The 56,106-nt window shown below is 68.0% G+C and carries 51 protein-coding genes, 1 tRNA gene and 2 pseudogenes (2 of these 54 cut by a window edge); 38 read left to right on the top strand and 16 right to left on the bottom strand.

What is annotated here, in order from left to right; genetic code table 11:
- Window positions 1-246 carry the 3' portion of a DUF935 family protein gene (locus CSW59_RS06190; RefSeq protein ID WP_099443217.1) on the top strand. The gene continues 1,266 nt to the left of window position 1, outside the view, so 246 of the gene's 1,512 nt are visible here — the last part of the coding sequence; its start codon lies beyond the left edge, outside the window; its stop codon occupies window positions 244-246.
- Window positions 243-1,556, top strand: a complete 1,314-nt coding sequence (locus CSW59_RS06195) for a PBECR2 nuclease fold domain-containing protein (RefSeq protein ID WP_099443218.1) — start codon at window positions 243-245, stop codon at window positions 1,554-1,556. Before CSW59_RS06190 ends, CSW59_RS06195 begins: the two co-directional genes overlap by 4 nt.
- A 194-nt stretch (window positions 1,557-1,750) precedes the next feature.
- Here CSW59_RS06195 and CSW59_RS06200 read toward each other — a convergent pair whose 3' ends face one another.
- Complete coding sequence (locus CSW59_RS06200; protein ID WP_143754962.1) at window positions 1,751-2,230, bottom strand: hypothetical protein; 480 nt, start codon at window positions 2,228-2,230, stop codon at window positions 1,751-1,753.
- A gap of 264 nt (window positions 2,231-2,494) precedes the next feature.
- On the opposite strand from CSW59_RS06200, the gene CSW59_RS06205 reads away from it, so the two are divergent.
- From CSW59_RS06205 to CSW59_RS06295, 20 genes are all read left to right on the top strand, one after another.
- Window positions 2,495-3,637 carry a hypothetical protein gene (locus CSW59_RS06205; protein WP_099443220.1) on the top strand — a complete coding sequence of 381 codons (1,143 nt, stop codon included), beginning with the start codon at window positions 2,495-2,497 and terminating at the stop codon, window positions 3,635-3,637.
- Between the two features lie 25 nt (window positions 3,638-3,662).
- The gene (locus CSW59_RS06210; protein ID WP_099443221.1) at window positions 3,663-4,037 is read left to right on the top strand and encodes a capsid cement protein; all 375 of its coding nucleotides are present in this window, start codon (window positions 3,663-3,665) and stop codon (window positions 4,035-4,037) included.
- Window positions 4,038-4,082: 45 nt separating this feature from the next.
- Window positions 4,083-5,030 (top strand): phage capsid protein, encoded by a 948-nt coding sequence (locus CSW59_RS06215; protein ID WP_099443222.1) that lies wholly within the window; start codon window positions 4,083-4,085, stop codon window positions 5,028-5,030.
- Between the two features lie 4 nt (window positions 5,031-5,034).
- Window positions 5,035-5,499 (top strand): hypothetical protein, encoded by a 465-nt coding sequence (locus CSW59_RS06220; RefSeq protein ID WP_099443223.1) that lies wholly within the window; start codon window positions 5,035-5,037, stop codon window positions 5,497-5,499.
- Window positions 5,499-5,942 (top strand): DUF1320 domain-containing protein, encoded by a 444-nt coding sequence (locus CSW59_RS06225; protein ID WP_099443224.1) that lies wholly within the window; start codon window positions 5,499-5,501, stop codon window positions 5,940-5,942. The genes CSW59_RS06220 and CSW59_RS06225 overlap by 1 nt, the downstream gene beginning before the upstream one ends.
- Window positions 5,942-6,439, top strand: coding sequence for a phage virion morphogenesis protein (locus tag CSW59_RS06230; RefSeq protein WP_099443225.1), 498 nt, complete (start codon window positions 5,942-5,944; stop codon window positions 6,437-6,439). The genes CSW59_RS06225 and CSW59_RS06230 overlap by 1 nt, the downstream gene beginning before the upstream one ends.
- Window positions 6,436-6,876 (top strand): hypothetical protein, encoded by a 441-nt coding sequence (locus CSW59_RS06235; protein ID WP_099443226.1) that lies wholly within the window; start codon window positions 6,436-6,438, stop codon window positions 6,874-6,876. Before CSW59_RS06230 ends, CSW59_RS06235 begins: the two co-directional genes overlap by 4 nt.
- Window positions 6,873-7,214 (top strand): hypothetical protein, encoded by a 342-nt coding sequence (locus CSW59_RS20560; RefSeq protein WP_143754963.1) that lies wholly within the window; start codon window positions 6,873-6,875, stop codon window positions 7,212-7,214. The genes CSW59_RS06235 and CSW59_RS20560 overlap by 4 nt, the downstream gene beginning before the upstream one ends.
- A 6-nt stretch (window positions 7,215-7,220) precedes the next feature.
- On the top strand, window positions 7,221-8,153 hold the full coding sequence (locus CSW59_RS06245; protein ID WP_099443227.1) for a hypothetical protein: 933 nt from the start codon (window positions 7,221-7,223) through the stop codon (window positions 8,151-8,153).
- A gap of 90 nt (window positions 8,154-8,243) precedes the next feature.
- Window positions 8,244-8,573, top strand: a complete 330-nt coding sequence (locus CSW59_RS20750; protein WP_161495026.1) for a hypothetical protein — start codon at window positions 8,244-8,246, stop codon at window positions 8,571-8,573.
- A 71-nt stretch (window positions 8,574-8,644) separates the two neighbouring features.
- The gene (locus CSW59_RS20755; RefSeq protein ID WP_161495027.1) at window positions 8,645-8,980 is read left to right on the top strand and encodes a DUF1799 domain-containing protein; all 336 of its coding nucleotides are present in this window, start codon (window positions 8,645-8,647) and stop codon (window positions 8,978-8,980) included.
- Window positions 8,977-14,115: a tape measure protein gene (locus CSW59_RS06255; RefSeq protein WP_099443229.1), complete on the top strand. Its 5,139-nt coding sequence runs from the start codon at window positions 8,977-8,979 to the stop codon at window positions 14,113-14,115. Before CSW59_RS20755 ends, CSW59_RS06255 begins: the two co-directional genes overlap by 4 nt.
- Window positions 14,115-15,674, top strand: a complete 1,560-nt coding sequence (locus CSW59_RS06260) for a hypothetical protein (RefSeq protein WP_099443230.1) — start codon at window positions 14,115-14,117, stop codon at window positions 15,672-15,674. The genes CSW59_RS06255 and CSW59_RS06260 overlap by 1 nt, the downstream gene beginning before the upstream one ends.
- A gap of 2 nt (window positions 15,675-15,676) precedes the next feature.
- The gene (locus tag CSW59_RS06265; RefSeq protein ID WP_099443231.1) at window positions 15,677-16,561 is read left to right on the top strand and encodes a hypothetical protein; all 885 of its coding nucleotides are present in this window, start codon (window positions 15,677-15,679) and stop codon (window positions 16,559-16,561) included.
- Window positions 16,558-17,136 (top strand): hypothetical protein, encoded by a 579-nt coding sequence (locus CSW59_RS06270; RefSeq protein ID WP_099443232.1) that lies wholly within the window; start codon window positions 16,558-16,560, stop codon window positions 17,134-17,136. The genes CSW59_RS06265 and CSW59_RS06270 overlap by 4 nt, the downstream gene beginning before the upstream one ends.
- A complete protein-coding gene (locus CSW59_RS06275) occupies window positions 17,136-17,501 on the top strand; it encodes a hypothetical protein (RefSeq protein ID WP_099443233.1) in 366 nt (121 codons plus the stop codon). Before CSW59_RS06270 ends, CSW59_RS06275 begins: the two co-directional genes overlap by 1 nt.
- Window positions 17,501-18,685, top strand: a complete 1,185-nt coding sequence (locus tag CSW59_RS06280; protein ID WP_099443234.1) for a hypothetical protein — start codon at window positions 17,501-17,503, stop codon at window positions 18,683-18,685. The genes CSW59_RS06275 and CSW59_RS06280 overlap by 1 nt, the downstream gene beginning before the upstream one ends.
- Window positions 18,686-18,694: 9 nt before the next feature.
- Window positions 18,695-19,072: a hypothetical protein gene (locus tag CSW59_RS06285; protein ID WP_099443235.1), complete on the top strand. Its 378-nt coding sequence runs from the start codon at window positions 18,695-18,697 to the stop codon at window positions 19,070-19,072.
- Between the two features lie 144 nt (window positions 19,073-19,216).
- Window positions 19,217-20,023: a DNA adenine methylase gene (locus CSW59_RS06290; RefSeq protein WP_099443236.1), complete on the top strand. Its 807-nt coding sequence runs from the start codon at window positions 19,217-19,219 to the stop codon at window positions 20,021-20,023.
- 39 nt (window positions 20,024-20,062) lie between these two features.
- Entirely contained in the window at window positions 20,063-20,383 is a 321-nt protein-coding gene (locus CSW59_RS06295; RefSeq protein WP_099443237.1) for a hypothetical protein, read from the top strand.
- A 199-nt stretch (window positions 20,384-20,582) separates the two neighbouring features.
- Here CSW59_RS06295 and CSW59_RS06305 read toward each other — a convergent pair whose 3' ends face one another.
- Window positions 20,583-21,509 carry a hypothetical protein gene (locus tag CSW59_RS06305; RefSeq protein WP_099443238.1) on the bottom strand — a complete coding sequence of 309 codons (927 nt, stop codon included), beginning with the start codon at window positions 21,507-21,509 and terminating at the stop codon, window positions 20,583-20,585.
- A gap of 239 nt (window positions 21,510-21,748) precedes the next feature.
- On the opposite strand from CSW59_RS06305, the gene CSW59_RS06310 reads away from it, so the two are divergent.
- The 3 genes from CSW59_RS06310 (at window position 21,749) to CSW59_RS06325 (ending at window position 25,098) form a co-directional block, all read left to right on the top strand.
- Window positions 21,749-22,747: an aldo/keto reductase gene (locus CSW59_RS06310; RefSeq protein WP_099443239.1), complete on the top strand. Its 999-nt coding sequence runs from the start codon at window positions 21,749-21,751 to the stop codon at window positions 22,745-22,747.
- A 179-nt stretch (window positions 22,748-22,926) separates the two neighbouring features.
- Entirely contained in the window at window positions 22,927-23,943 is a 1,017-nt protein-coding gene (locus CSW59_RS06320; RefSeq protein ID WP_099443240.1) for a mechanosensitive ion channel family protein, read from the top strand.
- 105 nt (window positions 23,944-24,048) lie between these two features.
- Window positions 24,049-25,098, top strand: coding sequence for a CoA ester lyase (locus CSW59_RS06325; protein ID WP_099443241.1), 1,050 nt, complete (start codon window positions 24,049-24,051; stop codon window positions 25,096-25,098).
- A 160-nt stretch (window positions 25,099-25,258) separates the two neighbouring features.
- On the opposite strand, the gene CSW59_RS06335 is transcribed toward CSW59_RS06325, so the two are convergent.
- Entirely contained in the window at window positions 25,259-25,990 is a 732-nt protein-coding gene (locus CSW59_RS06335; RefSeq protein WP_099443242.1) for a transposase, read from the bottom strand.
- Between the two features lie 293 nt (window positions 25,991-26,283).
- Between CSW59_RS06335 and CSW59_RS06340 the strand changes: the two genes are divergently transcribed.
- Window positions 26,284-26,652 carry a VanZ family protein gene (locus CSW59_RS06340; protein WP_099443243.1) on the top strand — a complete coding sequence of 123 codons (369 nt, stop codon included), beginning with the start codon at window positions 26,284-26,286 and terminating at the stop codon, window positions 26,650-26,652.
- Between the two features lie 24 nt (window positions 26,653-26,676).
- On the opposite strand, the gene CSW59_RS06345 is transcribed toward CSW59_RS06340, so the two are convergent.
- On the bottom strand, window positions 26,677-27,954 hold the full coding sequence (locus CSW59_RS06345; protein ID WP_099443244.1) for an FkbM family methyltransferase: 1,278 nt from the start codon (window positions 27,952-27,954) through the stop codon (window positions 26,677-26,679).
- 275 nt (window positions 27,955-28,229) lie between these two features.
- On the opposite strand from CSW59_RS06345, the gene CSW59_RS06350 reads away from it, so the two are divergent.
- The 4 genes and pseudogenes from CSW59_RS06350 to CSW59_RS21775 form a co-directional block, all read left to right on the top strand.
- Complete coding sequence (locus CSW59_RS06350) at window positions 28,230-29,027, top strand: ImuA family protein (protein ID WP_099443245.1); 798 nt, start codon at window positions 28,230-28,232, stop codon at window positions 29,025-29,027.
- Between the two features lie 86 nt (window positions 29,028-29,113).
- Window positions 29,114-30,583, top strand: coding sequence for a DNA polymerase Y family protein (locus tag CSW59_RS06355; protein WP_236632164.1), 1,470 nt, complete (start codon window positions 29,114-29,116; stop codon window positions 30,581-30,583).
- A gap of 120 nt (window positions 30,584-30,703) precedes the next feature.
- Entirely contained in the window at window positions 30,704-33,949 is a 3,246-nt protein-coding gene (locus CSW59_RS06360; protein ID WP_099443246.1) for an error-prone DNA polymerase, read from the top strand.
- Between the two features lie 198 nt (window positions 33,950-34,147).
- Window positions 34,148-34,413, top strand: a pseudogene (locus CSW59_RS21775) (hypothetical protein); the annotation flags it as partial.
- A 71-nt stretch (window positions 34,414-34,484) separates the two neighbouring features.
- Here CSW59_RS21775 and CSW59_RS06370 read toward each other — a convergent pair.
- Window positions 34,485-36,140 carry a long-chain-fatty-acid--CoA ligase gene (locus tag CSW59_RS06370; protein WP_099443247.1) on the bottom strand — a complete coding sequence of 552 codons (1,656 nt, stop codon included), beginning with the start codon at window positions 36,138-36,140 and terminating at the stop codon, window positions 34,485-34,487.
- 306 nt (window positions 36,141-36,446) lie between these two features.
- Here CSW59_RS06370 and CSW59_RS06375 point away from each other — a divergent pair, with 306 nt between their 5' ends.
- Complete coding sequence (locus CSW59_RS06375) at window positions 36,447-38,207, top strand: ATP-binding protein (protein WP_099443248.1); 1,761 nt, start codon at window positions 36,447-36,449, stop codon at window positions 38,205-38,207.
- Between the two features lie 5 nt (window positions 38,208-38,212).
- Here CSW59_RS06375 and CSW59_RS06380 read toward each other — a convergent pair whose 3' ends face one another.
- Entirely contained in the window at window positions 38,213-39,712 is a 1,500-nt protein-coding gene (locus CSW59_RS06380) for a bifunctional aminoglycoside phosphotransferase/ATP-binding protein (RefSeq protein ID WP_099443249.1), read from the bottom strand.
- Window positions 39,713-39,857: 145 nt separating this feature from the next.
- Between CSW59_RS06380 and CSW59_RS06385 the strand changes: the two genes are divergently transcribed.
- Both CSW59_RS06385 and CSW59_RS21780 read left to right on the top strand, forming a co-directional pair.
- A complete protein-coding gene (locus CSW59_RS06385; RefSeq protein ID WP_099443250.1) occupies window positions 39,858-40,481 on the top strand; it encodes a TetR/AcrR family transcriptional regulator in 624 nt (207 codons plus the stop codon).
- 30 nt (window positions 40,482-40,511) lie between these two features.
- Window positions 40,512-40,613 (top strand): annotated as a pseudogene (locus tag CSW59_RS21780) (hypothetical protein); the annotation flags it as partial.
- 11 nt (window positions 40,614-40,624) lie between these two features.
- On the opposite strand, the gene ilvD reads toward CSW59_RS21780, so the two are convergent.
- Window positions 40,625-42,478: a dihydroxy-acid dehydratase gene (ilvD, locus tag CSW59_RS06390; protein WP_099443371.1), complete on the bottom strand. Its 1,854-nt coding sequence runs from the start codon at window positions 42,476-42,478 to the stop codon at window positions 40,625-40,627.
- Between the two features lie 98 nt (window positions 42,479-42,576).
- Between ilvD and CSW59_RS06395 the strand changes: the two genes are divergently transcribed.
- A complete protein-coding gene (locus CSW59_RS06395; protein ID WP_099443251.1) occupies window positions 42,577-43,470 on the top strand; it encodes a LysR family transcriptional regulator in 894 nt (297 codons plus the stop codon).
- A 13-nt stretch (window positions 43,471-43,483) separates the two neighbouring features.
- Here CSW59_RS06395 and CSW59_RS06400 read toward each other — a convergent pair whose 3' ends face one another.
- The 3 genes from CSW59_RS06400 to CSW59_RS06410 all read right to left on the bottom strand — a co-directional run bounded on the left by CSW59_RS06400 (window position 43,484) and on the right by CSW59_RS06410 (window position 47,762).
- Window positions 43,484-45,373: a nucleoside-diphosphate sugar epimerase/dehydratase gene (locus tag CSW59_RS06400; protein WP_099443252.1), complete on the bottom strand. Its 1,890-nt coding sequence runs from the start codon at window positions 45,371-45,373 to the stop codon at window positions 43,484-43,486.
- An 86-nt stretch (window positions 45,374-45,459) separates the two neighbouring features.
- Window positions 45,460-46,680 (bottom strand): gephyrin-like molybdotransferase Glp, encoded by a 1,221-nt coding sequence (glp, locus tag CSW59_RS06405; RefSeq protein ID WP_099443253.1) that lies wholly within the window; start codon window positions 46,678-46,680, stop codon window positions 45,460-45,462.
- A 158-nt stretch (window positions 46,681-46,838) separates the two neighbouring features.
- Window positions 46,839-47,762 (bottom strand): ferredoxin--NADP reductase, encoded by a 924-nt coding sequence (locus CSW59_RS06410; RefSeq protein WP_236632165.1) that lies wholly within the window; start codon window positions 47,760-47,762, stop codon window positions 46,839-46,841.
- A gap of 341 nt (window positions 47,763-48,103) precedes the next feature.
- Here CSW59_RS06410 and CSW59_RS06415 point away from each other — a divergent pair, with 341 nt between their 5' ends.
- The gene (locus CSW59_RS06415; protein WP_099443254.1) at window positions 48,104-48,523 is read left to right on the top strand and encodes a hypothetical protein; all 420 of its coding nucleotides are present in this window, start codon (window positions 48,104-48,106) and stop codon (window positions 48,521-48,523) included.
- 10 nt (window positions 48,524-48,533) lie between these two features.
- On the opposite strand, the gene CSW59_RS06420 is transcribed toward CSW59_RS06415, so the two are convergent.
- Window positions 48,534-48,734 carry a hypothetical protein gene (locus tag CSW59_RS06420; protein ID WP_099443255.1) on the bottom strand — a complete coding sequence of 67 codons (201 nt, stop codon included), beginning with the start codon at window positions 48,732-48,734 and terminating at the stop codon, window positions 48,534-48,536.
- 396 nt (window positions 48,735-49,130) lie between these two features.
- Between CSW59_RS06420 and CSW59_RS06425 the strand changes: the two genes are divergently transcribed.
- The 3 genes from CSW59_RS06425 (at window position 49,131) to nusG (ending at window position 50,156) form a co-directional block, all read left to right on the top strand.
- Window positions 49,131-49,206 (top strand) — tRNA-Trp (locus CSW59_RS06425).
- Window positions 49,207-49,270: 64 nt separating this feature from the next.
- Complete coding sequence (secE, locus tag CSW59_RS06430; protein ID WP_099443373.1) at window positions 49,271-49,588, top strand: preprotein translocase subunit SecE; 318 nt, start codon at window positions 49,271-49,273, stop codon at window positions 49,586-49,588.
- Between the two features lie 10 nt (window positions 49,589-49,598).
- The gene (gene nusG / locus CSW59_RS06435) at window positions 49,599-50,156 is read left to right on the top strand and encodes a transcription termination/antitermination protein NusG (RefSeq protein ID WP_099443256.1); all 558 of its coding nucleotides are present in this window, start codon (window positions 49,599-49,601) and stop codon (window positions 50,154-50,156) included.
- A 65-nt stretch (window positions 50,157-50,221) separates the two neighbouring features.
- Here the strand turns inward: nusG and CSW59_RS06440 are convergent, their stop codons facing one another.
- The 5 genes from CSW59_RS06440 to kduI all read right to left on the bottom strand — a co-directional run.
- The gene (locus tag CSW59_RS06440) at window positions 50,222-50,416 is read right to left on the bottom strand and encodes a VOC family protein (RefSeq protein WP_201722735.1); all 195 of its coding nucleotides are present in this window, start codon (window positions 50,414-50,416) and stop codon (window positions 50,222-50,224) included.
- Window positions 50,417-50,589: 173 nt separating this feature from the next.
- Window positions 50,590-53,421 carry a TonB-dependent receptor gene (locus CSW59_RS06445; RefSeq protein ID WP_099443257.1) on the bottom strand — a complete coding sequence of 944 codons (2,832 nt, stop codon included), beginning with the start codon at window positions 53,419-53,421 and terminating at the stop codon, window positions 50,590-50,592.
- A 382-nt stretch (window positions 53,422-53,803) separates the two neighbouring features.
- The gene (locus tag CSW59_RS06450) at window positions 53,804-54,595 is read right to left on the bottom strand and encodes an IclR family transcriptional regulator (RefSeq protein ID WP_099443258.1); all 792 of its coding nucleotides are present in this window, start codon (window positions 54,593-54,595) and stop codon (window positions 53,804-53,806) included.
- 108 nt (window positions 54,596-54,703) lie between these two features.
- Entirely contained in the window at window positions 54,704-55,957 is a 1,254-nt protein-coding gene (locus tag CSW59_RS06455) for a DUF2264 domain-containing protein (protein WP_099443259.1), read from the bottom strand.
- 32 nt (window positions 55,958-55,989) lie between these two features.
- Window positions 55,990-56,106, bottom strand: the 3' portion of a protein-coding gene (kduI, locus tag CSW59_RS06460) for a 5-dehydro-4-deoxy-D-glucuronate isomerase (protein ID WP_201722731.1). 735 nt of this gene lie beyond the right edge of the window; 117 of the gene's 852 nt are visible here — the last part of the coding sequence; its start codon lies beyond the right edge, outside the window; it ends in the stop codon at window positions 55,990-55,992.

The raw sequence follows: 56,106 nt of genomic DNA on the forward strand, positions 1-56,106 counted from the left end.
GACTACATCGACGCCTTGGACTGGGAACAGGTCGTCGGCCCGCTGCGCGACCAGGTCGTCGCGTTCGTCGAGGGCCAGCCGGATCTCCAGACCGCCGCCGACCAGCTGGGCGCCTTGCTGGCGGATCCGGCCGGCGCCCAGCTCGTTGAGCGACTGGGGCGCGTTCTCTTCGAGGCGCGCGTCGGCGGCCGCGCCGGCGCGGCGATCTCGACGCGCATGGCCCAGGCCGACGCCGACCGCTCATGAGCGGGGTGATCGAGTTTCAGGCCAGGCCGCCGGCCCAGGCCGTTGACTACCTGGAGAACAAGGTGGTCGGCGGTCGCTTCTCGTTCGACTGGAGGGACGTCCAGCGCGAGGAGCACCTGGTCTCGTTCGTCGTCGCCAAGGCGATGACGCGCGACATCCTGGTCGATATCCACGCGGGCTTGGTCGAGGCGATCAAGACGGGGAAGAGCCGCGAGCAGTTCATCCAGGAGCTGACGCCGCTCCTGCAGGCGAAGGGGTGGTGGGGCAAGGCGCTGGCCACGGATCCCGCGACGGGCGAGACCCGCCCCGTCCAGCTCGGGTCGCCGCGCCGGCTGCGGACGATCTTCGAGACCAACATGCGGATGGCCCATGCGGTCGGCCGTTGGGATCGGTTCATGGCCTCGGCCAGCACCCGGCCGTTCCTCACCTATCACCACACCCCACGGGAGCATCCACGCCTGGAGCATCTGGCTTGGGATGGGATTACGCTGCCGATCGGCCATCAATTCTGGAAGACGCACTTCACGCCAAACGGCTTCGGCTGCATGTGCTTCATCACCTCGGAACGCGCCGGTGCGGCGGTCACGTCGGAAGAGGAGCTGGGCAGGGTCGGGGCCTATGACACCCGGACCTGGACCAATAAGCGCACCGGCGAGACGCGAGAGGTCCCGGAAGGCGTGGACCCTGGCTTCGACTACAACGTCGGCGAGGCGCGTCTGGCCAGCTTCGTGCCGCCGGCCTCGCCAGAGCGCCAGCGTCCCTACGTCCAGGGCGAGCGCATGCCGCGCGCGCTGCCGAACGTTCGCCAGGCGCGGAGCCTTCCCACGGGCGTGCGGCTGCGTCCGGATCTCGGCGGAGCCGAACCTCAAGCGGTCTTCGAAGCCTTTTCAAAAGCGCTTGGAAAGGGCGAGGGCGAGGTGTTCACGGACGCGGCCCAAGTCCCCGTGGTGGTCGGCCGTCGCATGTTCGAACGCCACACGGCCGCCGGGGCCAGCGTCGCGGCCAAGGAGCACCTCGCCGGCCGCGCCGCCTATGCCGAGATCCTGGCGGCGACACTGAAAGACCCCGACGAGATCTGGCACTCGATCCAGAGCCGCAGCGACGGGACCTCGGTCTTCGTCCGGAATTACGTCTCCTGGATCAAGTCGCCAGATGGTCGGGAGGCCTTCGTGGTCAGCTTTCACGAACGGGAGGGCGTGTGGTGGGGAGCGACGGCCTATCCGCCGGGCAACCGGGGCAAGGCCAAGGACCAACGCACCCAGACCGATGTCGGCTTCCGGGTTGGCGCTCTGGTCTATGCCCGGAAATGAAAGACCCCCGCGCGGGGCGCCGCCGGGGGTCATGTCGGTCTGTTTGGACCCCGCATCCGCCGGGATTGGACCGCTCTTGGAATTTAGGGCCGTGGAGGCGGCTTGTCGAGAGGGGCGTCCGGATGGCCGTCTCGGACCGTTCTACGCCTTCCACGGCCTTCTATGGCGTTCCAGGAGCGTTGGTTGCTCCCAACCTAGAACAGCTTCTCCAGGGCAGACTTCAGCGCATCCTCCGCCGCCCGGAGGACCGATCGCCATGCAACGTTGTTCCGCTCTTCGAGTCTCAAGAAGGGTGCGAAGAGTTCCACCGCTCTGCTTCTCTTCCCGCGCAGCTCCCGCCACAGCCCTTCGGCCTCGTCCTCGTCGGGGGGAACAGAATACTGATCCTCCTCGTCCCAGTAGCCGGTTTCGGCCATGTAGGCCGTCATGCCGTTCCGATAGATCTCGCGCATGAAGCCGGCGACCTCGTCGTTGAACAGGAACGCCGCCTCTTCGCCCGCCGATCTCAACTTATCCAGGCTCTCGCGGCTTACCCCGCCCACCCAGCAGCCATCGAGAAACATTCTGACGATCTGGAAGGTGGGCAGCCGCAGGCCGTAAAGCTCAAGCTGGAGTTTGGTCGCGGCTGTCCGCCACTGACGATATGCGATCGTGGCCGCGATCAGGCCGACCAAGACGACCGCGCTAGCGACGGGCGCCCACAGCACTGGCGGCGGAACCGGCGCCGCAGTCGAGCAGATTACGGTGTGCGGCCCAGGCGACGCGGGCGACGCCACAGAGGTAGGGCAGTAGTTCAGGGGCATGGAATCGGCCGGCTGATCAGGGAAGCCTGACAGTACCCCCGACATCTGTCGGGTGCGAAGGCCTCGCCGACACTCTCGATATTGGGGGCTCAACGGACGCGCTGTCCACCCCGTTCCTGAGCCCCGATCGAGATCATGTCGAGCAGCACCGAAGTCGCCAGCCCCGAGCGTAACCCGATCTTCCGTGCTGGCCGCCATCGGGCGATGGACGGTCGCTACTATACCTTCAGCGAAGCCGACGTGGCCGCCATCGCCGCGAGCTACGACCCCGCGGTTCACCAGGCCGCCTACGTTCTGGGTCATCCCAAGACCGACGCCCCGGCATGGGGCTGGGTCGACAAGCTGGAAGTCCAGGACGGCCAGCTGGTCGCCGTCGCCGGCAACATCGATCCGGCCTTCGCCGAGGGCGTGGCGGCCGGCCGCTATCGCTTCCGCTCGGCGGACTTCTACGGCCCGAACGACCCGGCCAATCCGAAGCCGGGTCAATACTATCTGCGCAGCGTCGGCTGGCTGGGCGCCGAGCCGCCGGCCATCAAGGGGCTGGGCGCGGCCTTCAGCGAGACCGCCGAAGCCGAACCGATCTCCTTCGCCGAGATGGACCTGGTCAGCTGGCTGGCATCCACCACGGGCAACGGCTTCCGAGGCATCCGGGACTGGATCCTCGGCAAGTTCGGCCAAGAAGACGCCGATCGCGCGCTCGGCGCCTGGACTGATCAGGCCGCGACCAGCATCGCGAGTGAAGCGCGCGCGGAGGCGGCCGCCGAGGCCGCGCCGGCCTTCTCCGAAGCCGCCGCCGCAACTCCCGAGGCGGCCGCCGCGCTGAAAGCTCGGGCCGCCGAGCTGGACGCCCGCGAGGCTGTCCTGACCGAGCGGGAGAACCGCATCAAGTCCGACCAGGTCGCCTTCTCCGAGGCGGCCCGCACCGCCGCCCGCGATGATGACCGCGCCTTCGTGGATGGCCTGGTGAGCGCCGGCCGCCTGCCGCCGGCCTACGCCAACCAGGTGCGCACGCTCTTGGGCGTCCTCGACGGCGACCAGGCGATCTCGTTCGCCGAGGGTGAAGCCGCTCCGCGCGACCAGCTTCGCCAACTGCTCGGCGGCCTGGGTCAGGCGATCGTCTTCTCCGAAGTCGCGCCCGCCGGCGCCGCGCCTGGCGAGCTGGGCATCGCCGAAATCGCCGCTCAGACCCGCGCGATCGTCGAGGAAGCCGCCGCGCGCGGCGAGCAGATCTCGTTCGCCGAGGCCGGCGCGCGCGTCCGCCAGTCCCTGAACGCTTAAGCCTCACCCCAAAAAAGGTTCTGCCATGCATCCCGGTCTCACCAAGAACTACACCGCTGGCGCCGCTGTCGCGCGTCGGCGGATCGTGAAATTCGACGCCGTTGACGGCCAGGTGCTGCAGGGCGCCGCCGCGACGGACGCCATCTTCGGCGTCAGCGACATGTCGGCCGACTGCGTCGCCGGCGATCGGGTGGATGTGCGCCTCACCGGCGTCGCCGAGATCGACGTGGGCGGCGCCATCACGCGCGGCGCTCCGGTCACCAGCGACGCGAACGGCAAGGCCGTCGCCGCCGCCCCGGCCGCCGGCTCGAACGTCCGCATCATCGGCTTCGCCAACGCCACCTACGCCAACGGCGACATCGGCGACTTCCTCCTCTCGCAAGGCCTGATGCAGGGCTAGCGCCCCGCCTTAGCCCCCGCCCTCACCGACGAAGGCCCAACCGCAATGTCGAATTCCGCACCCTTCACCATCGACCCGCAGCTGACCGGTATCGCGATCGCGTATCGCAACCGCCAGCTCATCGCCGACGAGGTGCTGCCGCGCGTCCAGCCGGTCGGCACCAAGCAGTTCAGCTACACCAGCTTCCCACAGGGCGAGATCCTGACGATCCCGGACACCAAGGTCGGCCGTCGCGGTCGCCCTAACGTGGTCGAGTTCTCGGGCACGAAGCTGACCTCCGAGGCGATGGACTACGGCCTGGAGGACGAGATCCCCCAGGACGACATCGATCAGGCCAACTCGGCCATCAACCAGGCGCTCGCCCGTCCCCAGGAGCGCGCCACCGAATGGCTGGCGAACCTGATCGCGCTGGACCGCGAAGTCCGTACCGCCGGCGTGGTGTTCAATCCGGCGACCTACGCCGCCGCCAACAAGACGCAGCTGGTGGGCGGCACCCAGTGGTCGGTCTCGACGGTTGATCCGGTGGCCGCGATCGCGCCCGCCCTGGAAGGCGTCCTGATGCGTCCGAACGTGGCCGTGTTCGGCGCCATGACCTGGGCCGCTCTCCGCCGCAATCCGTTCATCGTCAAGGCGGTGAACAAGAGCAGCGGCGACGCCGGCATGGTCAGCCGTCAGGACTTCGCCGAAGTCTTCGAGCTGGAAGAAGTGCTGGTCGGCGGGGCGTTCTACAACACCGCCAAGCGCGGCCAGGCCCAGACGCTCTCGCGAGCCTGGGGCAAGCACGCCGCCTTCATCTACCGCGACAAGCTGGCCGACCGCGAACGCGGGGTCACCTTCGGCATGACCGTGCCCTATGGCGAACGGGTGGCCATGCAGAAGCCCGACAGCGACATCGGCCTTCGCGGCGGCGTGCGCGTGCGCGTCGGCGAGACGGTCAAGGAGCTGATCACGGCTCCGGACGCCGCCTACTTCTTCCAGGACGCGGTGGCCTAGGACCATGCGCATCCTGCTCACCACCATCTCCCTGGCGATGCCCGGCGTCGAAGGCCTTCGGATCATTCCGGAAGGCGCCGTCGTCGAAGGCGTCGATCTGCCCGAAGGCGCGACCTATGGCGAAGACCAGATCCCACTGGACGTCGCCACGGCGCGCCTGGCCGCCGGCACCGCCGAACCTGTCGTCGATGGCGTCACCTCGATCTCATCGACGGCGACGGCGGCGATCGCCCAGCTCGCCAGCGCCGCCCAGGCCATGCTGGCCGCGAACCTGGCCTTCCTGGACGCGGCTGAAAGCGGCACGGACAGCGACAAGCTGGCCCTGGCCGAGGCCCTCAAAGGCCTGGTCATCGGCAGCGACGATCTGGCCAGCCGCATGAAGGCCTTCGGCGACCAGGTCGAGGTCATCCGCGCCGAGCTGGCCAAGGCCGCCAAGGCCGCCGCCGCCAAGGCCAAGAAGGACGCCTGATGTCCTACGCCGTCGTTTCCCAGTTCGTGGCGCTTGTCGGGGAGGCCGAAGCGCGCGCGCTCGCCACCCCGACGCCGCCGGCGACGGGGTACGACGCGACAAAGATCCAGGGTGCGCTCGACCGAGCGTCGGCCACCCTGGACAGCTATTTCGCGACCAGGTTCACGGTGCCGTTGGCGCCGGTACCCGACATTGTCGCCACCAACGCCTGCATCCTGGCCCGCGAGGAGCTGGACCGGCAGGGCCGTGATTTCGTGCTCAAGGCCGCTGACCGGGTTCGCGCCTGGGCCAAGGACGTGGCCGCCGGCCGCGCCACGCTGGGCGTCACCGCCGGCAGCGCCCAGGATCCCGAGACCACGTCGGGCGGCGCGGCGGTGCTGATCGACGCCCCGGATCGCGTCTTCGACGACGCCGGTCTGGCGCCGTTCCTGGGAGGCTGCTGATGAGCCTCGCCTACACCCTGACGATCGACCACGCGGATGTGCTGGCGGGCCTGCGGCGTATGCGCCAGGTCGGCGAGGATCTGCGCCCGGTCTTGTCCGACATCGGCTCCGAGCTGGAAGGCTCGACGGTCAAGCGGTTCGTCACCAACGTCGCGCCCGATGGCACGCCTTGGAAGGCGTCGCTTCGCGCCGAGAAGACCGGCACCCCGACCCTCGTCTTGAGCGCCCATCTGCGCGACAGCATCCACCACCTGGTCGAGGCCAACGCGGTCGAAGTCGGGTCGAACCTCATCTACGCCAAGGTCCACCAGACCGGCGCGGTCATCAGCGCCCATGGCGAGGCCCTGGCCTTCACGCTCTACGGCGGCCAGTTCGTCACGGTCCGCAGCGTCACGCTGCCCAAGCGCGAGTACCTGGGCATGTCGGTCAACGACAACCAGGCCGTCGTGGAGATCGTCGGCGATCACTGGGCGCGAGCCGCGGTGGGTGGCGCATGATCGGCTTCTACGCCGCCGCCGCCGCGCGCCTGGCTGATCCGGTCCGTTGTCCGGCCGTCCTACAGGTCGCCCCGGCCATGGACGCCGAGGCGACGGTCGAGACCCTCGCCCTCGCGGCCGACGTCACCGCGATCGTCTCCCCGCTGTCGGACGAGGCCTATCCGGTCAGCCAGGCCGCCCTGATGGTGACCCAGGTCGAGGATTGGACCTTCGGCGTGACCATGGCGATGGTCTTTCCCGGCGGCTTCGCCCAGTTCGAACCCGCCCGCGACCAGATCAAGGCCGCCCTTCGCGGCTGGATCCCGGACGGCGCGGCCGGGCCGGTCCAGTACGCCGGCGGAACCCTTCTCGAATACGCCGCGAAGGACGGCGGCCGGTGGCTTCACCTGCTGCGCTTCCGCGTGCGCGTCCACGAAACCTACGGAGCCCAGTCGTGAGCGAAGTCGATCCCCGGGCCGTGCCCGGCACCTTTGAACGTGAAGCCGATGGCGAGGCCTTCGTCCGCACGGATGAGGCCACCAAGCCGGCGGACGCCAGCCATGGCGCGCCCGAGCTTGAGCTGGCCGAGCTGGAGGCCATCGCCAAGGCCAGCGAGGCGGCCGGCTTTCCGCCGCCGCCTCAGGTCGTCGCCGCCATCGAGGCCGCCAAGGCGCGCTCCAGCGAAGCCGCTGCCGACGCCCGCCGCCAAGCCCGCGCCGCCGCCTCCGCGCCCAAGCCGACGTCCTCGGCTTCCGAGCCCAAGCCGGCCGCCGCGCCGGTCGAACCCAAGGAGTAAGCCGACATGGCTGACCGCCAGCTTCTGCTGATCAAGCAAGAGACCGTCGAAGGCACCGACGCCGCCCCGACCGCGACCGACGTCGTCTGGGCCGAAGGCGTCCAGTTCACGCCCAAAGGCGACCGCAGCAAGACGACCGTCGACAAGCCGGGCGTCGGTCCGGTGGCCGGCAAGCTCACCGGCCAGTACGGCGAGCTGACCTTCAACGTGCCGCTGACCGCGTCGGGCACCAAGGGCACCGCTCCGAAGTGGGGCTTCCTGGCCAAGTTCTGCGGCTTCGCCGAAACCATCGTCGCGACCACGTCGGTCACCTATGCGCCGGCGGCCGATCCCAGCGCGTCGCCGTCCGGCACCATCTCCTGGCGCGAAGGCCGCCGGACGCACAAGCTGACCATGGCGCGTGGCCGCTTGGGCCTGAAGCTCGACGAGAACCAGCGTCCGATGCTGACCTTCAGCTTCAAGGGTCTGAAGACGGCCGTCGCGGACGGCGCCGTCATCGCCCAGGCCGACGCCACCTGGACCGGCTGGGTCGACGCCATGCCGATCACCCAAGGCCGCACCACCTTCACCGTGGCCGGTGCGGCGGCCCCGTTCCGCAGCCTGTCGATCGACCAGGGCGACAACGTCGTCTTCAGCGACCGGCCGAACCAACGGCGCGTGGACTTGGTCGGCGAGCGGATCTTCAGCGGCAAGCTGAAGTGCGGGACGCTGCTGCCCAGCGTTCTCAACTTCGAGACCCTGGCCGAGAACGACACGGTCTCGACCCTCGCGCTCGTGCACGGCGCCACGGCCGGCAACATCATCACGGTCAACGCCCGCTTCCAGAACAGCGAGCCCAGTTATTCGGACGACAAGGGCCTGGACGTCACCGACGTCGATCTCAGCCTCGTCCCCTCGGCTCTCAACACCGACGACGACCTGTCGATCGCCCTGACCTAGCGCGCGCCCGCGCCACCTATTCGAGCGGGCGCGGAGACCTCTCCGCGCCCGACTTGTGACCGCAGTTCAACCCCTGAAGGACCATGTTCCATGTCCGTGAAATTCGACTTCAAGAGCCTCGACGAGGCTTTCGAGTGCGCTTGGCCGGTGAGCATCCCGGTGCCGCAGCCGGGCGGCACGGTGCAGATCCAGGAGATCACCGCCGTCTTCAAGATCCTGCCGGAGGACGAAGCCAAGGCCGCCAGCGAGGCGATCACCGGCGAGAACCCTTGGGCCTGGATCAACGCCTGGTGGGTCGGCCTGGAAGGCGAGGAACTGACCGAAGAGCTTCGTCTGAAGATGCTGCGGCGGGTCTACGTCCGCACCGCGCTGATCAACGCCTATCAGAACTTCGTGCAGGGCATCCCGGCAAAAAACTGAAAGAGGCGGCCCGTCTGATCGCCACGGGCCGCCGCGAACAGTCCGAGCTGGTCACGGCGGAGATCGAGAGCATGCTCGAAGATCTCCGCGCCTTCGGCTACCCGCCCGCCGAGATCCAGAAGGCGTCCGATGACCTGATGGCCCAGCGCCGCGCGCCGGACACCTTCCAGGTTCATCCGCACAACGCCTTCGCGGTCCGGCTCTTCCTGGCCATGCAGACTCAGTGGTCGACGCTCGCGCTCTCGACCATGTCGGCCGCCAGGCTCGTCCGCCTTGGCTTGAAGTACGAGGTTTTGGAGATCGCCGCGCGCCTGGCTGGCCTGGGCGAGATCTCCGCCGACGACTTCATCCGCATCCGTCTCATGGAAAACGACGCCCTAGAAGCCTGGGCGGAGGCCGCCGCTTGACCGATCTCGTCGCCCGTCTTCGCCTTGAGGCCAGCGCCGGCAACACCAGCCAGGTGCTGGGCGCGGCCGCGCGCGACACCGCCCAGGTCGGCGTCGCGGGGACCAAGGCCGCCGCCGGCATGCGCGAGGCCCAGACGGCGACGGCTGGCTTCGAGCGCTCCGCTGGCGGCGCGCGAGCGGCCGGCGCGGCCCTGGGCGCCGCTCTTGGTCTGATCGGCGGGCGCGAGCTGGTCGGCCAGCTCAAGGAAGCCGCCTTCGCGGTCTCGGGTCTGAACACCGGTCTGTCGGCGGTCACGGGCGGCGCCTATGGCGCGGCCGACGCCCAAGACTTCGTGCGCGAGCAATCCGAGCGACTGGGCCTGGTCATCCGCGAGACCACGGCGGGCTACCTGCAGCTGGCGGCCGCGACCAACGGCACCGCCTTGGCCGGTCAGAAGACCAAGGACATCTGGCTGGGCCTGAACGAAGCCGGCACGGTTCTGAACCTCTCCCAGGAGAAGCAGAAGCTGGCCATGGAGGCGATCAGCCAAATCGCCAACAAGGGCGTGGTCAGCCAGGAAGAGCTGCGCCAGCAGCTCGCCGAAAGCCTGCCCGGCGCCTACCAGGTCGCCGCTCGCTCAATGGGGATGACCACCCAGGAGTTCGGCAAGCTGGTCGATAGCGGCAAGCTCCTCTCCGAGGACTTCCTGCCCCAGTTCGCGGCCCAGCTCTCCAAGGAGTTCGGCCCCAAGGTCGATGCGGCGCTGACTAAGCCGATCGGCCAAGCGCGCCTGGCCTTCGCCGACTTCAAGAACACCACCGATGGCTTGACCGCCACCGCTGGCGCAGCCTTCCTGGAAGGCCTCACCAGCGGCCTTCAGTCGCTCAATGCCGAGCTGGGTTCGTCCGACACCAAGGAAGCCGCCCAGGCCCTGGGCAAGTCGCTGGGCGAAGGCCTCGGCAACGCCGCCGAGGCCGCCACCTTCCTGGTCGACCATCTCGACCAAGTCGAGGCCGCCGCCGGCGCCGTGGTGGCGATCGGCCTGGCCAAGTGGCTGGTTTCGACGGCCACTGAAGCGCGCGGCGCGGCGGCCGCCTATCTGGCCAAGGCCGAGGCGGCCAAGGCGTCGGGCGCTATCACCGTCACCACGGCCCAGGGCGAGGTCGTAGCGGTTAGCTCGCTGCGCGGCGCGATCGTCGCGGCCGCGCAAGCCGAAGTCACGGCGGCGGCCGCCGCCCGCGACCTTGCCCTGGCCAACGAACAAGGCGCGGCCGCCGCGCTGGCCCAGGCCCGCGCCCAGGCGGCCAACCTCACCTCGACCCTTTCACTGGCCGAGAAGAAGGCGCTGGTCGCCGTCGCCGAGCGCGACCTGGCCGCCGCCCAGACGGCCACCACGGCCGCCTCGGCCCGCGCGCAGGTCGCCGCCGGCGCGCTGGCCACCGCGACGACCGCCGGCGGCGCGGCCGCCCAGGGCGCCAAGGCGCTCTTCGGCGGCTTGATGGGGATGCTGGGCGGGCCCTGGGGCATCGCGCTCCTGGCCGCCGGCGCCGCTGTCGCCTATGTCGGCAACGAGATCGCCGAAGCCGACGCGCGGGCTCGCGAGGCCTACGTCACCCAGCATCAGTACGCGACCGCCATGGCCCAGGCGGCCGAGGCGCTGGGCGACGCGGCGACCAATACGCGGGTGTTCGGCGCCGACACCGCCAACGCCGTGGACCCTACCGACAAGCTGACCGGCTCCACCCGTCAGCTGACCGACCAAACCCTCAAGCTGGCCGACGCCCGCCGCCAGGCCGCGCTGGGGGCCCTCCAAGAGACCGACCAGAAGCTCCGCGGGGAGCTGAAGGATCTCGACAAGGCTGGACGCGGGGTCGTTAAGGTCCAGACCGGCGTGAGCCCTGACGGCTCGCCGGTCTACAGCAAGATCCTGGCGTCGGCCCGTCGCGACCAGATCAACGACGAGCTGGCCGCGAATATGTCGGCGAGGATCCAGCTCGCCATCGCCAAGCCGGCCCCCGAGGCGAAGCCGCCAGCGACTACGACCGTCACGACGACGGACAAGGACACCCTGCGCGCCCAGAACCGCGCCGGGGATCTGGAAGCCGCGCGCCTCGCCCAGGAGGCCTACACCCAAGCCCTCGTCGCCGGCGGCGTCGCCCTGGACGACTGGAAGGTCAAGGAGGCTGGCCGCCAGGCCGTCGAGCGCCTGGCCCTGGCCGATCGGCCCAAGCTGACGGCCGCCGAGCAAGCCCTGGTCGGCCAGATCCGCGCCCGCGCCGAGGAGACCGAGCGCCTCAAGATCGCGAATGAGCGGATCGAGAAGGCGATCGGCCTGCGCAAGACCGCAGAAGCCGACACGGCCGCTCTCCAGCGCCGCTCCGCCGCCGCCATCCAGGGCGAAGCCGCCCTTGAAGCCCTACAGGTCAAAGAGGCCGGCCTAGAGGCGCTCCAGCAGCTGGGCGTCGATACGCTCGACCAGCTAACCGGGGCGACCCTCGATCACGCCAAGGCCGCCGTCGCCGCCGCCGAGGCCAAGGAGAAGCAGTTGATCGCGACGGCTAAGGCCGAGCGCGTCGCCGACCAGATCCGCGACTTGGACCAGCGGACCGCCTCGGAAATCGGTTACGCCAGGGCGGTCGCCGGCGGCACCGAAGCCCTGGTCGCCTATCAGCGCGAAGAATTCGTTCGTCAGGAACTGGACCGCGCGGGTAAGACCCTGACCGACGATCAGGTCGCGGCGATACGCGCGAAGGCGGAGGCTCTGTTTGCCGCCGGCGCGGCCGCCGATAGCGCCGACCTGACCAAGCGCCAAGCCGAGGAGCTGCGCCTGGCGCGGATGACCAATGCCGAGCGCGCCGTCGAGGAGCGCTACCTGCAGCGCAAGTCGTTGCTGCTGGCAGAGCATTCGACCTGGACAAAGGATGAAGTCGAGGCTCGCGCCCGCGCGCTGGCGTTGGCCGACGAGGCGGCCGCCCAGGACGCCAAGGCCATCGGCGACCTGAAGGACGGGCTAAAGCAGGCCTTCATCGAAAGCGGACACCTCGGTTTCGAGGACGTCGGGGACTTCGTCGAACGTCGCCTTCGCGAGGCTGTCTATAACGCCTTGCTGGCCAAGCCGATCGACATCCTGATCAACGCCGTTGTCGGATCGGTCAGCGGTATGAACGCCCTGCAGAGCGGCAGTGGCCTTGGCCAGCTGGGCGGCACCCAAGGCCTCGGATCCTTGTTCACCTCTGCCGGCGCGCTCAAGGGGCTCTCGTCCGTGGTCGGTCAGACCTCGCTCGATGTGCTGGGCAAGCTGGGCTACTCGGGCCTTGGCGCCGCGAAGCTCGCCGGCGGCCTTGGCGCTGCCGCCGGCGGAGCCGGGACGGGCATGCTGGTCTCGTCCGTCGCCGGCATGCTGGGGATCAAGCAGACCTCGGGGAGCCAGATCGGTTCGACGATCGGCGGCGCGATCGGCAGCTTCATCCCGATCCCCGGCGGCGCGATCATCGGCTCGATCGCCGGCAACCTGATCGGCGGCCTGGTCGGCGGGAAGGCAAGCAACCACGCCGCCGTCGCCACGCTAGACGCCAAGGGCAACGTGGTCTCCATGGACGGCGCCAAGCGCACCGACCAGACGACGGCCGCCGCCCAGCAGGTCGCCCAGTCCGTCGCCCAGATCCAGGCGGCGCTCGAAGCGGGCGGCGCGACCCTGTCGGCCACGGTCAGCAAGATCGACATCGGCACCCGCGACAGCACCCACCTCAACTTCTCGAACGGTACGTCGATCGACACGGCCGTGGGTGATGTCTCGGCGGCGATCGACGCGGCGACCAAGACCATCCTGGCAGGCGCCAAGTGGGGGTCCGAAGCCCAGACCGCCTATGCGCAGAAGTTGCTGGCCGCCGGCGCGACGATCGACCAGGTCATCGCCTCGATGCAGGTCGCCGCGGATTTCAGCGGGTCGATCGACGACGCCATCGCCCAGCTCACCGACCCCGCCGTCTACGCCAAGAAGCAGGCCCTGGCGGCGATCGACGAGAACTACCAGGCCCTCAAGAAGCAGGCCCAGGAGCTGATCGCTGCCGGCATCGCCACGGGCGACGTGCTGGGCAAGCTCGACCAGCTGAAGGACCTCCAAGTCGTCGAGGCTCTCAAGAACCTCGGTCAGGCCGCCGATGAGGCGTCCGCCAAGCTGGCCGGCCAGGCGGGCGCGGGCGACTTCTCGGGGTCGATCAACGACGCGATCCTCCAGATCGTCAACCCGACCGCCGCCAAGCTCAAGTCGGCCCTCGACCAGGTCGAGAAGGACTACAAGTCCAGGATCGTCACGGCGCAGAGCTACATCGCGGCGGGTCTTCTGACGTCTGACGTCCTGGGCCAGATCGAGACGCTTCGCCAGCTGGAGATCGACCAGACGCTGACGGACCTTTCCGATAGCGTTTCGACGACCACTGACGCCTTCAAGGAGGCCGCGCCGAAGCTCAAGTCCTGGCTCGACGGCCTGGTCGGCTCGTCGAGCAACGAGCTGTCGCCGCAGGAGGAGCTGGCCGCCGCCCGCAGCCAGTACGACCGTCAGCTGGCGCTCGCCAGGAGCGGCGACTCCGACGCGCTGTCCTCGATCACCAGCTACGCCGACCGTCTGCTGGCGGCCGACCGCGAGGTGAATGGCGACGCCGCCTCGCGCCGCGCTCTTTACGACCAGGTCACCGGCCAGGTGGCCGCGCTTGAGCAGATGCGCGCTTCGACCGTCGCCGCGTCGAACGACGTCGCCTCGACCCTGAAGGCGATCTTCGGCGGCAGCGGCGGCGACAACGCCTTCGGCGTGAGCCTCAAGCAATCACTCGCTACCCAGCCCATCACGCTCAACAAGTCGATCGACTTCGTGAACGCCCAGGTCACGGCCCAGGCGCCGCTCGTGGACAAGGTGCTGGCCGCGATCGTCGACCTGAAGACCACGCTGGCCTCGTCCCTGCGCGACGTCGTCACCGCCAGCTCGGCCGCCAATGCCGCCATCCAGGAGCGGCTTGAAGGCGCGTTGAACACGGTTTCGAGCAGCGTTGACGCGTTGGCTTCGACGACCGCCCAGCAAGCCGAGGCCTTGGATAGCATCGGCCGCGAGACGAACCTGTCCTCCATCTGGCTGCGCCAGAAGATCGCGAGCGCGGTCTGATGGCACAGACCGTCACTCTCGTCGAAGTCGATGTGACCTCGCCGGCCGGCGTCACCTCGACCTTGCGTTTCAGCGACCGCGCGATCAGGCCGCTTCCGCCGAGCGAACCGATCTATTCGAACGTGCCCTGGGACGATCGCCTGATCGATCCGCCGACTCTGCGGCGGTCGCTGTTCGATGACATGGCCACGCTGACCCCCGCCTTGGGCGTTGGCTCGATGAGCCTCTCCAATGGCGACGGCGGCCTGGACGCCTATCGCGGTCACCTGTGGCGCACGATCCGCATTTGGCGCTGGACGGAAGGTCAGCCCTTCTCGACCGCGTCGCGGCTGCTCTCTGGGCTCGCCACACCGCCGGAATATGACGACAGCACGTCGTCGTCCGCTTCGGTCAGCGTCAGCCTCTACGACTACAGCGTCGAGTTGGACCGAGACATCCAGCCCACGGTCTACTCGGGCGGAAACGGCACCGGCGGGGTTCTGTATGAGGGGGCCGCCGATGGCCTGAAGGGAAGGCCAAAGCCGCTGGGCTTCGGCCGCCTCACCGACGCTCACATCCCGGCGCCTCAGGTAAACGCGGCCGTGCTGGCTTATCAGCTCCACGATGCGGCGATCAGCGGCGGCGTCCAGATCTTCGACCGTGGATCCCCGGCGGGCTATGCGGCCCAGCCGGACCGCGCCGGTTCGGTCTTCGACGCCTATACGCCGCCGGCGGCGGGCAGCGTCACGGACCTCGGCCGGGGTCTTCTCAAGATCAACGGCGACCCGGTCGGCAAGCTCACCTTCGGGTTCCAAGGCGAGAGCGCTGGCGGCTATGTTGAAACGGTCGGACCTATCCTGGCCCGCATCCTTGCCCGCGCTGGCGTGCCCGCCGATCGCATCGGCGCCAGCATCGGCGCCCTAAGCGCGCCGGCGCCGGTCGGTCTCTGGGTGGGCGATACCACGTCGGCGGCCGCCATCGTGGCCAAGCTGGCCCGGTCGGCGGGCGCGGCGGTCCTTCCCGATCGTCAGGGCGTGTGGCAGGCGTTCAAGTTCGCCGCGCCCGCCGCCAGCCCGGCCTTTGAGATCGGCGCCGACCAGGTTGTTCGCCTCTCGGCCGACAACGCGGGGGTGGCCCCCGCTGGCGTGGTCCGGATCGGCTGGGGGCAAGTCTATACGACCTTCACGACGTCCGAGCTTCTGCCGGCCTTGGTCAAGACGACCACCGCCGAGCGTTTGGCCACCGAGTACCGCTACGCCGTCGCCGAGGACGCCACCGTCAAGTCGCGCTTGCCGACCACCTGGCGGACCATCGAGATCGACACCGCCCTTCGCCTTGAGGCTGACGCCCAGGCGCTCGCCAACGACCTCCGCGCCCTGTTTGGCCTAAGGGCCGATGGCGCTCCGCGTCGGCAGTGGAAGGTGGTTCTCGAAATGACCCCCGAGGCGCTGGCCATGTCGCTCGGGGCCACCGTGCGCCTGGTCTATCCGCCGCGCGGCATCGACGGCCTCTACCTTCTCGTCGGCGAGGAGCCGATGCGGCCGAGCCGCGATCTCATGACCTGGACCTTGTGGGGCTGACCATGGCGCTTGGAAAGCTCGCCACTCGTAACCTTCTCCCGCTGCTGACCTTGGGCGGGACCGCCGGGTCAGCCGCGCTGCCCTTGGCCAACATCATGGCCAACGCGACGGCGGTCAGCCCTCGGCACCTGACCAAGCCGATGCGGCAGACCAATATCGCGACGCTGTCCGCGAACGTCATCCTGATCACGTTCGACCGCCCGCGTGGCATCGACCTGATCGGCATCCTGTTCCACACCCTGAGCCTGAAGGCGAAGATCCGGGTGACGATCGCTGGCGCGGGTGGGTCGCTTTCAACCCCGGTCTATCAGTCGGGCTGGATCCGCGTTCATCCCCGCCGCTATCGGTCACTTTCGTTGCCCTGGAACGCGGCCAACTTATGGTGCGGCCAGGCCCTGCTGGCCGACGTCGATGTCTTCCGCCGGCATCGCTTCCTCTCGCTCGACGCGCCGCTGTCGGCGAGCGCGGTGCAAATCGAGATCGACGACCGCGACAACGCCGCCGGCTTCTATGACATCGGCAACCTCTATCTTTCGCGGACGTGGAAGCCGGTTCTCAACTTCGATCGCGGCCGCCGGCTGGGTCAGGTCAGGCGCTCGAAGATCGAAGAGGCGCCATCGGGCCGTCGCTTCGCCGAGGAGCGCATGTCGCGCCGCCGGACCACGGCGACCTGGTCGGGCCTGACCTCAGACGAAGCGCTGCGTCTCTACGACGACTGCGCCCGCGTCAACGACACCGACATGGTGGCCTTCATTCCCGACAGCGACGACGTCGCCGGCTCGGCGCGCGAGGCCTACCCCGCAACGCTCGTCCAGCTCGGCGAGATCCAGTTCACCTATGAGCGCCAGCACTCGGTGACCATGACTTTCGAGGAGATCATCGCGTGACCACGCCCCTGGAGCGCCTGCAAAGCGGCTACTACAACTCCGACCCGGTTTCGGCGACGAACCCCGGCGGCTTTGACGACGACGGCCACGAAATCAACTTCCCGGCGGCTTTGGCCGACATTGCCGCCGTGACGGCGGTTGTCGCGGGTCTCGCCGACGCCGCCGCCGCTCAGGTGGTCCTCGCTAACGCCGCCGCCGCCTCGGCCGCCAATGCGCCGGGGACCAAGTCCACGTCCATCTCCAGCATCAACCTGGGGACCCTGGTTCTGGGGACGGCGGTGAACCTGGCCATCAACGAGGCCGGCAAGGCCTACGCCGTTGGTCAAAGCGTCGTCTGGGCGGTCACCGCCGACCCGGCCAAGCAGTTCTCGGGCGTCATCACGGCTTTCGACGCCACCGCCAAGACCATGACGGTGGTGCCTCAGTACAAGTCGGGAACCGGCACGTTCGCGGCTTGGACGGTCGCTATCACCGCGCCGATCGACACCACCCTGACCGGCCGCGTCACCGCGCTGGAAACCGAAATCGCGCGGCTCAAGAGCCGGCTTCGCCTCACCAAGCAGGAGCTTCTGTAATGCCCGCTGTCTTCTATCCCCTCACGCAGCGCGCCTGCACCACCACCCTGCAGGATATCGGCCCGCAGGGGCAGGCCGTGGCGACCCCCGCCGGCAAGGTTCGGACCGCCAGCGTCCGGGTTGCCTACGTCGGCGCCGGCCCGGCCGACCGATACTTCGACCTCTACGTGGTCGACACCAGCGTCTCGGCCAACGCCAACGACGGCTACCGGGTCCGCAACTACCCGATCGAATACCTGTCCAAGAGCGGCGCTCCGGACATGGAATGGCGGGTGCCTTTGACCGCTGGCCAGAAGCTCCAGCATCGCGGCTCCACGGCCGGTGATCTGGCCATTTCGGTGGCCTGGGTCGAGGACGACGCCTGATGCGCCGCGCCAGCTACGTCGGTCAGATCCCCGGCCTGGGCGGCGACGTGCCGGTCGGCGCGATCGTCATGGCGGCCGCCAACCCCAACGCCCTGAAATACCAGCTGGCGGACGGCGGCCCCGTTGCCAGCCCTTCCCAGGCGCTCGCCCCGCACCTCTCGGACACGACGGTGTTTGGCGGCTTCAACAACGTCAACTGGTCGATCACCACCGACACCAGCGACATCACCGGCAACGGCAACGTGGGCGGCAATCTCGCGGCCTATATGGCGGTCAACGGCCGACACTTCGCGGTCGTCTACAACGCCGGCAGCGGGTACGCCGATCTCTACAGCAAGCCTAACGCGGCCTCGACCACATGGTCGCTCCAGGTCAGCAGCATCGCGCCCTGGGTCAGCGCCGAGTGGGTTCAGGTCGTCTATTTCGGCGGGCTTTACTACGTCGGGAACATCACCAGCAATTATCTGATGAGTTCCTCGACCGGCGCTGGGTCTTGGACCAACGTCACTGCGGCGGGGGCCTACAGCTACGTGTCGCCGTTCGTTTGCGACGGTCGTCTCTACACCGGCGGCTTCAATGGTAAATCGACGCCAGACGGCACGAACTGGACCGCGATGACCTCGTCTCCGGACGGGACGATGGCCATGAATGAGATGATCAAGGTCGGATCGACCTATTATCTGCGCGGCTTCAACCGGGGTGAGATTTACTACACGACGGGCAATCCGGTCACCGGCGCGTGGACCCTCCTTCTTTCGTCCCCATGGACCGATCCGCGGATGGAGCTGCTTGGAACGACGGTGGCGATCTTCCGGCCAGGTGGCGCCTCAGACGTCATCTACTTCTACAACGGCGCCACGCAGCTCGGCACCCGCACGTTCACCCAGGCCTTCGGCGGCGGCCTTGCCACCCCGGTTGCCCTGACGACGACCTCGGGGTTGCTCTTCATCTCATCAGACTGGAAATGGGCTCACCTGACGGCCTGGAACGGTACGGCTGTTCCCGTCTCGGTGCGCACCTACGGCAACAGCATCAAGGCGGTCGCCCAGGACACCGTGAACGCGAGCCTCCACCTGGTCACCCAGAACGGCCCATCGGACCAGGGCTCGACCCGCGTCGGCGCGCTGACGCCCAGGGTCATCTCGCCAAACTCCCGCAACGCTTACATGCGCATCGCCGCTTAAGGATCTCCCATGCACGCGACCCAACTCTATTCCAAGAACGGCGGCGTTCCTCAGAAGCTGCCCGAGAGCGACAGCGATCCCACCGGCTCGATGTGGAGCGACCTTCCCAATAACCCGGAAGGCCGCGCGGCCTGCGGCTGGGTCGAGGCGTCTTGCCCGGCTTCGGTCTCGCGGATGCAGCTTCGCCTGGCCCTGCTGGAGGCCGAGCTGTTGGATGACGTGGAGGCGGCGATCGCGGCTTCCAACGATCGCGCCGCCCAGATCTATTGGGCCGACGCCAGCGACTTCTGGCGCACCCACCCGATGACCCTTCAGTTCATCGAAGTCCTGGGGAAGACCGAGGCCGAGGCCGACGCTCTGTTCATCCGCGCGAAAGCGATCATCTAGCCCAGGCTGGGATGTCGCCTTTTGGCGGGGGTTAGGGCGCTGGAACGCCCGAGCCGTGGTCTGGAGAACCACACATCCGGGGGCGCGCGCCCCCTTCTGTCCCGCCGCCGATGCACCGGCGGGGCTTTCGTAGTCAGGTTTTCAATGGAGTCGAGTCCAACCTTCACCGCCGTCGCGCCCGTAAAGCCGGCGGCTCCCTACCTCGGTGGGAAGCGCAACCTGGCCAAGCGCCTGGTCGATCGCATCGAGGCCATCCCCCATGCGCTCTACGCCGAGCCCTTCGTGGGCATGGGCGGTGTGTTCTTCCGCCGCCGGTTGCGGCCCAAGGCGGAGGTCATCAACGACTGGAGCCGCGACGTCTGGACGTTCTTCCGGGTGCTCCAGGATCACTACGTCGCCTTCATGGATCTGATCCGGTTTCACATCAGCTCGCGGGCTGAGTTCGATCGGCTCAAGAGCCTCGACCCGAAGAGCATGACCGACCTGCAGCGCGCCGCTCGCTTCCTCTATCTCCAGAAGCTGGCCTTCGGCGGCAAGATCACCGGCCGGAACTATGGCGTCTCGCTGGACCGCCCGGCCCGGTTCGACGTCACCAGGCTGGCTGGCGACCTGGCGGAGATCCGCGACCGCCTCGCCGGCGTCGAGATCGAGTGCCAGCCCTGGGCGGAGTTCCTCGCCCGTCGCGACAGCCCCGGAACGCTCTTCTATCTGGACCCGCCTTACTGGGCCTGCGAGACCGACTACGGCGAGGGCATGTTCAGCCGCTCGGATTTCGAGGCGTTGGCGGTCGCTTTGAAGGGGCTTAAAGGCCGCTTCGTAATGTCTTTGAACGACGTTCCGGGCGTCCGCGAAACCTTCAAGGACTTCCAGATCGAGGCGGTCGGCACCCACTACGGCGTCGCCGGCGGCGGCGCGGCTCCAGCCCGCGAAGTGATCATCACCCCGGCCTAGCTTGCCGCCGGCCTGGGCGGAGGAGTAGAGCCTCCGCCCATGGTCCACCACCGACGAGAGACGGGCTTCACCGGCTGGGACCAGGTTCCCGGCTTCATGCGGGAGATCAACACCGCGCGTGGCTACTGGGTCCGAGGTGACACGCTCTTCCTGTCCTGCCAGGCCCATGGGTGCAGCCACAGCTGGCTGGCGGACTTCCAGGCCTATATTGAGCGCGGGTGGGGCGACATCGACCTGCGAGAGATCCGACCGCGCTGGCGTTGCCCTAAATGCGGCAGGCGGGAGATCGGCACGTCGAGGGGGGCCAAGGGCGAGTATGGCCCGCCGAGGCGTGGTCTAGGGTTCGGGGCGAGGGGGTGATCAGGTCTTGCCGATTTTCGAAAGCACTGCGAAACCAAGTGTCTCGCGCTGCGAAACCAAATGTCGCGCTACATCCTCCCCCCAGCGGGGGAGGTGTCGGCGCGGAGCGACGACGGAGGGGGAAGAGGCAAGGTCTGCAGGACTTTCCCCTTCGACGCTTCGCGCCACCTCCCCCGCTGGGGGGATTTTCAAGATGAGGTTATTCGATCACCGCATAGCGCCCGCCCGGCGCGTCCAGCAGCAGGACGCGGTCGAAGAACAGGCGGTTGCCGGTCATGCCGCCCATGCCGGTGGCGCGCATCATCAGCCCCTGCATGGCGCTGGTCCCTTCGATATAGGTCGCGTCGCCCAGCGGCGTGTCGAGGCCGCCGATCACCACCCGGGCCTCGGTCGGGGCGGTGTGGGCCATCAGCTTTTTGCCCCACGAATTGACCGGGAAGCTCTCGGCGTCCTGGCCCGTCGTCATCTGGCTCCAGCGGGTCTTGTCGATCAGCAGGGCGAAGGCGCTGGAGCCGGTGTCGAGCAAGAGCTTGGTCGGCTGGCCTTCCAGTTGGGCGTCCAGAAGCACCCAGCGGCTCTTCAGCGTCATCGGCGACCAGTTGGCCTTGGCGGCGAGGTCGGGCGGGGCGGCGTCGCCAACAGTCAGGCGCATCCCCTTGAAGTCGACCGCCAGCACGCGGCCTTCCAGCAGATCGACGCCGATCGTGCCGATCAGGTCCACCGCCTTGGGATCGTCCCAGGCGATGTCCGGATCGCCGATCCCTTCACGGACATTGGGCTTGGCGATGCTGGCGCGGACGTCGCCGATCGCGAAGCTCAGCGGCCCGCCCTTGAGCGCGGGGATCCTGGCCGAAGCCGCCGCCACGGTCTTGCCGTAGAAGACGGTCGACTTCGCCCCGAGATCGAACTGGGCGTAGAAGGTCTTGTCGACCCTGTCGAAACGGATTGGCAGCAGCACCGCCGCGCGTGGCTCGATCCGGTCGCCGAACTTGGACGAGGCCCAGCGCATCGGCGCGCCGCCGCCGGGCGCGGCGACGCTCAAGCTCTGGGCCTGCGCCGCGCAAGCGCCTAGGGCCACTACCGCGCCGGCCATCATCAGCGCCGCCAGCCGCCGCGTCACCGCCATCGCATCGCCTCGAAATCCGATTCCCCAGCCTAAGCTGCGCAATCACAGAACGGTGTTCAATTTAAATGGCGGTAATGTCCGGCGTGATCGGGCGGAGCGGCTGCGAAGGCGATTGACTGCCACGCCAAGAGGATTGCCTGATCCTCCAAATCGAAGGGGCGGGCGCTAGGCCGTCATCGCTCGGCCCCCCATCTGCGGGGCGTCGGCGACGCCGGCCCATCCAGACGAAGGAGCATCCCATGAAGACGCGTAAACTCGGCGACGGCCTTGAGGTCTCGGCCATCGGTCTCGGCTGCATGGGCATGGGCCAGGTGTACGGCACGGCGCTGGAAGCGGCCGACGCCCACAGGCTGCTGGCCCGGGCCGTCGAGCTGGGCGTGACCTTCTTCGACACCGCCGAGGTCTATGGCCCCTACACCAACGAGGTGCTGGTCGGCGAAGGCCTGAAGCCCTTCCGCGACAAGGTCGTGATCGCCACCAAGTTCGGCTTCGACATCGCGCCGGAGGGGACGGGCGAGGGCTTTTCGCGCATGCGCGGCACCGACAGCCGCCCCGAGCACATCCGCGCCGTGGCCGAGGCCTCGCTGAAGCGCCTGGGCGTCGAAGTGATCGACCTCTTCTACCAGCACCGCGTCGATCCCAACGTGCCGATCGAGGACGTGGCCGGGACGGTCAAGGACCTGATCGCCGAGGGCAAGGTCAAGCACTTTGGCCTCTCCGAAGCCGGCCCGGCCACGATCCGCAAGGCCCACGCCATCCAGCCGGTCGCGGCGCTGCAGAGCGAATATTCGCTGTGGTTCCGCGAACTGGAGGCCGATGTCCTGCCGACCCTGCGTGAGCTGGGTATCGGTCTCGTGCCTTACAGCCCCCTGGGTCGCGGTTTCCTGACCGGTGCGATGAAGACCGAGATCGGCGAGAACGACTTCCGCCGCAACCTGCCGCGCTTCCAGGGCGAGGCCCTGGCCAAGAACCTGTCCCTGGTCGAGGCGCTGACCCAGATCGCCGCCGAGAAGGGCGCGACCCCGGCCCAGCTGGCGCTCGCCTGGATTCTGCATCAGGGCGAGTCCATCGCCCCGATCCCCGGGACGACGAAGATCGCCCGGCTGGAGGAGAACCTCGGCGCGGTCGACCTCGCGCTCTCCGCCGAAGACCTGGCCCGCATCGCCGCCGCCGTTCCGGAAACGGCCGTCGAGGGCGAGCGCTATACGAAGGCGGGTCTGGCGATGGTGGGGCGGTAGTTTTCAAGTTCCTCCCCCGCCATGCGGGGGAGGTGGCCCAGAGGGCCGGAGGGGGCAAGCTCTGCTCTCACGGCGCTCGCCCCCTCAGTCACTCCGTGACAGCTCCCCCGCATCGCGGAGGAGCAACTTCGCGACACCGCGCTTGCCCCTCGTCGCGACCTGAGCCCACACTCCCCGCCATGGCCGACAACCCGCTTCGCACGCTCGACTCCTTCGAACTCCTGAAGCTGGGCAAGGCGTCGGTGACGGTCGGCGGCCTTGTCACTGGCGTGCTGATCGTCGGCGCGGCCCTGGTCGCCGCGCGCCTGACCTCGGCGGGCTTTAGGCGGTTGCGCGAGCGGGCGGCGGGGGACGCGGCGTCGCTGTACGCTGTCGAGAAGGTCGCGACCTACGGCCTGATCGTGATCGGGGTTGTGGCCGGCTTGTCGACCATGGGCCTGGATCTCACCTCGCTGACCGTGTTCGCCGGCGCCCTGGGCGTCGGGGTGGGTCTTGGCCTGCAGGGCGTCATCAAGGACTTCGCCTCGGGCGTTTCCCTGGTGTTCGAGCGGCTGGTGGCGGTAGGCGACTTCGTCGAGCTGCCCAATGGCGGCCGGGGCGTGGTCCACGCGATCGGGGCGCGCGCCACCCGCATCCGCACCAACGATAGCACCGACATTATCGTGCCCAACTCGGTGCTGGTGAACGACCAAGTGATCAACTGGACCCTGCGCGGCACCAACCGCCGCATTCGCGTGCCGTTCGTCACGGCCTTCGGCGCGGACAAGGACAAGGTGCGCGAGGCGGTGCTGAAGGCCGCCAAGTCCGCCCCGTTCACCTCGCCCGACGACGCCACGCGCCGGGCTCAGGTCTGGCTGGTCGGCTATGGCGACCACGCCCTGAAGTTCGAGCTGATCGTCTGGCCGACCGTCGAGGCGGTGCGCCGCCCGGCGGCGATCTTCGCGGCCTATACCTGGCTGATCGACGATGCTTTGCGCGGCGCCGGGATCGAGATCCCCTATCCGCAGCGCGACATCCGGCTGCGCGGCCTGTTCGGCGAGGAGGGCGACGACGCCCTCACCAGCCTGCGCCTGGAGCCCGCCGCCCGCCGCCGCAAGGCCAAGGCCGCGCGCCAGGCCTCCAGCAACGACGCCGCCGCCGATCTCGAGCGCGAGGATCCCGAAGAAGCCCCCAAGCCGCCGCCCGCGAAGGCCTGACCCACGCGTCAGCCTTGACCTCCATGCCGCGCCGCCGCAGTCTTCTCGCAATTGCGAAATGACCGCTCCAGAGGGCGGCGTGACAAGAACGGGGAGTAGACCGGCATGAAGACGCCGCGCGGCTTTTTCAAACCCTTGGCGATCGGCGCGCCGACGCCTTACCGCGAACTGCCCGCCCGCGTGGAGCGGATGATCCACTTCGTGCCGCCGCACCTGGACAAGGTCCGCGCCAAGGTCCCCGAGATCGCCCCGACCGTCGACGTGATCCTGGCCAACCTCGAAGACGCCATTCCGGCCGACGCCAAGGGCGCGGCCCTGGCCGGTCTGGTCGCCCTGTCGCGCGAGGTGGACTTCAAGGCCCTGGGCGTCGGCTTCTGGACGCGGATCAACTGCCTCAATTCGCCCTGGCACCTGGATGAGGTCGCCACGATCGTCGAGAAGGCCGGCGACAAGATCGACGTGATCATGGTCCCCAAGGTCGAGGGGCCGTGGGACATCTTCTACATGGACCAGCTCCTGGCCTCGCTGGAGGCCAAGCACGGCGTCACGCGGCCGATCCTGCTGCACGCGATCCTGGAGACGGCCGAGGGCGTGATGAACGTCGAGGCGATCGCCGCCGCCAGCCCGCGTATGCAGGGCATCAGCCTGGGCCCGGCGGACCTCGCCGCCAGCCGGGCGATGAAGACGACCCGCGTGGGCGGTGGTCATCCGGGCTACCGTGTGATCGAAGATCCGCATACGGACGGATCATCCCGCGCCTCGGTGCAGCAGGACCTGTGGCACTACACCTTCGCCAAGATGGTCGACGCTTGCGCGGCCCATGGGATCAAGCCGTTCTACGGTCCGTTCGGGGCGATCGACGACCCGGTCGCCTGCGAGCAGCAGTTCCGCAACGCCTTCCTGATGGGCTGCGCCGGCGCCTGGAGCTTGCACCCCAGCCAGATCCAGATCGCCAAGCAGGTCTTCAGCCCCGACCCGGCCGAGGTCGCATTCGCCCGGAAGATCCTGGACGCCATGCCCGACGGCACGGGCGTGGCCATGATCGACGGCAAGATGCAGGACGACGCCACCTGGAAACAGGCCAAGGTGATGGTCGACTGCGCCCGGCAGATCGCGGCGAAGGATGCGGAGTACGCGGGGCTGTATGGGTTTTAGGGCGATAAGTTAGATGCTCCCCCGCGATGCGGGGGAGCTGTCGCCCCCGGGTCGCGCGAAGCGCGCGCCCGAGGATAAACTCCGTGACTGAGCAACCATGTTGTTCAGAGCGTGGTGGGGTTCCAGGGGATCTGTCTTGCGAGAACGAGGTTGGCGGCCTCTATAAGCTTTCGCATGACGGCGACGATGGCGACCTTAGGAGGTTTGCCGGCCTCTCGCAGGCGCTGGGCGAAGGCCTTGAAGCCTGGGTCGAAGCGCTTGCGACGATGGCGGCCACGATCGCCCCTACGCCAGGAAGCGACATCAGCAAGCGGTGGCGCGCCAGAAGTTCGGGGCAGGCCGCGATCCGCTCCAGGATCTCGGCGGCGAGCCGGGCCTTCAGGCGCGACAGGCTCTGGATTTGCTCGCCCAGGGTCTGGACCAGGTCGGGTAGATCGACGTGCTCCATGAAGGTCTTCAGCGCGGCGGCCTGATCGCTGATCTGCTCGTAGGCCGTCAGGCGCTGGGCCAGTTCGACCAGTCGCGGATCCTGGGCCGCGCGCACCGCATCCGCCTGCGCCGTCGCCGCCGCGATCAGAGCCGCGTCCAGCTGGTCGGTCTTGGCCTTCCAGCGCTTGAGCCGGGCGAACAGCCGAACCTCCATCGGCTGGTGTACCACCACCTCAAGATCCGCCGCCTCCATTGCGGAGCGAACCTGACGCTCGTAGCCACCTGTCGCCTCAAGCCCAACCCGACCAACACCTCGCTCGACCAGCCAGGTGGACAGCTCCGATCGCCCCGCCGCGTCGTTGCCGAACCGACGCGTCCCGTCCTGGCCATGCATCGCCACATCCAGCCAGCGCTTGCCCACGTCGATCTCAGCGACTTTCGTGTTACGCTCCACCCGTTCCATCGACCCATCCTTGTGGTTTCGGACCCATTCGTCTCTGCAACCATCCGGGTCATGAAACGTCGGCGGCGGCCCTGCTCAGTCCCAGCCTTCAAGGCTCAGGGGGAAACGGCCAATCCGCCAACAGCCCGCCTGGCGTTGCCACCGTCAGACGGGCGTCCCGGAAGACGCCTCCACAATGACATGCAATCAACAGACAAGGGGGCTAGTACGGTGTGGGCCGAGTTCGCCCCTCCGCCCCTCCTGGCCACCTCCCCCGCATGGCGGGGGAGGATCTACATTTTAAAGACCGCCCCATGTCCCTGCTCGTTCCGCGTAAGATCAACTGGCCCGGCCTGCTGGTCTTCACCGCCGCCGTGGCGTTCACCCTCTACGCGGCCCTGGCGCCCGGGGACGACACGAAGGGCCTGATCCCGTGGGACAAGGCCAAGCACTTCATCGTCTTCTACGGCCTGACTTTCCTGGCGACGATGGCCCTGCCCAAGAGCCGCTATTGGAAGATCGGCGTGGTGCTGCTGGGCTTTGGGATCGCCATCGAGATCCTACAGGGCTTGCCCATCGTCGGCCGCGACGCCGACATCTTCGACGTTGTCGCCGACACTCTGGGCGTCGGCTTCTTCTTCGGGCCGATCATCGCGACCCGATGGCTGAACGCCGACGCATAGGCTTGGCTCGCCGGACCGTCCGGCTCAGGGACGGTTGAGGAACTGGGCGTACATGCCGATGACGGCTTCCCGGTTCGGACCCAGATAGTCGCCGTTCATCGGGCTGAAGGCGATAGCCCCGCGCCAATGCATCTGGAACTCGAACCGGTCCGGCTGGTTGGCCCACTCAGCCTCGGCTTCCAGCGTCAGAAACTCCACAAGAGGGATCTTCGGCGCCAGGATCAGGTCCTGGCCAACATTGTCCAGGATCCAGCGGTGATGGATGAAGCCGCGATAGGGACTCTCGGGCCGCAGGTTCTCCAGATAGCGCGAGGGCACGCAGACATAGCCGGCGTCGGCGATGCGCGGCAGCATCTCCAGCGCCATGGCCGGATAGGCCAAGTCTTCCAGAGTGTGCGAGCAGATAGCGTAGGAGAAGCGGCCGTGCTTGGCCACGTGGCGCAGCACCTCGTCCCAGCTGCGGCTGTCGTTGAAATTGCCCCGGAAGTGCAGGGGCGCGACGGCGCAGTCGCCCATATCGAACGTGGCGTCCAGCACCTCGCCCGACCAGGGATTGGCGGCCGCCCCGACGTCGATGACGCTGAAGTCAGGGCACTGGGCCTTCTGGGCGCGCAGATAGTCCATCAGCGGCCCGTGGCCGTGGAGGGGCCCGTAGCGATAGTTCTGGGTGGGGCGACGGACCGCGCGCTCGAACAGAAAGTCCATCTGCAGCAGTCCGCCGTCGTGAACGCCCTTCAGCCGGTGGAAGTCGGTGACCTGCGCGCTGCGGAAGCCCATGGCGGCCAGTTGGGCGAACACTTGCTCGGCCCGCGCCGCGCCGATGTTGTAATCCACCACCGAGATTTCGATCAGGATGTAGTCGGCTTGGCGCAGCACGGTCTGGCCGCCCATCAGCACGTCCAGCTCGGAGCCTTGCGTGTCGATCTTGACGAAGTCGAAGCGGCGGCCCGCGAAGACGTCATCCAGGCGCACCTTGTCGACCACCTGCTTGGTGATCACATCGTCGCGGAAAAACTCGGTGTTCTCCCGGTATAGCGAGCTGCCCGTCGACTGCAGCCATTCCTGGGTTAGGAACATCTCAGCCTGACCCGGCTCGGACGACGCGGCGACGGCGAGACGCTCGTAGGGCAGCTGGCCCAGCGCGTCCTGGCAAAAGGGATTGGGCTCGATCAGGGTCGGCACGCAGTCCGGAAAGGTCTGCAGGAAGCCTTGGGTGAAGGCGCCCAGGTGGGCCCCGACATCCAGCAGGGTGCGGGGCGAATAACCTTGGAAGCGCAGGTTTTCTAGAACGTCGGGTGTCATGGCTTCCTCGGCTTCAAGCTTTGTCGAGTGTTGGGAGCGCACTCAGAGCGTCGAGGCGCAGCGTCCCGGTCTGGGCGGGGGGCGGGTCACGCCGGATGGGCGGAGGATCGCGGGCTTCATGGAGGCTCGGGGAATCAAGACGCTCAGCCACTCTCGCATGAATGGTCACGCTCGCCATAGCGCTGTGTGGTCTTGGACAAAGGGTCGCGGTCGGGCTCCGCGCCGATGGTCCGCCTTGACTCTCCGTGCGCGAAAGATCAGAACAAAAAGAGAACTTGGAGTGTGAGATGGCCGGATCGCGCGAGGCGCGTCTTGCGGCCCTGAGAGGCCGGATCGCCGCGATCGAAGCGGGGACTCGGACTCCGACTCCGGTCCTGCCGTTCGGCGACCCGACCATCGACGGCTGCTTTCCAGGCGGCGGCCTGCCGCTGGGCGCCTGGCACGAGGTGGTCGGCGCCGGGCTGGAGGGCGAGACGGGCGCGGCCCCGGCGGCCTTCATCGGCCTGCTGCTGCGGCCCCTGGCGGCGACCGGCGTGGTGGTCTGGGTGGCGCGGCGGACCGACCTGTTCGTCCCCGGCCTGTTCGGCCTGGGTTTCCCCGCCCAGCGGCTGATCCAGGTCCGCGCCCGCGACGAGGCCGAGGTGCTGTCGGTGCTGGAGGACGCCCTCTCCACGGCAGGCGTGAGCGCGGCGGTCGGCGAGGCGCAGGCCCCCGACCTGACGGCCGGCCGTCGGCTGCAACTGGCCTGCGAGAAGCGGGGCGGCCTTGGGCTGCTGCTGCATCGCCGGCCTTACGGTGGGCGCGCGGGGGAGGGGCCTCGGACGGTGTCCGGCTCGGCCTCGTTCAGCCGCTGGCGCGTGGGCCCCCAGCCCAGCGGGGCGCCGCCCGACGACATCGGCCTGGGCCCTCCACGCTGGCGGGTCGAACTCGAGCGCTGCCGGGGCGGACGTTCCGGCGGCTGGATCTTAGAAGCCCAGGAGGCCGGCCATGGCCCGCATCCTTTCCGTCTGGTGTCCCAACTGGCCGATCACGACGTGGCGTCGGCGGAACCCGGATGGCGCAAAGCCGGGTGACACAGGCCCCCTCCGCGCCTGCGGCGCTCCTCCCCCGGAGGGGAAGAAGGCTGCCGCTCCCCTTCTTCCCCCTCCGGGGGAGGAGGATGCGCAGCATCCGGAGGGGGCAAGTCAGAGCCCCCCTCGCTCTGCTTGTCTCCGAACGCGGGACCCGCCGCCTCGCCGCCGTCGATGACCGGGCCCGCACCCTCGGCCTCTTCCCCGGCCAGAAGGCCGCCGACGCCCTGGCCCTGGTTCCGGACCTTCTGACCTTCGATCACGACCCCGCCGCCGACCGCGCGGCGCTGGAGGCCTTGAGCGACTGGTGCGTGCGGTTCTCGCCGGCCGTGGCGATCGACGGCGACGATGGCCTCTTGCTCGACATCACCGGGACCGACCACCTGTGGGGCGGCGAGGGCGCCATGCTGGTCGACCTCGTGGCGCGGCTGGCCCGTTGGGGCGTGCCGGCGCGAGCGGCGATCGCCGACACCGCCGGGGCGGCCTGGGGGCTGGCCAGGTTCGGCGAGGACCTCGCCGTCGTCCCGCCCGGCGGCCAGCGCCAGGCTCTGTCCGACCTGCCCGTCGCGGCCCTGCGGCTGGACGAGGCGGCCGAGGCCCAGTTGCCGCGCCTGGGCCTGCACCGCGTGGGCCAGCTCTACGGCCTGCCGCGCGCCCAGCTGGCCAAGCGCTTTGGCCTAGCCTTCACCACCCGTCTCGATCAGGCCCTGGGAGCGGCCGCCGAGGCCCTGACCTTCCGCCGGCCGGCCAATCCCTGGTTCGATCGCCTGGCCTTCTTCGAGCCGATCAGCGCGCCCGAGGACATGGCCCGCGTCGCCGCCGACGCGCTGGCTTTGATCTGCGCCCGGCTGGAGGCCGAGGGGCGCGGGGCCAAGCGCTTCGAGGTCGTGTTCCACCGCCTGGACGGCCAGGCCTTCCCCGTGCGCGCGGGTTTGGCGCGGATCGGCCGCGACGCCCAGCGGCTAGCCAAGCTGGTGGTTCCCAAGCTCGATAAGGTCGATCCGGGCTTCGGCATCGAGGTCGTCACCGTCCACGCCGCCGGGGTCGAGCCCCTGGCCGCCGTCCAGGCGGGGCTGGACAAGGCGTCGGGCGCGGGCCTCGACGAGACCCTGGCGCCGCTGATCGACCGGCTGGTCAACCGCCTGGGCGAGGCGCGCGTCTGGCGGGCCGATCCCTATGAGAGCCACGTGCCTGAACGGTCTGTGGTCCGCGCCGCCCCGCTGGACCCGCCGCCCGCCGCAGCCTGGGACCCCGACCGCCCGCGCCCGGTGCGCCTGTTCAAGCGGCCCGAGGCGATCACGGCCCTGGCCAAGGTGCCCGACGATCCGCCGGTGTCCTTTACCTGGCGGGGCAGATCTCACCGCGTCCGCCGCGCCGAGGGGCCCGAGCGCATCGCCCAGGAATGGTGGCGGGTCGAGCTCGACGAGACCGGGCCAGGAAAAGTCCGCGACTACTACCGCGTCGAAGACGATGCCGGCGGGCGATACTGGATCTTCCGGCAGGGGCTGTTTGGCAGCGGCGAGGCGCCGAAGTGGTGGATCCATGGCCTGTTTGGATAGCGCCGCGGGCCCCCACGGGACCTGCTTCGCAGGTCGTCCGCCCCCAAAGGGGGCAGAAGGATCACCTTCCTCCCCCTCTGGGGGAGGGGGACCGGCGAACGCCGGTGGAGGGGGCTCGCCATGAAGAGACCCGCCTACGCCGAACTCCAAACCACCAGCAACTTCTCCTTCCTGCGCGGCGCCTCGCACGCCGAAGAGCTGGCCATTGCCGCCGAGGCGCTGGGGCTGAGCGCCGTTGGGATCGCCGACCGCAACAGCCTGGCCGGGGTCGTGCGCGCCTGGACGGCGGCCAAGTCGCGGAAGGTCCGGGTGCTGACCGGCTGCCGGCTGGACTTCATGGACGGCACGCCCAGCCTGATCTGCTACCCGACTGATCGCGAGGCCTTCGCGCGCCTGACGCGCCTGCTGACCCTGGGCCAGCGGCGGGCCGAGAAGGGCCAGTGTCACCTTACCTGGGCCGATTTCCTAGGCCATGCCGACGGGCAGATCGGCTTGATCGTCCCGCCCCGCAACCTGGACGAGGCGTTCGAGCGGGACCTGACCCGCATGGCCGGCGACCTTTCCGGACGGTCCTGGCTGGCGGCCAGCCGCGCCTACGCCGCCCAGGACCTGAAGCGCCTCGCGCGTCTCGACGCCCTGGGGCGCGCGGCCGGCGCGCCGATCGTGGCGACCAACGACGTGCTCTATCACGGCCCCGAGCGGCGGCCGCTGCAGGACATCATCACCTGCGTGCGCGAGCACTGCGCGATCCACGAGGCGGGCTTCCGGCTGGAGGCCAACGCCGAGCGGCACATCAAGACCCCCGCCGAGATGGCGCGCCTGTTCGAGCGGTGGCCGCGCGCGGTCGAGCGCACAGTCGAGATCGTCGAGCGCATCGGCTTCGACCTTGGCCAGATCCGTGAGCAATACCCCGACGAGCCCGTGCCGCCGGGCAAGACGGCGATGCAGCACCTGACCGACCTGACCTGGCAGGGCGCGGCCTGGCGCTATCCCAGCGGCGTGCCGGACAAGGTGAAGGCCCAGCTTGAGGAAGAGCTGCGGCTGATCGCCAAGATGGACTACCCCAACTTCTTCATCACCGTGCACGACATCGTGCGCGAGGCGCGGAAGATGGGCATCCTGTGCCAGGGGCGCGGCTCGGCGGCCAATTCCTCGGTCTGCTTCTGCCTGGGCGTGACGGCGATCGACCCGACCGAGCATCGCCTCTTGTTCACCCGCTTCATCTCCGAGAACCGCGGCGAGCCGCCCGACATCGACGTCGACTTCGAGCACGAGCGGCGCGAGGAGGTGATGCAGTACGTCTATGACCGCTACGGCCGTGACTACGCCGCCATTTGCGGGACGGTGATCCACTACCGCCCGCGCAGCGCCATCCGCGACGTCGGCAAGGCCCTGGGCCTGACCGAGGACGTCACCTCACTGCTGGCCGGCACGGTCTGGGGCAGCTGGGGCGATGGATTGCCCGAGGCGCATCTGCGCGATGCGGGTCTCGATCCCAACGCGCCCGAGATCGCCCGCGCCGTGGCCCTGGCGACCGAACTGCTGAAGTTCCCGCGCCACCTGTCCCAGCACGTCGGCGGCTTCGTCCTGACCAAGCGGCGGCTGGACGAGACCGTGCCGATCGGCAACGCGGCGATGAAGGACCGGACCTTCATCGAGTGGGACAAGGACGACATCGACAGCCTGTCCCTGATGAAGGTCGATATCCTGGCGCTGGGCATGCTGAGCGCCATCCAGCGGGCAATGGGGATGCTGCGCGACGACCACGGCCAGGCCTGGCTGAAGGACCTGGCCGACATCCCCAAAGAGGTCCCGGGCGTCTACGACATGCTGTGCAAGGCCGACAGCGTCGGGGTGTTCCAGGTCGAGAGCAGGGCCCAGATGTCGATGCTGCCGCGCCTGAAGCCGCGCGAGTTCTACGACCTGGTGATTGAGGTGGCGATCGTGCGTCCGGGGCCGATCCAGGGCGACATGGTCCATCCGTATCTGAAGCGGCGTAGCGGGATCGAAGAGGCGGAGTGGCCCAAGCCTTCGCCCGAGCATGGCCCGCCGGACGAACTGAGAGGCATCCTGGGCAAGACCTTTGGCGTGCCGTTGTTCCAGGAGCAGGCCATGAGTCTCGCCATCGAGGCGGCCAAGTTCACGCCCGACGAGGCCGACGGCCTGCGCAAGGCCATGGCCACCTTCCGCAACCTGGGCACGCCCGCCGAGTACCGCGACAAGTTCGTTGAGGGCATGGTCCGGCGCGGCTATCAGCGCGACTTCGCCGAGAGGTGCTTCAAGCAGATTGAGGGCTTTGGCCACTACGGCTTTCCGGAAAGCCACGCGGCCAGCTTCGCCAAGCTGGTCTACGTCTCAGCCTGGATCAAATGGGCCTGGCCGGACGTGTTCTGCGCGGCCCTGATCAACTCCCAGCCGATGGGCTTCTACCAGCCGGCCCAGCTGGTCCGCGACGCGCGCGAGCACGGCGTCGAGGTGCTGCCGCCCGACATCCTGGCCAGCGACTGGGACTGCGCTCTGGAGAAGGGCGCCGCCTATGAGGGCTTCCGGCCCCGCGCCGACAAGATCGCCGACTACGCGCACCGCCATCTCTGGAAGGCCGTCCGTCTGGGCTTTCGCCAGATCAAGGGCCTGAAGAAGGCCGACGTCGCCGTGCTGGTCCACGCCCGCGCGGAGGGTGCGCGCACGCCGGGCGAGTTCGCCCAGGGCGGTGTTCCGCAGCGGGCGCTGGAGCTCCTGGCCGAAGCCGACGCCTTCGCCGGCGTGGGCCTGACACGCCGCGAGGCGCTGTGGGCGGTCAAGGGGCTGAAGGGCGAGCACAGGGCGCCGGTCCAGGCTCCGCTGCTGGCCGGCCTGCCCTTGTTCGAGACCTCCGTCGCCCTGCCGGCCATGGCCGCGCCTCAGGACGTGGCCGAGGACTATCGCACCACCAGCCTGTCCCTGAAGGCCCACCCGATCGGCTTCTACCGGCCGATGCTGCAACGGCGCGGGGTGATCACGGCCGAGCGGCTGTCGACCCTGAAGGACGGCGCGGGGGTGTCGGTGGCGGGTCTGGTCCTCATTCGCCAGCGACCGGGCACGGCCAAGGGCGTGGTGTTCGTAACCCTGGAGGACGAGACCGGCGTCGCCAACGCCGTCGTCTGGAGGGACCGCTTCGAGGCCGACCGCAACCTGGTGATGACCGCCTCATTCCTGGTGGTCCACGGCCGGGTGCAGCGCGCCGACGGTGTGATCCACGTAGTGGCCGAAGGCTTCACCGACCTGTCGGCGCATCTGTCATCGCTGAGGGATGAACCCGGCGCGCCGGCCCCGCGCGTGCGGCAGAAGGTGTCGGGGCGGCTGCTGCGGAGCCGGGATTTCCACTGAGGGGGAGGAGAAAACCCTCTCCCAGAGGGAGAGGGCGGGGCCCGCCGCGAAGCGGTGGGAGGGTGAGGGATTCTAGAGCGCTTCAGGCGGGAGCCGCAAAACCTCCGACCTCCCCGGCGAATGCCGGGGCCCAGATCGAACCCGCTAACGTGGAGGCGCTCGCAAGGGCGTGTGGCGCGCCCACCCCCACCGCTCCAGATGAATCTGGGCCCCGGCATTCGCCGGGTAGGTCGGGTGTTTGTTGGTTTCGCGCTCCGCCCTCCTTCTCCCCAGAGAAGGAGCCCTCCCTACATTTCACGGCGAGGCGATCGCAGGGGTGGTCGGGTTGCGACCCAAGTGGGACGGTTGGAAAATCCTCCCCCCCAGGGGGGAGGAGGCCGAAGGCCGGAGGGGGAAGTCCCGCCGAGCCGGCTTCTTCCCCCACCGTCGGCTTCGCCGACATCTCCCCCGCTAGGGGGAGGATTTGGTCCGCAACCCAACCATAGCCGTCGTTCATGATCTCGCCCGAGCGTTGGCGTGCTGTGGGCCTCGCTCCCTAACCCGGCAGCTCATACCCCTCCTCCGCCAATCGCTTGCGGATAAGCTTCTTGTCGATCTTGCCCGTCGCGCCCAGCGGGATGTCCTCGACGAACAGCACGTCGTCGGGGGTCCACCACTTGGCGATCTTGCCTTGCAGGAAGTCGAGGAACTCGAGCCGCGTCGCCGTCTCATCGGGCTTCAGCTTGACCAGCAGCACGGGCCGTTCGTCCCACTTGGGATGGGGCACGCCGACCACGGCGGCGATGGCGGCCTTGGGGTGGCCGACGGCGATGTTCTCGATCTCGATCGTGCTGATCCACTCACCGCCCGACTTGACCACATCCTTGGCCCGGTCGGTTATCTGCATGAAGCCCTGCGCGTCGATCGTGGCGACGTCGCCGGTGTCAAAATAGCCCTCGGCGTCCAGGATGTTCCCGCCGGCGCCCTTGAAGTACTCGGCCGCGATGATGGGGCCCCGGATCTTCAGGTGGCCGAAGGCCTTGCCGTCGTGGGGCAGCGGCTTGCCCGCGTCGTCCTTCAGGCAGATGTCGACGCCCAGCGGCGGGCGGCCCTGCTTCAGGCGCCAGGGCATCTGCTCGTCATAGGAGAGCTTCTCCAGCTGGTCGGTCATCACCGACAGGGTGCCCAGCGGCGAGGTCTCGGTCATGCCCCAGGCGTGGACCACCTCGACGCCGTAGTTGTCGTGGAAGGCGCGGATGATGCTCTCGGGACAGGCCGCCCCGCCGATCACCACCTTCTTCAGGGTGGTGATCTTGCCGTTGGTGCTTTCCAGGTGCTGCAGCAGCATCTGCCAGACGGTGGGCACGGCGGCCGAGAAGGTCACGCCCTCGGTCTCGAGCAGTTCGTGAACCGAGGCCCCGTCCATCTTGGCGCCGGGCATGACCATCTTGGCCCCGGTTCCGGGCGCCGAGAAGGCCACGCCCCAGGCGTTGGCGTGGAACATCGGCACCACGGGCAGGATGACGTCCTTCTGGGACAGGCCCATGACGTCTGGCTGCAGGGTGATCATGGTGTGCAGGAAGTTCGAGCGGTGCGAGTAGAGCACGCCCTTGGGATCGCCCGTCGTGCCCGAGGTGTAGCAGAGGCCCGCGGCCGTATCCTCCGGGAAGCCGCCCCAGGCGACGTCGGCCGAGTGCTGCTCGACCAGGTCCTCGAACGCCAGCAGGCCCTTGAAGCCCGGCGCGTCGCCGGCCAGGGCGAAGTCGGCGGGCATGTGGTCGCGGTCGGTGAACACCACCACGTACTCGACGCTGGGAATGCGCGGGACGATCTGTTTGAGGATCGGCAGAAAGGTCAGGTCGGTGAAGATCACGCGGTCGCCGGCGTGGTCGGCGATCCAGGCGATCTGCTCGGGGAACAGGCGCGGGTTCAGGGTGTGGCAGACCATGCCCACGCCCATGATGCCGTACCAGGCCTCCATGTGCCGGGCGGTGTTCCAGGCCAGGGTCCCGACGCGGTCGCCGGCTTTCATCCCCAGGGCCTGCAAGGCGTTGGACACCCGCTTGGCCCGGTCGTGCATCTGGCCATAGGTGGTGCGCACGATCGGGCCTTCTACGGACCGGCTGACGACCTCGCGATCCGTGTGCCAGCGCGCGGCGTGGTCGATGATCTTGTCGAGGGTCAGCGCCCCATGCTGCATCAGCCCATACATCGGCCGTTTCTCTCCCGATTAATTATCGTTGTTCAGAAGAAACTAGTGGGCCGGGGGCCATTGTGCAATGCAGCGCCACTGTAAGACGAGACGCCGCCGTTCCAAGGATCGCCCCGGCGTCGGCCGCGATCATCGGTCGCATCGCATCTTCAGGGGCTTCTGATGTTTTAACGGTTTAGTCGAGCCTGGAGCCCTTCTTGAGAAGGGCTCCAAATGTTTGATTCAGAGCCTGTTTATCTCGTTTAGAGGGTCCATCTAAACGAGACAGGCTCTGGAAGAACGGGGTTCGTCGTTCGGAGACCAGGCTTGGGCTGGCTTAGCGAGACATGGTCCGACGAGCGGTTGGACGAGGTCGCGGCCGACACGTATCGGCTGACGGCGCCGCGCTTGGTCTCGGCGACCCTGGCGGCGGTCATCGTCGGCTATGGCCTGGGCGCGCTGGTCTCTATCGGCTGGCTGGCCAGCCTGCTGGCGGGCGAAGGTCTGGCCTATCTGATCACCCGCCGCTTCAAAGGCGGACGTCCGGGCACCGCGCTGCTGCGCGCCTTGTTCGCCTGGACCTCGCTGCCGATCAATGTCAGCTGGGCCTGGCTGGGCGCGCTGCTGTGGCTGGAGGGCTCGGGCGAGACGCGCCTGGGCGCCGTCGCCATCTGGTGCGGCCAGGTGATCTACACCCAGAACTTCCGCCACCAGTCGGGTCCGCTGCTGGTGCTGAACGGGCTGGCCCCGATCGCCTGCCTGATCGTCTTTCCCTGCTTCTTCCTGCCGGGCTCGGGCCCCGAGGTTGTCGCCGCGCGATGGGGGCTGCTGCTGTTGGTGGCGACCACGATCAACGTCATGCTGCTGAACCGAGCGGCGGCCCGCCGGATGGACGACCTGACCCGCGATCTGCGTCAGGAGCGGGAAAAGGCCCTGGAGGCGGCTCGCGCCAAGTCGACCTTCATCGCCGTGGCCAGCCACGAGCTGCGCACGCCGATGAACGGCCTCTTGGGCATGGCCCACGCCCTGGAGCGTTCGGACCTGTCGCTGGCCCAGCGCGAGCAGGTCGAGCTGATGATCCGTTCGGGCGACAGCCTGATGCACCTGCTCAACGACGTGCTGGATCTTTCGCGGATCGAGACCGGCCGGATCGAGCTGGCGCCGGCCAATATCAACCCGCGAACCGTCCTCAACGAGGTCGCCAACGCCTGGCGCGACGCCGCCGCGTTCAAGGGGCTGCGCCTTAAGGTCACCATCGCGCCGGACCTGCCGGAGACGATCCACGCCGACGACCTGCGCATCCGCCAGGTGCTGACCAATCTGGTGTCGAACGCCATCAAGTTCACGGCCGTCGGCGGGGTGTCGCTGGACGCCAGGCCGGTCCTTGGTCCCGATGGTCGCCGCATGGTCTCGATTGCGGTTGCCGACAGCGGTCCCGGCGTGCCCGACCACGCCCGCGAGCGGGTGTTCGACAGCTTCACCCAGGCCGACGAGACGGTTTCCCGCGACTATGGCGGCGCGGGCCTTGGTCTTAGCATCGCCCGGGCTCTGGCGCGGCGCATGGGCGGGGACCTCACGCTGGGCCACAGCGAGAAGGGCGCGCGCTTCGTGTTCCGCTTCGAGGCCGCCGAGGCGGTCGCGCTCGATGCCGAACCGCGAGAACTCCCGCAGGATGCCCCACCCCTGGACCAGTTGCGGGTGCTGATGGCTGAGGACAACGCGGTCAACCAGCTGGTGGTTCGGGCCATGCTGGAACCGATCGGCGTCGCCCTGACCGTGGTCGACAACGGCCAGGACGCGCTCGAGGCCATGGCCGAGGCCCGCTACGACTGCGTGCTGATGGACATCAACATGCCGGTGATGGACGGCGTCACCGCGCTGGAGGCGATCCGCGCCGGCCGCGTGGGCGCCTCGCCGCCGCCGATCATCGCCCTGACCGCCTCGGCCATGGCCGGGGACCGCGAGCACTTCCTGGAACTCGGCTTCGACGACCACCTGGGCAAACCGATCCGCCCGGCCGAACTGATCACAACCATCGCCTCGGCGGTCAGCGGGGCGGCGGATGGCCGGTTGCGGGGCGCGGCCTAAGCCCCTTACCCCATCGCCTCCGCCAGCGCCCGGGCCTCGTCCTCGAAGGCGCTGACGGTGTCGACCTTGCGCCAGGCGATGTCGCCGGGATCGCGGGCCAGCTGGCTTTCTAGCACCGCCACGTCGGCGTCCGAGGCGTCGTTGATTCGGGCGGCGACGCGGGCGCGCAGCACCTGCGGCGGGGCCTCTAGCCAGACGCCCTGGAAGGCGACATCGGCGGACTTGGCCAGGGCCTCGGCGCGGGCCCGCTCCTCGGGCTTGAGGAACACCGCGTCCACCACCACCGAGCGGCCGGCCTTCAGGCACAGCGCCGCGTCGTGGAACAGCTGGTCGTAGGTCTTGGCGCTCATCTCGGGCGTATAGGCCTCGCGCGGCAGGCGCTGGAGGGACGGCACGCCCCACAGGCGCTTGCGGATCTCGTCGGTGCGCAGCACCACCGCGCCGGGGGCCGATCCCAAGCCGGGCGCGCAGACCCGCGAGAAGGTCGACTTGCCCGAGCCCGACAGGCCGCCGGCGGCGATCAGGCTGACCGGGCGCGGGGCCAGATGCTCCAGCGCCGTCTGCAGATAGGCCCGCGCGGCCTCGTCGTCGCCGGTATAGGCCCAGACGTGGGTGCGGACGGCGGCGCGGACGCTCAGCATCAGGGGCAGGGCGGCGAGACCCGTCCACAGGCCTTCGCCGAACGACCGGGCGGCCTCGTCGAGATAGGCGTTCAGCACCCGCCCGGCCGCGTCGCGGCGGCGGCGGAAATCCAGGTCCATCAACAGGAAGGCCAGGTCGTACTGGATGTCGATGTCTGACAGGGTGTCGTTGAACTCGATGCAGTCGAACAGGATCGGCTGGCCGTTCTCGATCAGGATGTTCCCAAGGTGCAGGTCGCCGTGGCAGTGGCGGGCGAAGCCGTCCTGGGCGCGGGCGTCGAGAAGCGGTCCCAGGCGCTCCAGGGCGATGTCGGTCTCGTGGACCAGGCGCTCGACGGCCTGCTTGCCCAGGCGCGGCGCCAGACCCCGCAGCAGGTTGGCGTTGGAGCGGATGGTATAGCCCAGGGCCGAGACCCCGCCGCCTTGCGGGCGCAGGGACGCGCCGGCGTGGAACCGGGCCACGGTGCGGCCCAGCGAATCCTCCAGCGCGTCGTCGATCGCCCAGGGCTGGGTGGCCAGGACGCCGTTCTGGTCGAAGCGGCGCATCTCGAGCAGGTACTCGACGATCTCGCCATCGCCATCCAGCTCGACGCCGCCTTCGGCCGTGCGGGTCAGGCGGCGCACCTCGCGATAGATGTCCGGGGCGGCGGCGCGGTTGAAGGTCAGCTCACGCTCCAGCGCCCAGCGGCGCAGCTCCAGCGTCGAGTAGTCCAGAAAGCCGAAATCGACCGGCCGCTTCACCTTGAAGGCCGAGCCGCCGATCAGGAACACCCGGGCGCACGAGGTCTCGATCGTGCTCTCCGCCCGCTCACCGAACCAGGCGGCCACTTCCTGTTCGCGCGCGGCTTCCGCGTCCTTGATCACGCCGTCGATCCCATTTCTTCCGCGCACACGCTGAGCGCCGGGGCTGCATAACCGAAACGAAACACGAAGTCCTCTCGCGCGACCCTTGCTTAACCCTGATTTTCGCGGCTAGATTGCATCACCAAACGAAACAGCGGGTTCTCCCATGCTCGTCGGCGCAGGTCTGAAGCGGTCGGGTCACAAGCGCGAGGAAATCCTCGCCTCCGCCAGGGCTCTGTTCCTGCGCGAAGGCTACGCCGACGCCGGCATGGAGGTGGTGGCCAGGGCGGCGGGGGTCTCGACGGCCACGCTCTACGCTTACTTCCCCGGCAAGGCGGATTTGTTCCGCGCCATCGTTCTGGAGACTGTGGCGTCCCTGACCGCGCCGGTCCGCGAGGCTGTCAGGGTCAAGGGCGACGCCCGCACCCGGCTCACCGCCTTCGCCTGCGCCTACGCCAACTTCCTTTCGCTCGCGGACACCCGCGCCTTGTTCCGCGTGGTGACCTCCGAGCGGCGACGCTTCGAGGACGTGGCGGAATATCTGCTGCAGAGCGCCCGCGACGAACTGGGTGGCGCGGCCATCGCCGTGATCAACGACCTGGTCAGGACCGGCGAGTTGAAGGTCGAGAAGGCGTCCTGGGCGGCCAGCCAGCTGATGGGCATGCTGGACCACGTGACCCTGGTGCTGGGCCTGTCGGCCGGCGATGACGTCCAGCCTCGGCGCGCGCTCCGCCTGATCGCCGAAGACGCGGTGGAGACCTTCCTGGCCCGGTACGGGGTGCGGGGGTAGGGGGCTTCTCTAAAGGCCGCCTTATTGTTTCATCCCGGCCGCAGCGTAGCGGAGAGCCGGGACCGCCGCGAACTCGGTGCTTTCGACGGTCCCGGCTCGGCGCGCTTCGCGCTTGGCCGGGATGACACGGTTATGGGTGTCGCCTACCGCCGCTCCACCTGGCTGACATCGCGCACCGCGCCTTTGGCGGCGTTGGTGGTCATGGCGGCGTAGGCGCGCAAGGCTGGGCTGACATCGCGCTTGCGGTCGACCGGCTTCCAGGCGTCGGCGCCCCGGGCCAGCTGGGCGGCGCGGCGTTCGGCCAGCACGTCCTCGGCCACCTCCAGGGTGATTCCCCGGGTCGGGATGTCGATCAGGATCGAGTCGCCGGTCTCCACCAGGGCGATCAGGCCGCCTTCGCCGGCTTCGGGCGAGACGTGGCCGATCGACAGGCCCGAGGTGCCGCCCGAGAAGCGGCCGTCGGTGATCAGGGCGCAGGCCGCGCCCAGGCCCTTCGATTTCAGATAGGTGGTCGGGTACAGCATCTCCTGCATGCCGGGGCCGCCCTTGGGGCCTTCGTAGCGGATGACCACGACCTCGCCGGCCACGACCTGACCGCCCAGGATGCCGCTGACCGCCGCTTCCTGGCTCTCATAGACGCGGGCGGTCCCGCGGAAGGTCAGGATCGACTCGTCGACCCCGGCCGTCTTCACGATGCAGCCCTCGGGGGCGAGGTTCCCGAACAGGACGGCCAGGCCGCCGTCCTTGGAGAACGGATGCTCGACCGAGCGGATGACGCCCTTTTCGCGGTCCAGGTCGAGCTCTTCCCAGCGGGCGGCCTGGCTGAAGGCCACCTGGGTCGGCTTGCCGCCCGGCGCGGCGCGGAACAGCTCGTGAGCGACGGCGCTGTTGGTGCGGCCGATGTCCCAGCGGGCCAGGGCCTCGCCCATCGTCGTGGAGTGGACGGTGGGCTGGCTGGCGTCGATCAGGCCGCCGCGCTCCAGCTCGCCCAGGATGGCCATGACGCCGCCGGCGCGGTGGACGTCCTCCATGTGCACGTCGGCCTTAGCCGGGGCCACCTTGGACAGGCACGGCACGCGGCGCGACAGGCGGTCGATATCGGCCATGCTGAAGTCGATGCCGCCCTCGTGGGCGGCGGCCAGCAGGTGCAGCACGGTGTTGGTCGAGCCGCCCATGGCGATGTCCAGGCTCATGGCGTTCTCGAACGCGGCCCGGGTGGCGATCCCGCGCGGCAGGGCGGTGGCGTCATCCTGCTCGTACCAGCGCTGGCAGAGATCCACGACCAGGCGGCCGGCTTCCTTGAACAGGGCCTCGCGGTCGGCATGGGTGGCCAGGACCGAGCCGTTGCCGGGCAGCGAAAGACCGAGCGCCTCGGTCAGGCAGTTCATCGAGTTGGCGGTGAACATGCCCGAGCACGAGCCGCAGGTCGGGCAGGCGGCCTTCTCGATCGCCGAGACCTCTTCGTCGGAATAGCTGTCGTCGGCGGCCACGACCATGGCGTCGACCAGGTCCAGGGCGCGGATCTTGCCCTTCACCGTCACCTTGCCGGCCTCCATCGGACCGCCCGAGACGAAGACGACCGGGATGTTCAGGCGCATGGCGGCCATCAACATGCCCGGGGTGATCTTGTCGCAATTGGAGATGCAGACGATCGCGTCGGCGCAGTGGGCGTTGACCATGTACTCGACGCTGTCGGCGATCAGGTCGCGGCTGGGCAGCGAGTACAGCATCCCGCCGTGGCCCATGGCGATGCCGTCGTCGACGGCGATGGTGTTGAACTCCTTGGCCACGCCGCCGGCTGCCTCGATCTCGCGGGCGACCAGCTGGCCCAGGTCTTTCAGGTGCACGTGGCCGGGCACGAACTGGGTGAAGCTGTTGGCGATGGCGATGATGGGCTTGCCGAAGTCGCTGTCCTTCATGCCGGTGGCGCGCCAGAGGCCGCGGGCGCCGGCCATGTTGCGGCCGTGGGTCGAGGTGCGCGAGCGATAGGGAGGCATGATCAAATTCCAGTGTCGGTCGTGGGGTCTTTTACGCCAGAGCTGTTCGATCAAAAAATATATTAGTCGGCGTCGATTAGGTCGCTAAATATATCTCTATGGACATCCGCCAGTTCCGTCACTTCGCTGCCGTCGCCGAGACCCTGCACTTCGGGCGGGCGGCCGAGCGCTTAGGCATGACCCAGCCGCCGCTCAGCCAGTCGATCCTGGCTTTGGAGAAGGAACTGGGCGCGCCGCTATTCGCGCGGACCAAGCGCAGCGTCGAGCTCACCCCTCTGGGCCATCAGTGGCTGCCGCCCGTGCTGGAAGCCCTGGCCGCCGTCGAAGCTCTGCCCGAGACCGCCCGCCGGCTGCGCGACGGTCAGACGGGCTATCTGACCCTGTCGTTTGTCAGCACCGCGGACTACAGCGTCCTACCGGGCCTCGTGCGGCGTTACGCCGAGGCCTATCCGGACGTCGAGATTCGACTGGTGGAGGCCACCAGCGATGTGCAGATCCCGGCGGTGATCGCGGGCGAGCGACACGCGGGCATCATCATCCCGCCGGCCGAGCGGGCCCTGCCCGAGGCCCTGGCCTATCACCGCCTCGTCTCCGAGCCCCTGGTCGCCGCCGCGCCGGCGGCGTGGGTCGAGGCCGGGCGGCTGCCGATCGTGGACGGGATCCTTTCGCCCGAGGCCCTGCTGGACGCGCCGCTGGTGCTGTTTCCCCGCACGGTCGCCCCGGCCTTTCACGATCTGGTCACCGGCTATTTCAGCGCTCGGGGGCGGCCGGCGCGGATCGTTCAGGAGGCGATCCAGATGCAGACGATCATCAGCTTGGTCTCGGCGGGTCTGGGTCTGGCGCTGGTCCCGGCTTCGCTGCGGAATCTGGCGCGAGCCGGGGTGGCCTATGTCGAGCTTTCGGCGCCGCCGGTGCTGGAGACGGGGCTTGTCTGGCGACGGGACGATGACGCGCCGACGCTGCGGGGTTTGCTGGGGCTGGTGGGGATTTGAGCGTGGAAGGGGGCTACGACGCCCGAATCTTCACGACCTTCGACGGCCTGGTTTGGCGCAGAGTCTCGACCAGGTCGAACAGCTCGGCGCGGATGCCAACCTCGTCGCCGGCCTCGGCCAGGGCGTCGAGCGCGTCCAGGCGCGTGTCGTCGATCAGCGGGGCGGGGGTCATGCGCACGGCCTCCATGATGCCGGGAGCCTTGGCGCGGGCGACCTCGTTCACGTCCACAAGGGTCTCGGTCAGCTTCTCGCCGGGACGCAGGCCGGTGATCTTGATCTCGATATCGCGGCCGGGGACCAGGCCCTGCAGCTCGATCATCCGCTTGGCCAGGTCGATGATCTTGACCGGCTCGCCCATCTCCAGGGTCAGCACGCCGTCCTCGTCGCCGTCCGATGCGATCATCGACAGGGCCACGGCCCGCAGCACCAGCTGCACGGCCTCGGGGATGGTCATGAAGTAACGTTCGACCTCGGCGTCGGTCAGGGTGATTGGGCCGCCGCGGGCGATCTGGCTCTGGAAGATCGGCACGACCGAGCCGGCCGAGCCCAGGACGTTGCCAAAGCGCACGATGCTGACGCGCATGTCGCCGCCGCCGCCGTACTGGCGGGCCACGGTCTCGGCCACGCGCTTGGCCGCGCCCATGATGCTGGTCGGAGCCACGGCCTTGTCGGTCGAGATCAAGGCCAGGTGCGCCGCGCCGCAGGCCTTGGCGGCCAAGGCGACATTGCGGGTGCCCAGCACGTTGGTCCGCACGCCCTCGCACGGATGGTTCTCGACCAGGGTCACGTGCTTCAACGCTGCGGCGTGGAAGACGATGTCTGGCCTCTGCTGGGCGAAGGCGCGCGCGACGCGGGCGGCGTCACGGACATCGCACAGGATCTCGCAGCGCTGCAGGTTCGGGTGGCGCTCGGCGATCTCGCGGTCGATGTGGAAGAGGTTGTATTCCGAGGCGTCGACCATGGTCAGGTGGGCGCAGCCGCTGGCGGCGATCTGGCGGCACAGCTCCGAGCCGATGCTGCCGCCAGCGCCGGTGACCACAACGCGGCGGCCCCAGACCAGAGCCCGGATCGGCTCGGGATCCAGGCGCACGGGCTGGCGGCTGAGCAGCTCCTCAAGGCTGATTTCGCGCAGCACCGGGCCGCTATCGGTCGAGGCGCCCATCTCCACCACGCCATGGCGGCGCAGCAGGCGCACGCCCTCGGCCTTCAGCCGGCCCAGGCGCTCGGCGCCGAAGGTGCTCATGGCGCTGTCGGTCAGGAACAGGATCGCCGAAGGCGGCAGGCCGCTGTCGCGCAGGCGCGCCAGCACGCGGTCGAAGTCGGCTATGGCGCCCAGCACGCAGACGCCACGCAGCTCGTCGCCGGTCTCGCGGTCTTGCGGCGAGACGACGCCGATCGGGGTGTAGCGCTCGCCCAGGCCGGCCGGCGCGCGCAGGAAGGCCTCAGCCTCGGCGGCCGAACCGACGATCAGTAGGCGCGGCAGGGCCGGGTGCATCGCGGCGGGGCCCATGCGCAGGACCGAGTCCAGCAGCTGGCGCTCATGCAGGCTGCGGCGGATGACGCGCAGAGCTGACAGGAAGGTGCCCTGGATCAGCGCCGCGCCAGCCACGGTGCGCAGGCCGCCGTCGATGCCCGGGTGAACCAGGCGGGTGATGACCATGAAGGCCGCCGCCGTCAGCACGGCCGAGCGGAACAGGCGCAGGTGGTCGCTGGCCGAGACGAAGCGCCAGGGCGCACGTTCGACCCGGAACACCAGCTCAACGATCAGGGCGCCAAGGGCGTAGTAGCTCGCCTGCAGCAGGGTGTCGGCCGTGAAGGGCATCTCGATGACGAGGTAGCGACCGACCAGCAGGGCCAAGAAGGCCAGGAGGACATTGGTCGCGATCTTGCCGACATGTCCCATGAACGAACCTCTTAACAGCCAAAACCGGGCCCCCGCCCGGGAAGATTCGTGTTCAAGTAGCACGGCATTTCCGCCGCGTCGCCTTTTCAACCTCTTTGAAGTGGCAGGATTTCGACGATGTCGCCGGCCTGGGCGGCGGGGGCGCCAGGCCTGCGGCGCAGCAGGGCGTCGGCCCGGGAGAATACGCCGATCAGCGACGAGTCCTGGTCCGGAAAGGGGTTGGCGGTCAAACGGCCCTCGGCGTCTATGGCCAGGTTGGCGCGCATCCAGTGCTCGCGCGGGCCGGTGGCGGGCAGGGGGGCGATGAGGCGCGCGGCGTTCAGCCGAACTTGCGGATCGGCGCCGGTCAGGGCCGCCAGAAGGGGGCGCAGGAAGAGCTCGGCGCAGACTAGGGCCGAGGCCGGGTTGCCCGGCAGGCCCAGCACGCGGCGGCCGTCGTCCAGAGCGCCCGACCAGGTCGGCTTGCCGGGGCGTACGGCCACGGTCTCGACGGCGAGGGTCAGGCCCAGGGTCTTCAGGGCCGGCTTGACCAGGTCGTGGTCGCCGACCGAGGCGCCACCGATCGTGACGACTAGGTCGGCCTCGACGGGCGCCACCGCGCCTGCGATGGCGTTGGCGTCATCGCCCTGGGCGCTGAGCCGGAAAGCCTCGCCGCCCCAGGCGTTGATCAGGGCCGCCAGGCTGAACGAGCCGCTCTCGAAGATCTGGTCGGGGCGGGGCGCTTGGCCCGGCGGGACCAGCTCGTCGCCCGTGGCCAGGATCGCCACGCGCGGCCGGCGGGCGACGGGGACGTCGGCGAGACCCGCCGAGGCGATCAGGGACAGCCGCCAGGGGTCGATGACCGCGCCGGCCTCCAGCAGGACGGTCCCAGCCTGGAAGTCGCCGCCGGCGGGCCGGATGTTGACCTTGGGATCCTCGCCGGCCTCGAAGCGGACGCTGTCGCCGTCGCGGACGGCTTCTTCCTGGATGATGACGAGGTCGGCGCCGGCCGGAACCGGGGCGCCGGTGAAGATGCGGACGGCCTGGCCGGCCTGGACGGCGCGGGGATAGGCTTTCCCGGCGGCGCTCTCGCCGGCGACCGCGAAGGCCTTGCCGGGCGCGTAGTCCACCCACCGGATCGCCCAGCCGTCCATGGCCGAGGCGTCGAACGGCGGCTGGGCGCGGGGTGCGGTGACGGGCGCGGCGAGGACGCGGCCGAGGCTTTGCTCCAGCGCGACCGCTTCGACGCCAAGGCGCGCGGCGCCGGCGAGGATCCGGGCGCGGGCGTCTTCGACGGTGAGGTTTCGGAGGGAGGGGGAGTCGGTCACGCAGCCATCCTCACGAGGTCCTTCTCCCCTTGCGGGAGAAGGTGGCGCGAAGCGCCGGATGAGGGTTGAAAGGCCTGTCCGGACGACGGAGCGCGACCCCTCACCCGGCCGCCTTATGCGGCCACCCTCTCCCGCAAGGGGAGAGGGATGCAACCCTACTACCCCACGAACGCCCGCTCGATCACGAAGTCGCCGGGTTCTGCGTTGGAGCCTTCCTTCAGGCCGTGGGCTTCGAGCAGGGCGGCGGTGTCCTTGATCATGGCCATCGAGCCGCACAGCATGGCGCGGTCGTGCTCTGGGTCGAACTTGTCGCCTTCCAGGCCAAGGTCGCTGAACAGCTTACCGCTCTGGATCAGGTCGGTGAAGCGGCCCTGGCGCTCGAACGCCTCGCGGGTCACGGTCGGATAATAGGTCAGCTGGGCGCGGGCCTCGTCGCCGACCAGCGGGTCGTCGAAGATGTCGGCGGTGAACAGGTCGAGATAGGCCAGCTCCTGCACCTCGCGCACGCCGTGGGCGACGATCACGCGCTCGAAGCGGCTGTAGGCGTCCGGATCACGGGCCACCGACAGCCAGGGCGCGAGACCTGTGCCGGTGCCGAACAGGAAGAGGCGCTTGCCCGGACGCACGGCGTCCAGAACCAGCGTCCCGGTCGGCTTCTTGCCCAAGAGGATCTCGTCGCCTTCCTTGATTTGCTGCAGGCGCGAGGTCAGCGGGCCGTCGGGAACCTTGATCGAGAAGAACTCCAGCTCCTCGGCGAAGGACGGCGACCCGATCGAATAGGCGCGCAGGATCGGCTTCTTCTCGCCCAGCTCTTCGCGCGGCGGCAGGCCGATCATCACGAACTCGCCCGAGCGGAAGCGGAAGCTGGCCGGGCGGGTGATGGCGAAGCTGAACAGCCGATCGGTCCAGTGCTTCACCCAAAGCACCTTCTCGACGAAGTAGGGGGCGTCCTTCACGGGCGCTGCTGGCGCGGGAGCGGCGGGAGAGGCAGCCGTCATCTGAACTCTTCGGGATTCTAAGGCGCGGGGAGGCGCGAAAAAAAGAGCGAAGCCGCCACGGCCCTGAGGCGGCGGCTGTCTCATGCGAGCAAGGCCGACATCCTGTCAATGACGGTTGTCTAATGCCGGCGCCCGAAAATCTCCGCTCCGGAGCGGGCAGGCGGCGCCCTTAGGCAAGGTCGGGAATGTCTGGTTGTCTGCAGTCGTCGAGCCGGGATTCAAGATGTGAATGAGATTGCTTCGCATCCTGCTGCGTTGCGAAAGAAAGACCAGCAAGTCGGATAACTGAAAGCGAGGTTTTCTCGACTTTGTCGACAGCGACAAACCGTCCTTGCGAATACGGCAAAAATTTGATTGCCGGGGGTTCAAACCGGGCGCAGACTTGCTTTTGCTTCGTTCGCGAAGCCAACGATACGGAGGAACGTATGCGGGTTTGGTTCGTAGGGGCCGCCGCGGCGGCCGGTTTAGTAGCGTTTGGTTTGGCCGGTTGCAGCGAAGGCGGCGCGAAGACGAAGGTCGCTCAAGCCAATCAGGTGGTCGTCGAGGCCACGCCAGTCACGGCCTCGGGCTGTGTCCGCCCCGTCGAGAACACCAACTGCCTGGTCGTGAAGGGCCGCGGTGGCGGCTATTACGACATCAGCACGGCCAGCCCAGCGCCGGATCTGTCCAAGGGCGTGGCGATCTCGCTGCGCGGCAAGGACCGGGGCAAGAACACCCAGTGCGGCCGGCAACTGACCGACGTGAAGTGGTCCTATCTGGGCATCCAGTGCGGCGCGACCCTGCCGTCGACGGCCTCGACCGCCACCGACAAGGACGCCAAGGGCAAGACCGAGAAGGCGGGGTAGCTCCCCGTCGCTAGCTCTCGCCGGAGCCCGGATCGGTCCGGGTCTTCGGCGATCGGCTGCTGTCGGCCGCGCCTGGCGGCTCGGTCGCCGGACGGGGCGGCTGGCCTTCGGGCGAGTCGGCCCGCTGGTTCTCCTGCTCGACCTCCCGATTCGACGGGCGGCCGGATGGGGAGGGGCTGGGCGAGGGCGGTTGGCTGTTGATCGTGGGCATGACGGAAGAACGCCCGGCGGGAGCGTTCGATCCGAACCTGCTCGAAGGCTCGCAAGTCCCGCCTTCCTGGGCCTTGTGCCCGGGACTCATGTGTCGGCCGCGCCGCATTTCCTTTGTTTCTTGGCTTTTCGGCCGCGCCATACGGGCGTCGCCGCGCTGGCCGCCGACATGGGTCCTCGCCACGAGGGCGAGGAAGGCCACTTCTAGATCGCGGCGACTTTCCCCACCCCAAACCCCCTTCCATCGCGCAATCTCCCGCGCGCCGCTTGCCCGCCGCATTCGACCCTGCTAAATGGCGCGGCTCTGGCGACAGAACATGGCGCGCCGAGGCTTCAAGCCTTCCGGCGCGCTGTCTGTCTCTGGATGTCCGTCGGCCCGAAAGGGCGGTCGGTCTGCAGGAGTGTAGCTCAGCTGGTAGAGCGTCGGTCTCCAAAACCGAAAGTCGTGGGTTCGAGTCCCCCCACTCCTGCCACTATATGTTTCCGACGGGTCGCTCGAAGGCCCGCGCGTCTAAGAAAGTCGTGAGCTTCAAGAGCATGGCCAGGAAACCGGGATCCAGCCCGTCCGCGATGAAGAACCGCGCCGCCAAGACGGCCGCGGCGATGTCGCCCGCCGGCGCCGCGACGGCGGGCGCAGCGCCCGCTGCCCCCAAGAAGCGCACCAGCCCGGTCCAGTTCTTCCGCGAAGTCCGCGCCGAGGCCCGCAAGATCACCTGGACCACCCGCAAGGAGACCTGGATCACCTCGGTGATGGTCTTCATCATGGTGGTGATGGCGTCGCTGTTTTTCCTGGCGGTCGATGGCGCCCTGGGCTTTGGCGTGAACCAGCTTCTGAAGCTGGCCACCGCGAGATAAGATAGAGACGATGAGCACCGAAACCGCCTCGAACCCGAACCACAAGTGGTACATCGTCCACGCCTACTCGAACTTCGAGAAGAAGGTGGCCGAGAGCATCCGCGAGCAGGCCAAGAACCAGGGCCTGGAGGAGAACTTCTCCGAGATCCTGGTCCCGACCGAGGATGTCGTCGAGATCCGCCGCGGCCGTAAGGTCAACGCCGAGCGCAAGTTCTTCCCGGGCTACGTCCTGGTGAAGATGAACCTCTCGGACGAAGCCTACCACCTGATCAAGAACACCCCGAAGGTCACGGGCTTCCTGGGCAGCGGCTCCAAGCCGATGCCGGTCTCCGAAAAGGAAGTCCAGCGCATCATCGGCACGATCGAGGAGGGCGTCGCCGCTCCGAAGTCCGTGGTGCTGTACGAGGTGGGCGAGAACGTTCGCGTCACCGACGGCCCGTTCGCCAGCTTCAACGGCGCTGTCGAATATGTGGACGAGGAAAAGGCCCGCCTGCGTGTCACCGTCTCGATCTTCGGCCGCGCGACCCCGGTCGAGCTGGAATACAACCAAGTTGAGAAGATCGCTTAAGCGCTTTATCCGACCCGAAGCTTCGAAAGCCCCGCGCCCGCAAGGCGCGGGGCTTTTGCTTTGCGCTAAAGCTGCTCCGAGATCTCGATCAGGTTACCGTCGGGATCGCGCAGGTAGATGGAGCGGATCGGGCCGGTCGCGCCAGTGCGCTGGACGGGCCCCTCGACGATCGCGACGCCCTTGGCCGCCAGGATCGCGATCACAGCGTCCAGCGGTTGGTCGGCGATGAAACACAGGTCCAGCGAGCCCGGCGTCGGCAGCGCCGCCTACGGGCTAGAGCCCTTTCCGATCTGATTGGATCAATCAGATCGGAAAGGGCTCTCATTCAAAATTTTAGAGCATTTTCCGATAACCGTTTCACACTTATCGGAAAATGCTCTGGCGCTCGCGGACTCTTCAAAAGAGGCGTTCGTACCTTCCTTTGGAGGGAGCGCTAAAACCGACCGCGTACGCCAAACTTGATCGTGCGGCCATTGTACTTGGCGTAGTCCATGCGGGTCTTGCGACCGTCGCCGTATCGACCGCTGACGTCGTCGAAATAGTCATAGGTCAGCGCATTGGTCAGGTTCAGAGCATCGAGGCGCACCTCGATGCTGTCGTTGATCTTGTAGGTCGCATTGCCGTCCAGGAAGCCCACGCCGGAATGCCAGCGTTGAAGATCCGAGCCATTGTTGGTGGTCTCGATGATGTTCTTGGCCTTGTAGTTGTAGGACAGGCGCAGTCCGAACGGCCCCTTCTCGTAATAGCCCGTCAGGCTGTAGGAGTACTTCGGCACCGTGTTGACGTTCAGGATCTTCCCGCCTGTGGTCTTGTAGTCGTAGCCGGACGTGTTGACGTGGGTGAAGCTGGCTAGGGCGCCCAGGCCGCTCCAGATCCCCGGCAGGAAGTCGAACGACTGCTGGTAGGCCAGCTCGTAGCCGTCCAGCTTGATCGAGCCTTGATTATAGTAGGTGGCCAGGGTGATCGGCAGGCTGGGATCAACCTTGCCCGTCGCGGGGTTTTGGAAGATCGGCGCCAGGGCCGTGTCGGGCAGACCCAGCGACGAGAACGGCACGGTGGTCGTGGTCGAGACCGTGGTGTCCTTGAGCTCCTTCCAGAAGAAGCCGGCGCTCAGGATCCCGCCGCGACCGAAGTACCACTCGACGCCGGTGTCGTAGTTCGTCGAGGTCTGCGGCAGCAGGTCCGGATTCCCTGATGTGGCGCGCGTGTCGTAGATGTTCGGGATCACCGTATTGGCCGCGATGATCGACAGCGACGCACGGGTGATCGTCTTGCCCCACGACCCGCGCCAGATCAGCTTATCGGTCACGTCGTAGGCGAAGCTGGCAGACGGCAGAGTGTTCTTGTACGAGCCGTCCGCCTGGTTGGGCACATATGTTGTCACCGCGCCGTTGGTCTGCCGCAGATAGTTGTCGATGTGGGTGTTGGTCTCGGAATACCGCACGCCGACATTGACCCGCAGCTCGCGATCGAGAATCTCGCGCTTGAGGTCGCTCTGCACGAAGGCGGTCTTGATCTCCTCCTCGGCCCCAAAGCTGGCGTTGAAGTCGATCGGCGTGGCCTTGGCCGTGCCGATCGGATCAAAGGTGCTCATCACGTAGTCGCGACTGAACGTCGCCCACGCCTGCGGATAGCCCGAGCCGATCACCAGGTTGTCCAGCGGCACCTCGCGTAGCATCGCCGCGCGCAGGGCGGTCGCGCCCAGCGTGTTGATCTTGGCCGTCCCCGCCGCCGTGGCGTTGCGCTTGGTGGTGTTCTTGCGGGTCGAGACATATGAGAAGCCGCCCTTCAGGTGGCCTTCGACGCCAAACAGGCCGTAGTCCCAGTCGGCGAACAGCTTGGCGGTCTTTTCCTTGTCGATCTCGCGGCGCCAGTCGAAGCCGACGCCAAAGTCCTGGTAGTTGTTGGGGTTGGTGAAATCGACGCCTGGCGCCGACAGGCCCGGATAGACGTGGTCGTCGGTGTAGCCGATCGTGGTCGTTACGCCGTACAGGTTCGCGATCAGGCGGTTGCCGGTGAAGTAGGCGTCGCTTTTGCTCAGGCTGCCTTGGGCCGTGACCTTCAGCTTGTCCGTCAGTTGATAGCTGGCGTCGAACGAAGCCAATTTGAACTCGGTTTGCGAGTTGTAGAAATAGCTTTCACCCAGATAGGACGTGTTGCCGAACGCGCCCTCCAGCAGGTTCGTGGCGGTGTCGAGGGTGACATTGATCGGCACCAGGCCGTTGTGCCCGGGCCCGCCCGCCTGAGCGGCCGTGTTGGTGGTCTTGGAGTTCCGGATCGGCAGGCCGAAGGTGTATTCGTCCAGCGAGTCTTGGAGCTTGGAATACAGGCCATCGACGCTGATGTTCAGCTTGTCGTTCTGATATTGCAGCGACCCGACCGCGCCCGTTCGCTCACGCGTGTTCTCGCCGCCATAGTAGCGGTAGAAGCGCGGCAGGTAGCCGTTCTCGATCTGCGCTTGGGTTAGGGAGCCGCGGTTATAGCGCGGATCGGCGAAGTCCAGAGTGACCGCGAATGGCCCCTTGTTGGGCGACTGGCTGCCCAGGGCGTGGCTGTTGTAGCCGCCGGTCGCCTCGAAGCCTGAACGGTTGTTGACGCTCTTGGAGTGGGCGAGCGCGAACAGTGCGCCGAAATTGCCCCAGGTGTTGGAGATCAGCGCGAAGCCGGCCGGATCCAGGTGCTTGGACTTGTCGTTGTACGAGCCCACCACCTGATAGCGGATGTGGCGACCGGGGCTATCGAAGGGGCGCGGCGTCTGCAGATCGACGACGCCGCCGATCCCGCCTTCCTCCAGTTCGGCCAGCGGCGTCTTGTAGAAGTCCACCCGTCCGAACAGTTCCGAGGCGAAGACGTCATAGTTGAAGTCGCGCGACGAGCCGCCGACGTTGCTGGACGAGGTCGCGCGGACCGGCGCGCCGTTGATGGTGGTGACGTTGTAGTCCGAGCCGAGGCCGCGAATGGAGATACGCTGGCCTTCGTTCGAGGCGCCGTCACGACTCAGGTACACGCCCGGGATGCGCTGCAGGGCCTCGGCGACGTTGGCTTCTGGGAACTTGCCGATGTCTTCGGCCACAATGGAGTCCCGGACCACGATCGCGTCCCGCTTCAGGTTCAGCGACTTTTGCAGCGACGACCGGAAGCCGGTGACCACCACCTCGTCGACGGTGTCCTGCCCCGCAGGCGCAACCGTCTGGGCCCAGGCTGTCGTCACGACGCCGCCTAAGCCTAACGCCAGCATCGTCGTCAACATCAGTTGCTTCTTCATTTTTCCCTCCCCTGGCGGCGTGCTTCGCCGCGCAACTTCCCCAAGCCCTCTCCAAACAAGCGTTTTGAGGGGGCGGCTCCGCCAATCGGCGGCGCGTTTCGAAAATCGAGAACAGGCGCCTTCAAGGCGCCGAGGCGGCTAAGGCCGCCTTGCGGGTCCAGGCATGTTTCCTCACGTCCGAGCTTTTCGCTTCTGACGTCAGGCGTAACACATAGAGAAGCGATGCAACATATATAGGAACATCATTTGTATGATTTTTAGCGCCGCCCCGCGCTTCAGCGAACGTTGTTGCGCGTTGGCAACATAAAATCGCCTCTCGGACATGAGCAGGCAGGACGCGCGGTCGGCCGCTGCGCCCTGAAAGACAGACTCAAAGGCTGTTTCAGCGGTAGCCGAACTCAGCGCTGATTTTCTGAGTGGTTTCCTTGACGTAGGCCGCGACGGTCTCGATCCGTGCGTCGTCCATGTACTGAGCGACCGAGGACACCGAGACGGCGGCGACAATCTTGCCGCCTATGTCACGAATGGGCGCGGCGACGCACCGGATATGATCCTCGTTCTCGTCGAGATCCAGCGCGTAGCCGAGGGCGCGATAGCGCGCCATCACCTCCAGCCACTGGCGCAGGTCGTAACGATAGCGCGGGAATGCGGCCGCCTCGCGCAGAAAGACTTCGCGCAGGACATCTTCGCTCTCGTCCATCAGCAGCGCCTTGCCCAGGCCCGTGTGGCGCAAAGGCTGGCGCTCGCCGACAACGCAGCGCACCTCGATGCGGCGCGTGCCGGGGATCTTGTCGATATAGTGGACCTGGTTGCGCTCGAGCACGCCCAGATTGACCGTATCGCCGGTGTCGATTGACAGCTGGCGCAGGTGATCGTGGCTGACGCGGGTCAAGGTGATCTGCTGCGAAGCCGCGTATCCCAGCTCCAGCAGCTTGGTCCCCAGCGCATAGCCCTCGCGCGGCGAGAATGACAGGAAGCCAGCCTCAACCAGGGTCGAGGCCAAGCGGTGGACTGTCGTTTTGTTCAAGTCCAGCGACTTGGCCATCTTGCCGAGCGAGTTGTCGCCCTTGGCCACCCGACTGAGCACCTCCAGCCCCTTGAACAGGGTTTGGGCGCCCACGTTCGTCCGCGCCGAAGAGGCCTCATCCGCTTCCGTCGGGGCGTAGTCGTTCATCATAGCCATTCACGCAGGACCCGCCGCGACATTGCCGCAGGCCGTACCGAATAGTGATACGATACGAGCTGAAAAATGCAACGGCCCGTGGTGGACGGCCATTCCGTTTCAGTAGTCGACGGGGTAGTCTTTCTGGAACGGCCGCCCCGCGAAGGCCAGCTTCTGCGTCCAGGGCTGAGCAGGCGCGGTCCAGTAGCTGTCGGTCGCGGGCAACCCCAGGGCCAGGAAGCCCTCGGTCGTGATGTACATGCTTCCGTTGTTCGAATACCAGTCGCCGAGCGCGGGGTTGTGGCCGGCGAAGCCGATCGTCAGGAAGCCGCCCTTGAAGTTGCTCTCATGGCGGAAGATGGCCTTGTGCACGGCCGTCAGGGCGGATCGAACCTGCCCCTCCGACAACTTGGTCGGCAGCTGCTTTCGCAAGGACAGCAGCGCTAGCGGCTGGAACGCCGCGGTGCGATAGGTCAGCGACCGACCGAACGGCGGGAAGGTCCCTTCCGGCGAGACAAACCGCTCCAGGTGCTCGGCGTAACGCTGAGCGCGCTTGACGGCCAGCTCGCGCCATTTCGTCAGATTGTCCTTCCAGAACGGCGCCTTGTTGGCCTCCATGATCTCCAGCACCTGGATCATCATCGGATGCATGACGAAGGCGTTGTAGTAGTCGAAGTGGAAGCTCGCCCCGTCCTTGATCCAGCCGTCGCCCACGTACCAGTCGTTGATCGCCCGCACGGCGGCGTTGAGGCGCAGCGGATCGGCTTCCTCGCCGATCTGCAACAGAAAGGCCTCGTTCATCGCCGCGAAGAGCAGCCAGTTACTGATCGGCGGATTGAACCGCCGCGCCCCTTTGATCTCCTCGACGATGCGCTTCTTGGTCGTCGCGTCCAGGGGCTCCCACAGAGCCTTGGGCGCGCGCAACAGGGCCTGGGTGAAGTAGGCGGAGTCGACCAGCGCTTGGCCGTGAATCCGCCAGGTCAGGTAGTCGGGGCTCTTGGGATCGACCGAATGAGCGTAGGCCTGTAGCGCCTGTTCGGCGAGCCGCTTGCGAACCTTGCCCTCGGCGGTGTCGTCCTCGGGCAGGGCCAGCCAGGGCGACAGCCCAGAGATCATCCGTCCGAAGCACTCCAGATAGGCCACGCTAGGATCGCGCCCATCCCAGGTGGGGCTGAGCTCCAGCAGGAAGGTCTTCTTCAGCTCGCCCTTCGACATGGCTGACAGGACCGGGCTGGCGATCTTCTCCAGCAGGCCGGCCATGTAGGCGCGGTCGTCGATCTGAGCGGGAGTCGGCTTGGCGGCCTCGGCCGCGCCGCCGGCGCCCAGGGACGCTGCGCCGACTAGGGCCGCCTTCATAAAGTCGCGCTTATGCATATTTCACCCTCCCCAATTTCGCCGCCCCGCCCTCACTGTAGCTGGCAGATGTCGAGCGCATTCATGTCGTGATAGTCGAGGTTCTCGCCGCCCATCGCCCAGATAAAAGCGTAGCTGCCGGCGCCAACGCCGCAATGGACTGACCAGGG

The sequence above is a fragment of the Caulobacter sp. BP25 genome, assembly GCF_002737755.1.
Lineage (GTDB): Bacteria > Pseudomonadota > Alphaproteobacteria > Caulobacterales > Caulobacteraceae > Caulobacter.

Bases quoted from the DNA above. Each gene is read 5' to 3' on its own strand.
- CSW59_RS06195 (WP_099443218.1), top strand. From the start codon at position 243: ATGAGCGGGGTGATCGAGTTTCAGGCCAGGCCGCCGGCCCAGGCCGTT.
- CSW59_RS06205 (WP_099443220.1), top strand. From the start codon at position 2,495: ATGTCGAGCAGCACCGAAGTCGCCAGCCCCGAGCGTAACCCGATCTTC.
- CSW59_RS06210 (WP_099443221.1), top strand. From the start codon at position 3,663: ATGCATCCCGGTCTCACCAAGAACTACACCGCTGGCGCCGCTGTCGCG.
- CSW59_RS06215 (WP_099443222.1), top strand. From the start codon at position 4,083: ATGTCGAATTCCGCACCCTTCACCATCGACCCGCAGCTGACCGGTATC.
- CSW59_RS06220 (WP_099443223.1), top strand. From the start codon at position 5,035: ATGCGCATCCTGCTCACCACCATCTCCCTGGCGATGCCCGGCGTCGAA.
- CSW59_RS06225 (WP_099443224.1), top strand. From the start codon at position 5,499: ATGTCCTACGCCGTCGTTTCCCAGTTCGTGGCGCTTGTCGGGGAGGCC.
- CSW59_RS06230 (WP_099443225.1), top strand. From the start codon at position 5,942: ATGAGCCTCGCCTACACCCTGACGATCGACCACGCGGATGTGCTGGCG.
- CSW59_RS06235 (WP_099443226.1), top strand. From the start codon at position 6,436: ATGATCGGCTTCTACGCCGCCGCCGCCGCGCGCCTGGCTGATCCGGTC.
- CSW59_RS06245 (WP_099443227.1), top strand. From the start codon at position 7,221: ATGGCTGACCGCCAGCTTCTGCTGATCAAGCAAGAGACCGTCGAAGGC.
- CSW59_RS20750 (WP_161495026.1), top strand. From the start codon at position 8,244: ATGTCCGTGAAATTCGACTTCAAGAGCCTCGACGAGGCTTTCGAGTGC.
- CSW59_RS20755 (WP_161495027.1), top strand. From the start codon at position 8,645: ATGCTCGAAGATCTCCGCGCCTTCGGCTACCCGCCCGCCGAGATCCAG.
- CSW59_RS06260 (WP_099443230.1), top strand. From the start codon at position 14,115: ATGGCACAGACCGTCACTCTCGTCGAAGTCGATGTGACCTCGCCGGCC.
- CSW59_RS06265 (WP_099443231.1), top strand. From the start codon at position 15,677: ATGGCGCTTGGAAAGCTCGCCACTCGTAACCTTCTCCCGCTGCTGACC.
- CSW59_RS06275 (WP_099443233.1), top strand. From the start codon at position 17,136: ATGCCCGCTGTCTTCTATCCCCTCACGCAGCGCGCCTGCACCACCACC.
- CSW59_RS06280 (WP_099443234.1), top strand. From the start codon at position 17,501: ATGCGCCGCGCCAGCTACGTCGGTCAGATCCCCGGCCTGGGCGGCGAC.
- CSW59_RS06285 (WP_099443235.1), top strand. From the start codon at position 18,695: ATGCACGCGACCCAACTCTATTCCAAGAACGGCGGCGTTCCTCAGAAG.
- CSW59_RS06290 (WP_099443236.1), top strand. From the start codon at position 19,217: ATGGAGTCGAGTCCAACCTTCACCGCCGTCGCGCCCGTAAAGCCGGCG.
- CSW59_RS06295 (WP_099443237.1), top strand. From the start codon at position 20,063: ATGGTCCACCACCGACGAGAGACGGGCTTCACCGGCTGGGACCAGGTT.
- CSW59_RS06305 (WP_099443238.1), bottom strand. From the start codon at position 21,509: ATGGCGGTGACGCGGCGGCTGGCGGCGCTGATGATGGCCGGCGCGGTA.
- CSW59_RS06310 (WP_099443239.1), top strand. From the start codon at position 21,749: ATGAAGACGCGTAAACTCGGCGACGGCCTTGAGGTCTCGGCCATCGGT.
- CSW59_RS06320 (WP_099443240.1), top strand. From the start codon at position 22,927: ATGGCCGACAACCCGCTTCGCACGCTCGACTCCTTCGAACTCCTGAAG.
- CSW59_RS06325 (WP_099443241.1), top strand. From the start codon at position 24,049: ATGAAGACGCCGCGCGGCTTTTTCAAACCCTTGGCGATCGGCGCGCCG.
- CSW59_RS06335 (WP_099443242.1), bottom strand. From the start codon at position 25,990: ATGGAACGGGTGGAGCGTAACACGAAAGTCGCTGAGATCGACGTGGGC.
- CSW59_RS06340 (WP_099443243.1), top strand. From the start codon at position 26,284: ATGTCCCTGCTCGTTCCGCGTAAGATCAACTGGCCCGGCCTGCTGGTC.
- CSW59_RS06345 (WP_099443244.1), bottom strand. From the start codon at position 27,954: ATGACACCCGACGTTCTAGAAAACCTGCGCTTCCAAGGTTATTCGCCC.
- CSW59_RS06355 (WP_236632164.1), top strand. From the start codon at position 29,114: ATGCGCAGCATCCGGAGGGGGCAAGTCAGAGCCCCCCTCGCTCTGCTT.
- CSW59_RS06360 (WP_099443246.1), top strand. From the start codon at position 30,704: ATGAAGAGACCCGCCTACGCCGAACTCCAAACCACCAGCAACTTCTCC.
- CSW59_RS06370 (WP_099443247.1), bottom strand. From the start codon at position 36,140: ATGTATGGGCTGATGCAGCATGGGGCGCTGACCCTCGACAAGATCATC.
- CSW59_RS06385 (WP_099443250.1), top strand. From the start codon at position 39,858: ATGCTCGTCGGCGCAGGTCTGAAGCGGTCGGGTCACAAGCGCGAGGAA.
- ilvD (WP_099443371.1), bottom strand. From the start codon at position 42,478: ATGCCTCCCTATCGCTCGCGCACCTCGACCCACGGCCGCAACATGGCC.
- CSW59_RS06395 (WP_099443251.1), top strand. From the start codon at position 42,577: ATGGACATCCGCCAGTTCCGTCACTTCGCTGCCGTCGCCGAGACCCTG.
- CSW59_RS06400 (WP_099443252.1), bottom strand. From the start codon at position 45,373: ATGGGACATGTCGGCAAGATCGCGACCAATGTCCTCCTGGCCTTCTTG.
- CSW59_RS06410 (WP_236632165.1), bottom strand. From the start codon at position 47,762: ATGAGACAGCCGCCGCCTCAGGGCCGTGGCGGCTTCGCTCTTTTTTTC.
- CSW59_RS06415 (WP_099443254.1), top strand. From the start codon at position 48,104: ATGCGGGTTTGGTTCGTAGGGGCCGCCGCGGCGGCCGGTTTAGTAGCG.
- CSW59_RS06420 (WP_099443255.1), bottom strand. From the start codon at position 48,734: ATGCCCACGATCAACAGCCAACCGCCCTCGCCCAGCCCCTCCCCATCC.
- secE (WP_099443373.1), top strand. From the start codon at position 49,271: ATGGCCAGGAAACCGGGATCCAGCCCGTCCGCGATGAAGAACCGCGCC.
- nusG (WP_099443256.1), top strand. From the start codon at position 49,599: ATGAGCACCGAAACCGCCTCGAACCCGAACCACAAGTGGTACATCGTC.
- CSW59_RS06445 (WP_099443257.1), bottom strand. From the start codon at position 53,421: ATGAAGAAGCAACTGATGTTGACGACGATGCTGGCGTTAGGCTTAGGC.
- CSW59_RS06450 (WP_099443258.1), bottom strand. From the start codon at position 54,595: ATGAACGACTACGCCCCGACGGAAGCGGATGAGGCCTCTTCGGCGCGG.
- CSW59_RS06455 (WP_099443259.1), bottom strand. From the start codon at position 55,957: ATGCATAAGCGCGACTTTATGAAGGCGGCCCTAGTCGGCGCAGCGTCC.